The organism is Chryseobacterium sp. HNCC26DJ240, from assembly GCF_057180485.1.
Window position 1 is genome coordinate 1 of the sequence record NZ_JBXUGK010000006.1, and the last position, 57,671, is coordinate 57,671.

The window sequence follows — 57,671 nt, forward strand, 5'->3', positions numbered from 1 at the left end:
GCCCGTTGCAGGAAAAATTTAAACTAAAAAGAAATATATAAAAAAGGATTTTCATTTTATAGATAACTGTTATTCCAAAATAGTGTAATAATAATCTATAGCATACAGTTCATCATCAAAATATGCATAATCAATTCGAATATAACCATCAAAAGCAGGTCTTATTCTTGGATCAAATTTGGTTAATGGTTCATCATTTTCGGTAGCATAATACCAAGTAGAAATCGTTCCGCGTGAATTGAAGAAATCTGCATTTTTTACGGTAGGTTTTAGCTTTGCAACCAATTCTTCTCTCTTCGTATTTTTATCGATGTAAAAACCATTTATTTTCACAAAGCCTTCTACTGCAGGAATCTGCATTAAGAGCGAATCTCTCTTGCTTGGAATGCTAAATGGTTTATGTTTTTTGAAAATTATTCTGTATTTTCGAACTATTTCTAAAACTTTACCATCTTTATTGAGAACAGAGATCATTTCAATTCCTTCAGGACTATTGTAAATATCCAAGTTTTCTTCATTAAGACTATAAGTTCTACCATCTTTCTTACTGATCATCAAAGAATGACCATTTTTGTCTTTACGTACTCGATCACCATACGTAAGGATTAAAGGTTTATCACTATAAATAAAATCATTCAGATCCTCTGTCTTGGGCATACCCAATATCTTGTAAACGCTTTCAACAGTATCTGATTTTAAATTTATGTTATTATAAAAAAGTTTATAACCTTGAATTTCAAAACGGTTTTTTTGTTTTTTGAATTCTTTTTCAGCATTTACCTTAACTTCTGGTTTTGAAACTGTTTTCTTATTTTTCTCTTGTCCTTGACAGGAAATAAAGAAAAAAAATATTAGTAATATTTTTAAATCTTTCATTTTTTTTATTTTAATTTTTTACCGAAAAACATCGGAATTTTAATTCTATAAACTAAGCATTTCTTGATTGTGACAAGTGTTCTTTTGCACTTTGTGCTAAGTAAGTGGTTTCTGTATCAATTTCCTGTTGCAAAACATTTCGATAGTTCGCCAGCAAATTACCGAATTTTTTATACTGTTCATCTTTGGTATCATTTAAACAATACCGATAGAGCTTGCCTGCAAAATTGCTGTCATTATTTAAAAAATCCTCTTTCGCTTTGATGACTAGCTCATTATAAGATAAAACCTGGTTTTCTAGTAAACCTACTTCTTGCTTTTCCAATTCGGTGGGATATTCTTTTTTAAGTTCTGCCAATATTTCTGAGGTTTTATTCTCTGTATTGTTTGCCCAAATATTGAAATTATATTTTTCTTCAGGTGAGAGTGAACTGAACCCATTTTTCATCAATTTATCCCTCCATTTTTTTCCCTCTTCCATCAAATCATTCAAATGCTTTCTGTAATCCTTCATCTGTTGGTCTATTTGTTCGCCAATTTTATCAACTGTTTTCTTTAACTGTCTTTTGGTCATTTGAAAATAGCGTTCTATTTCATCCAAAAAATCTGCGACGGTCTGTTGTAGTTCTTCAAATTTATTTCTAAGATCACTTATCGTTACCAGTACAGAATTGTACAATGCCTGTATATCTTTAACTTGTGTTTTTACCCAAATTCCTGTTTCTGTAGCAATGTGGAAAGCGGCATCTTTTGCGTGGCGTTCTTCAATTCTATGTGGGTTTTCCTGTATCCAATTTATAGCCACTGCATCTGCCCAATCGCAATAAGCAGGATGTTGCATATATTTTAAGGCTTCATTGTATAAATCTTGACCAGATATTTCATTCCTCTGTACTTCAATCATAGTTTTCAGATATTTCCCTACACCAATCACAGCCTGTGAAGCCAATTCTGATGCTAATGAATGTAATGGGTGTTCAAATTCATCTTTTGCCAGCTGAGAATGACTAGGATCTATCCCTAATTGCCTGCCGATTTGTAAATTTTGTTTTTGTACAATAATATTATTTACCACTTCCAGCATTTCTATTACTACCCCTTTTACCAAATTCATAATAGAAGCATACAAAGCATTTACCATACTCTCTATAAGCCACACTACAGCGGTGAGCATCCAACCGCCACCACCTTTTGCTCTTTCTATCACTCCTACCACAATTCCTCTTACTTCGATCATTTTGGTGTAACCCTCCATAATTATAGAATAATCTACACCTGTTTCTTTGTCTATTTTTTCTTTTTCTTTTTGGGTTAACATTAAATCTGTAAGCACATAAAATGCGAGCATATCTGCAAGTTTCAGCAATTTGCTGTATTTTGCATCTTCGTACATTGCAATGGTTTTCAAGTTAACTTCCGTTTGTTTAAAAAGACCTTCCGCTGCATGTATTAAAGAATGTACTGTATCTTCACCAGAAAAATAACCTGAAACTACAGGTATATTTGCAACGTACGGAACATCATCTGTATTGTTCTCTGTATTATTGTTAAATGATAATGTAGAATATTGATCTATGACTTCTACCTGTAAACCGGAATAAGAATAAACTTCCTTTTTTCTGGCTTCACTGCAATCAAGATTTAATGAATCAGCTACTTTATCTCCATTTAAGATGATTTGCTGTGTTGAATTATGAGAGGTAAGATATAATTTTTTATTTCCATTTCGGGGTTTAAAGGTAAAATAAAAGCCATCTACCCAAAACGACGGCAATAAATTTAAATCACCTTTTTTTTTCAAATCTTGGGCAAGATGTATAATATCTGAATACATATTTTGAATTAAAGGATCTTTTGTTTGAGATTGTGGTCTTGCTACTTTTTTTACACCTTTATACTTTTTGTAGTCCAACTTAAATCTTCCAAGTCCTTTGTGTTTAGACAATTCTTCTGAGCAAAAATCTACCCAGGGATGTACAGATACACCATGTTTTATTAATAAAATCTCACAAAAATTGGTATGTGCAAAATAATCTTCTAAAATATGCACCCCTGCACCGATGTCTCTAATTCCCATTCCTCGACCATGAGTATTGGTAGTACTTTTAAATTTGTTGACACCGGAGATAAACCGTTGTTTCATACATTCCGTAGCAGTGGGAAGTTTGCCTCCTTCATATTTAGGGCCAAAACCTTTCGCATTATGAATTTTCACCTCACTTTCTGTATGATGAATATGTTTATTCATGCCGATTGCTTCATCAATTCTTGGATCTTTTTGTATATCTGCAGCAATTAACTCACTTGGTGGGCAATAAAATGCTTCATTATTCAAACCATCTGTTGTTACTGCATAAATCGGATTATCTATGTGTTCCTCAGGACGATATACTCCTAATTCTGATGCATTAAAACCTTCAAAATGTTTTATAAAACTGACATAATCCAAAGATAACTGAAAGGCTTTCATACCAATGGATTCCGCTTTATCTTTTGCAAAATCAATCATATCTCTACCTGTACTCGAAACTTGATCTTTTTTTTCAAACAACTTCTTTGCTTTATCAGGCAATCCTTCTGATTGGTCTCCTCTTATCTCCGTCATAGTGTGGCTTGCAGCTAAAATTTCAATTATTTTTGTCCAAGTTGTTCGACTTGGCTTTATTGCATCTGCCCAACTATAAGAGTTTTCTTTAATATCTGGATCCAGTTTCAATAATTTTGCATCTTCGTCTTCGGGAAAATCTGTAATAGTAGGAACAATAACCTGACTCATATCACGCATATAGTTTCCTAAGTACATCCAGTTGAGCCAATATTTATCTAAATTTAATTCTGTAAACATTCTTGATTCAAAATCAAAGTGACCATAGTGCTTCATATTCATATCGCCCTTTCCTGCCACAAAAAATTCTCCGAACTCATCCTGAAAATCTTTATCAGCTCTATTAATAGTTTCGTAAAGTTCTTGTTTTATCGATTTAAGATCTATGATTAAATTTGTTTTTTTTCCATCTATTTTTGTGATAGCATAGTCTATTTCTTCATCTTCTAATTTATAATTGGTGTAATAATAAGAAAATATAGCTCCTTCATCTCTTTGGGTATCTTTCCCTGCAGTGGAAAATTTATTACGGAGAACGTCATCTAAAAAGTGACCATATTCCTCAAGTAAAGCTTTTAATAATTCTGCTCTAGCTTCCAATTTCTCGTTGTCATTACCTTCAACAGTTTTTATAACAGTATCCTCCCTGACCTCAATGCATTTTTCTTTTTTGATATATTTAGCTTTATTCCCTCCTGCTAAACCTTTACTCATGACTTTAATTGGAGGCATCAAACTATCTTTATCATCCATTAGGGCGTTATAAAGATTTTCGTAAGCAATTATGGGAATTTCACCATGAAAAAAACTGGAGATTAAAAGGTAAAAAGTACTTTTGGCAGTTTCTTTCGCAAGCAAATATACTTGCATCATCGGATAATTACTAAACAATTCTACAGATTTAGAAACTTCTTTTGGCTCTTCTTCTGAACCATTACTTCCATCTGCAGCCTCAATGGTGGCGGTAGTTTGGTTAGCAGTCAGAATACTTGCTCCTGCGGAGGTTTTTGCTCCAACAAAAGTGAGCGGTTTATTGTTGATTAAAACTCCTGGAACGAATTCTAATGGCTGATCTGTAGGAGAACCTTTGTATAATAACTGGCTTCCCTGTGTAGCTATGGGTAAGCCATTTAATGTAGCTTCATTTGAAGGAACAACAATAATATTACCTTCTGTTGTTGGATCGGTTTGTAATGCAACTATTTTTGACATGTTATGGTAATTTTAGTTTGTTTATGGAACCATTAACCTCTGTAATTCCTCCTTTAATTACTGTTTTGCTGTTTCCAGTAATTTGGGCATTATTTTTTGCATTGATAATATGATCATTGGACGTTTGTTTCATTATATTTCCTGCATTATTTTCTATATCCTCACTTGCAGTGCTCATAATATTTCCCTTTTTTGCATGAATATTAATATTACTTCCAGCTTCACATAGAATATCTGTCCCGGCTTTTATAAAAACATTTTCACCTGCGGTAAATGTGATGTTCTTCGGTGCAGTAACATTAATGCTTCCCTGTCCATCCATAAAATAAATATTACCGCTTGGGTCCTGAATGGTCACACTTCTTTCGGAATCATTCATTAAAACTTTAATCCCACTTCTTGTTTGTATGGATTTCAGATGATTCTCCACACCCCCTCCCAAACCAACTTTCCCATGAAACATCCCGCCCATTGCAAAAGGAAAATCAGGGTTATGATATTCAAAACCCACCATAACCTGGTCTCCGATTTCAGGAATAGCGATAAAACCTCTGTTTTGGGTAACAGTTCCTGTTCCGCCAGCATCTGGACTCATCACTCTGATGAAATGTGTGATATCCGGATTCATCTGCCAGTCAAACTGAACCTGTATTCTACCCTGGTTTAGAGGGTCTACATTTGAGATTACAGTTGCAATCTGAGGTTCTGCTTTCGGAATAACAAAGTCTGGTTTAGGCATAAATCCTGTTCCCTCTGCAATGGCTTCAAAGCTTCCCGTGTAGTATCCTCTTGCATCCACTTCATGATTTACTTCAGTCATCATAATTTTTGTGAAGTACGACATTTCGTTCGAATCACTTTTTCTCATCTCTATATCCGAAACACAACCAATATACAGAAAGGGAATAGTAGTGTTTCCCAAAATGGTGAAAATTTCTACAGCCTTGCTTCCTCTGGCACTTTTTTGAGAGTCTTCCAGATCAAGAAACATATTGGCATTAATGGGGCCAGGTGTTAATGACCGTGTTCTGAATATCGAATCATTCAGTTGATAAGCTTCCGAAGACAGATCACCCAAATGTCTTATCATCACATCCGAACCCAGCATTTTAGAATGATTGCTGCTGTTATAGCCAAAGTATTCCGGTTTAGTGTGAACGGCTTTCATCTGTACTTTTACATCCGTAACATTACTGCCATACACTAGTCTCACAGGAACTTCATGTTGCGGCAGCTTTCCGAAGTGTAAGATTTCACCATCATAATAAAACTGTTCTCCGTAAGCTTCGGCAATTCTTGCCAGATAATTGTAATGAGTTTCGCAGTATTGTGCGCTGTAATTGATGTAACTCCTGTTTTGAGTTTCTATTCTGAAATCAAAATCGTTAGCGTTCAACGACTCCCTGATAACACTGTCTGCAATAATAGAAGTATTGACAGGCTGGCTTCCTCCGAAGCTTTGGGTGTGAGGTGCGGCATCCATCAGAATTGTAGGACTGTGCCCTTGTAAGATCACATTTCCCAGACTCATCTTCTCCTGACTGAATGAAACTTCGGTAATCACACCTATGAAAGTTCTTTGCGGGCTTTCATCTTCCGCATCTTTATATCTGAAAGTTACTGTAATTCTCTGTCCTAAAAACTGTCGTGCCTCTTCAAGATTATGACTCTGAGGCTGATCTAAAGAATCATGAGCCAGCACCAGCTCAAACTGATGATGCTTTCTGACACTTTGCTGCAGACGAAAGTGTTTAAAATGAGCAACAGATCTTCCGTTAATGACAATGTCAAGTTTCACCACACGGTTAATACCCGAAATATGATTTTCTGAAATTTTATCAGAATTGGATTTTTTTTCAATCATGATATTTTGTGTTTTATTTAGTAAATAATATTACGGACATTTAAGGATACCACAAAAAAAATTCAATAGTTTTTGATATTTTGTAGTAGAACTACGATTTTTAGATTAAGTTTTTTTTGGATTAAATAATTTTAAAACACTGATTCTCAGTCATGATATTGATGCCTTCGAAAAAAAAAGACCGCCTCAAATAAAGCAGTCTTAATAAAAATGTAAATATAAAGAGTGTTTGGTTTACGGTGTTTTCTGATAAACTCTCACATAATCAATCTCATATTTCTGTGGAAAAATAGAATCGTCAATTCCTTCCTTTCCGCCCCAGAATCCACCAACAGCGAGGTTGAGAATGATGAAATACGGTTGATCAAACGGCCATGATTCATAAGTCTTTTCTTTATTTTCATAGGTGAAAAACTTCTGATCATCGATGTAAACATCAATTTTCTCGGGTGTCCAGTCCGTTTTGTAAATATGGAATTTTTCGCTGGCATCTTTTACAAAAAGCGTATCTGTTTTCTGAGTATTGATGATGTGATTATACTTTTTAGTATGAACCGAAGCATGAACAAATCCCTGATTAAAACCGACGTGTTCCATGATATCCAGTTCGCCGTCATCGGGCCATTCTTTCATATTTTCACTCATCATCCAGATAGCGGGCCATGTTCCGCGACCTTTCGGTAGTTTCGCACGGACTTCAACAGTTCCGTATTGAAATGAAAATTTTCCTTTCGTTAAAAGCCTTGCAGAAGTGTATTGATTCTTTTCCCAGTTTTCTTTCTTGGCTTCAATGATGAGATTTCCATTTTCAACTCTGGCATTTTCAAGACGGTTTCTGGTATAAAATTGAGCTTCATTATTTCCGTAACCATCGCCGCCCACATCATAATTCCATTTTGTGGAATCGGGTAATTCCTTGTAATTGAATTCGTCGCTCCAAATTAAATTTCTGCTTGAATCCGGTTTGTTTGAAGCACAATTTAATGATGAGAAAACTAAAGTTCCTCCGATTAGAATTGCGATTGTATTTTTAAATTTCATATTTGAATTTTGCTTTTTTTAGACGCAAAGGTTCTAATTTAATATTTCTAAATTTAGAGAGCAAAGAGTGCGACAAGTCGCTTAAGCTTGGAAATATTTGAGAATTTAAAATTAAATTATATATTAATTTTACTCCTAAATTTTTTCTCATCTGACAAATTTTCCAAAGTTTGTAATTCTGAAACCTTTAGGTTCGAAGAAGTCAAAGAATCAAAAATTAACGATTGTGTGTTTTTTTCAGAATGCAAAAATCAGCAGTCACTTTGTCATTCCGTAGGAATCTCAACATACTTAAATAAGGCGGCTTGTAGTTTAGAAGATTGACAAACAAACTTTTAGAAACTAAGTTTTTACTTATTTGGGACATTCATAAAAATTATCATCGTAGAGATTCTTTCAGAATGACAAAGATTACGCTAAGCTTTCTACCACCAAAAGCGGGTTTTATCCCGCTCTTTGTTTAAAAACTATTATTTTATTTTTCCCAATGAATCCTTTTAGTCTGAACATTCTGAGAATCTGTTCCGACCATAATATCAAATTCTCCGGCTTCCCAATCGTAATTTAATGCGTCATCATAGAACTTTAAATTTTCCGTTGTTAAAGTGAAATTGATGGTTTTAGTTTCACCTTTTTTAATGAAAACTTTCTCAAAATCTTTCAACTCTTTTATTGGTCTGACTACTTTTCCAAATAAATCTCTGATGTATAATTGCACCACTTCTTCCCCATCGTAATTTCCGGAATTGGTAACTTTTACGCTGATATTTAACGTCTGATTTCCTTTAAGATTTGTTGAACTTAAATTCATTTCAGTATATTTAAACTGAGTATAACTTAAACCAAATCCAAACGGAAATTTCGGGTCGTTATCCAAATCGATGTAGGCTGAAACATAGTTTCGGTCTGTTTTATTTTTAGCAGGTCTCCCCGTATTGTAATGGTTGTAATAAATCGGAATTTGTCCAACCGTTCTCGGGAAAGTCATCGGTAGTTTACCCGCCGGATTTATCGTTCCAAAAAGAACATCGGCAATTGAATTTCCCGCTTCCGTTCCAAGCCACCAAGTGTACATAATCGCCGGAACATTATCTGCAGCCCAGTCAAAAACCAAAGGTCTTCCAGCATTGATCATCAGAACAATCGGCTTTCCTGTTTTGGCGATTTCTTTTAATAAATCTTCCTGAACTCCCGAAAAATGAAGATTACTTCTGCTTTTCGCCTCGCCGCTCATGGCATGATCTTCGCCCAAAGTCATGATGACAACATCCGCTTTTTTCGCAGTTTCAACCGCTTCGGCAAACATCGATTTGTCATTGTCATCAACGTTGGCACCTTTTGCATAAAGCAATGTTGAGTTTTTATCCAGTTGATTTTTAATTCCGTCAAATTGGGTAACAATTCTTTGATTGTCGTCTTTAAAAGCAACCGACCAGAAACCGTGATTAGCAACTGTTTCTTTTCCGAAAGGTCCGATTAATGCAATTGTTTTTGTCGATTTTGAAAGTGGTAAAATATTGTTTTCGTTTTTCAGTAAAACAATAGATTTTGAACCAAATTCTCTCCCGAATTTTCTGTTTTCCTGATTGTTGAGCTGCTCTTTCTGTCTTTTCTCATTGCTGAATCTGTAAGGATCATCAAATAATCCCATCTCAAATTTTTTAATCAAAATTCTTCTCGCTGCATCATCAATTAATTTAGGATTAACCATTCCTTCCTGAACTAATTTAGGAAGTTCGGCCATGTAAGCACGGCTTTCCATATCCATGTCGCTTCCTGCGTTGATGGCTTTTTCGGCGGCCTCATTATTGTCTTTGGCATATCCGTGATAGACCATTTCTCCGATACTTCCCCAGTCTGAAACCACAAAACCCTTGTAATTCCATTGACCTTTTAAAACATCTCTTAAAATATATTTGTTAGCCGTTGCAGGAATTCCATTGATGTCGTTAAATGAGTTCATAAACGTTGCCACACCCGCTTCTGCAGCCGCTTTAAAAGTTGGTAAATAGGTTTCATGAAGTTGTCTCAAGCTCATATCAACGGAATTGTAATCTCTTCCTCCAACTGCTGCTCCGTACGCTGCAAAATGCTTCGCACACGCCATGATTGCATCCAAATTCCCTAAACCTTTTCCCTGAAAACCTTTGATTCTTGCCAAACCAATCTGCGTTCCCAAATACGTGTCTTCGCCTGAACCTTCCATTACTCTTCCCCACCTTGGGTCTCTCGCAATGTCGACCATCGGCGCAAACGTCCAGTGAATTCCATAAGCGGATGCTTCTGTTGCGGCAATTCTTTCAGATTTTTCAATCAGATTTAAATCCCAGCTTGCTGCCTGACCCAAATTTACAGGAAAAGTAGTTCTGTAGCCATGAATTACATCCTGACCAAACAACATTGGAATTTTCAGTCTTGATTTCAACGCCAGTTCCTGAAATTTTCTGGTTTCCTCTGCTCCCGAAACATTCAGCATTGAACCTACTTTCCCTTGTTTAATTTCGTTTAAAACATTCGCAGAATTGGAATTCTGTGGACCTGTGGCGTATTCAAAACCGCTGTACTGAACGAGCTGACCGATTTTTTCTTCCAACGTCATTTTAGACAAAAGCTCAGTGACTTTTTGATCAATTGTCTTTTGTCCAAAAGCGTTTAATCCGAATGCTGTGAAGGTTAATATGATGTAGAGCTTTTTCATTGTAATTTTATTTTGCTTTAAATTATAACGCAAAGAGCGCAAAGATTTTTTTTTAAATAATGCCGTCGATTTTTAAGTTCGCAAAACGAAGTTTCGCCGATTCAAATAAAAATTAATTTTAAAGTTAGGCAAAGGCGTTTCACTCAGCTAAGAACACAAAGTTTTAAAATTTAATAAATCACTTTTAAAATTTAGAAAATATAAGTAGCCACCGAACTTGCTGAAATATTTACCGGAGCAGTTTTACTTTTAAATTTAATATTAAAATTTTCGTCTGTTTTACTGTAATTCTGAACAATCAAAACTGTTTTTCCTTCAGGCGTTTTGAAGGCAACCGTTGATAAATTTTCTGTCTGGGTAGAAGAAATTCTCTGAGAGTTGGCAGGAACAAATTTCGATGCATGAGCGATAATATAATATCCAACGTTTCTTGTGAAATTTTCTTTATCAGAAACCGTAATTGCGCCTTTGCATTCTGTACAACCTCCTGGAGTATGAGGTTTAAAATCTGTATCGTTGGCCAAATTCCACTCTAAGGCGATTTTACTCCAGTTTCTCATTGAACCAATGACCACATTTTTTGTGTGCCAGTTCAGATCTCCATCAAATGTTCCTTTTGAACCTGTCCATTGTTCTGTGAAATAGAGATTTTTGTTCGGATGAGCGTTATAAACAGTGCTTAAAGCAGAAATATCGCCTTCATACAAATGAAAAGCCGAGCCGTCAATGTATTGATTGGCTTCAGTATCGTTTAAAATATTGATGGCATATTCAGGTTTGTTGCAGTTGTGATCGTAAACTACAATTTTGGTTTTAATTTGATTTGATTTAAAAATCGGCCCTAAACTTTGCCTGATAAAATCTCTCTGCTGATCTGAAACCATCAGCAAACTTGGATTATTTCCCGGATGCAAAGGTTCGTTTTGAGGAGTTACGGCATCGATTGTAATTTCTTCTTTAGCCATTCCCTGAATGTATTTGACAAAATACTTTGCATACGTATCATAAAATTCAGGTTTTAGACTTCCGCCGATTGATTTTCCATTATCTTTCATCCAAACCGGGGGCGACCACGGGGCAGCAATAATTTTGATTTTCGGATTGATGGCTAAAATTTCTTTTAACATCACAATTAAGTCTTTATCTCTCGCCAGACTGAATTTTGATAAAGTAGGATCTGTCTGTCCCTGAGGTAAATCATCGTAAGAAAAAACTTCACCATCCAGATCGGAAGCGCCAATGCTTAATCTTAAATAACTGATGGAAATAGAGTTCCCGTCTTTCCCGAAAAGTTCATGTAACAAAGCTTTTCTTTTTGAAGGAGAAAGTCGGTTGATCACTTCAACACTTCCGCCCGTTAATGTAAATCCGAAGCCGTCAATATATTGAAACTTTTGAGTATCATCAATTTCAATATTCTGAAAATTATTGGACGTATTTACAAAAACCATGGGTAATTGCTGCTGTAATTTTACGCTTTCATCGCCTTTTGTAAGCCAAGACTGAACCTGATTTTTCGTAGAAACTGTTGATGTGCATGAGCCTAAAGATAAAAGTACCACACCGCTGAAAAGCAGTGCAGTACTCTTTGAAAAGAAACTATATGATTTTTTCTTTAACATATTTAGTAACCGGGGTTTTGGGTTAGATTGGGATTATTATCCAGTTGCGTCTGTGGAATTGGCCACAAGAATCTGTTTTGATTTAAATTATTCACATACGGCAGAAGATTTCCTGCAGCATTTTTCTGTTGCGAAAGGATTTCAATTGCTTTTCCTGTACGTTTCAGATCAAACCAACGGTGACCTTCAAATGCAAGTTCCAGTTTTCTTTCTTTGAGAATTTTGTTAATTCCATCGTCGGTATTTGCAATAGTAACCGGTGTTAAACCTGAGTTGGCTCTTGCTCTTACCTGATTAACCAAAGTTGCAGCATCCGTGAAATTCCCCTGACGCACTAATGCTTCAGCTCTTATCAAAAGTAAATCTGCGTAACGCATCACATAGAAATTCTGATGACCTGTAGTGATTCTCATTTTATTCATAAACGGAAATGCTGAGCTTGGCCAATAGTTATCTGACCAGCCGACAGCAGTAGGAGAAACCCAAATACTTGAATTTTTTCTCACCAAATCATTTTCAGTATTGAATGTATTTACAAGATCATACGAAGGTGTATTGAATTTTTTCCAGTCTGTTCCATAGAACATCGAAGAGCCCCATGCCCAAAGGTTTCCTGCGTTTCCATTGGATTCAAAAATAGATTCTGCATTGGCTTCATGAGCTCCATCAAATAAATGGTCGTAATTTGGAAGCAAAGAATATCCTTGTCCCATTAATTGTGTTGTATAGTCTAAAACTTTTGCGTAATCCGGATTTGGTTTTGTAGCATATACTTTTGACAGCAATGCTAAAGCTAATCCTCTATTCGCTCTGTATTTATTTGAACTTGCAGGTGCACTCGCCAAAGCTCCCTCCAAATCTGAAATGATTAAATTATAAACTTCTGTAATGGGCTTTCTTGTGGGATAAACCTGCTCATAGACTTCATCAAAATTTTCATCATTCACTCCAATCACCGCTTTTGTTACCAAAGGGAAATTTCCCCAAAGCTGAACTCCGTGAAAGTTATACATCGCTCTCATAATGGCGGCCTCGGATTTCATTTCTGCTTTTCTGGAATTCGTCAATGCAGGATCTGAAATATTATCTACATAATTTAAAATTTTGTTAGCATTGTTAATAAATGTAAATAAGTAATTCCAGTCTCTGTTTACGTTTGAGTTTGTAGCAATAATTCTGTATTCATCCATCTGGAAGTTCTGTACATTATCACTTCCTGCATGAGCAATTTCGGTCTGGGCATCACCATTGAAGAAATAATCTAACTGCCAGTATTCGTTACCCAAATCAGTGTAAATAGTAGTCATTAAACTTTCAGCTTCAGCCGCAGTTGTGTAAGGGGTTTCACTAAGAGGAATAGCTCTGTCTGTTATGGGTTCTGTATCTAAATACTCACTACATGAATTAGTTCCCAATGTTAAAGTTGCACCAAGGAAAAAATAATATATTGTTTTGTTAAATTTCATAACTGTTATAAATTAAAAGTTTGCTTTAAGACCGAAAATTACTGTTCTTACCTGAGGATATGTTCCGTAGTCAACTCCAGATACGCCGTTTGTTGTATTGAAAGCGTTTACTTCAGGGTCAAAACCTGTATAATCTGTCCAGGTCAAAAGATTTTGTCCTGTAACATACAGGTTGATTTTGCTTACTCCTTTGAACGGACTCAAGAAATTATATCCTAGAGTAGCGCTTTTAATTTTAAGGAAAGACCCGTCTTCAACAAATCTGTCTGAAACATATTGTGAAGTTGGTGAATTGGCTCTCGGCGTATTGGTTATCTGTCCAGGAGTAGTCCATCTGTCTAAAACTACAGTTGATTGATTCTTAAAATCATTCATCATTTCCAAATCAAATCTTGATGCATTATAAATTTCGCCTCCGTAAGATCCGGTAACCAATACATCTAAATACCAGTTTTTAAAAGAGAAATTATTGCTAAAGCCAAAAGAAAAGTCTGGATTTGGATTTCCTATAAATGTTCTGTCGCCTGTATCAAAATATCCGTTTCCATTAGTATCTTTATAAACCAAATCACCCGTTTGAGAATCCACATGGTCAACTTGGTAACCATAAAAAGAACTTATTGGCTGACCCGGAGTAAATCTCACCAAATTAGCTCCAACAGTTTCTATATTAGCCCTATCTAAAACAGGAACCCAGTTTAGCTGTAAAACCTTATTTTTTGTAAATGAAATATTAAAATTCGTATTCCAGTTAAACTCACCTTTGAAATTTTGGGTATTCAAAGCAAATTCTAAACCTTGATTTTCCATGCTTCCAACGTTTCTATAGAAAGGTACCTGTGCAGCACCCATGGGTATTTGAATTATTAAATCATTTGTTTTTCTTTTATAAGCATCAACACTTAATTTAATTCTATTACTTAAAAATCCAAAATCAACTCCAATATTTGTGTCATTAGTGACTTCCCAACTTAAATCTCCGCTATCCCATTGTCTGGTAAATACAGATCCAGCGGGACCTAGTTCAGTAAATCTTTCTAAATTAAAATGAGAATATGGCGGTATACCAGAAACATTACCAGTTTGTCCCCATCCTCCTCGTAATTTTAGTTCTGAAATTACTCTGCTGTCAGATAAAAAATCTTCATTAGAAACAACCCAAGATGCTGAAACTCCTGGGAAGAACCCCCATTTATTACCTGGAGCCAGTGCAGAACTACCATTATATCTAAAAACACCCATCACAGTGTATTTATTATTTAAAGTATATAATGCTCTACCAAAAAACGAAAGTTCTCTAAGATGTTCTTTAACTAAACTTTCATGCTTATTTACAGCTGTATTAAAATCAAACATCATAGTTCCCTCCGGAAAGCTGTCTCCCCAATAGTTATGCCATGAATTTCTTTTTTCATGTACCTGCGTTCCTCCTAATAATGATAAATCGTGCGCTCCAGATTTTAAAGTATATGTTAAAGTATTTTCAAAATTCATGTCCTGATAGCTCGAATAATACTTTCCTCCAATACCCTTCTGCTGTCTTCCATAACTCGTCTGATAACCATCTGTAAATTGATCATTTGTACTTTCAATCAAGTCAAAAGAAACAGTCGGTTTCCAAACCAGGTTTTTAAGAATGTTTACTTCCAAACCAAGGTTACTCATGAAACGATTCGTTTGAGTTTGATTTTGTCTTGACTGATAAGCCACAGGATTTTCCCATGAAGACTGGAATGGGTTCAACGCAAACTGACCGTCTTTGTAACCATCCAGATAATTTCCATTGGTATCCGTTTCTCTTACAGCAAGCTGACTTCCATAGATTGGTAAAAATGAAGGTGTATTTAAAGCACTTAAAATAACGCCACCTCTTGATGTTCCCAAATTGTCATTGGTATTTTTAAGCGTTGTATTGATATAATTAAAATTACCCGTCAGTTTCAGCCAATTGGTAATCTTCGCATCTAAATTTACTTTCGCTGAAACCCTGTCGAATCTTGCAGGATCAATAATTCCGTCAATTCCCTGATACCCTAATGCGGTGTAAGCTCTCACTTTTTCATTTCCAAAAGAATAATTCACATTATAATTCTGGTCAAAACCGGTTCTGAAAACTTCGTCTCTCCAGTTGGTATTGATACCCGCATACCGGGGATTATTAATCGTTGTAAGGTATGAAGGATTTATTTCTCCCATCAATGCCTTATACTGATCTAAATTTAAAACATCAATATTATTCACGGTTTTAGACATTCCCCAATAAGCATTGAATGCTAATTGCGGTTTATTGGCTTTACCTCTTTTAGTTGTTACAATCACAACGCCGGAAGAACCGTTGATTCCGTAGATTGCAGCAGAAGTCGCATCTTTCAGAATCGTCATGTCGGTAATATCGTCAGGATTGATTCCGCTGATATCGAAGGTCTGAATTCCGTCAACAACATAAAGCGGATTCACACTTGACGAGATAGAATTGTTTCCTCTGATTTTCACATCAATTGCAGCACCAGGCTTTCCTGAAGACTGAATTACATTAACACCGGCCGCATTTCCCTGTAAGGCCTGCCCAACATTGTAAATCGGTCTGTCATCAAATGTTTCAGCTTTTACAGTAGAAACTGCACTGGTAAGGTTTGATTTTTTCACCGAACCATACCCAATCACCACAACTTCCTCAATCTTCTGCTCTTTCTGTACAGTATCTTTCGGTGCCGTCTGTGCATTGAAATTTGCCGTGAAATAAAGCACGGCAACAAGTCCCAAACTTCGTGATATTTTTACACTCATATTTTTATATAGTTTTTAATTCTCAAATTGAGACAATAAAAATATTATTTTTTTTGAATAGTTAACAGATTTTTCACAATTATTTTAATATTTCTTTTATTTTTGGGAACTATGAAAAGAAAAATCAATAAAATTTTCAACATTTTAATCAGAAAAGATAAGTAATTTATTCCCAAAATGACCACCAACCTCCGTAAAATAACACTTCCGCTGAAACTCACCTTCTTTATTTTCTCGATGGTACTGAACTGTATGGGAATCATAATACTAAAGCTTTCTGAAGAAAATATTTCCTATAGCAAACTGGGGCTGCTAGAGTCATTTAAAGATCTTCCGATTGCGTTCATTTCTATATTCGCCGTAGGTTTTATCAGTAAAACCGGAACAAAGATTTCTATCATTTTAGCATTATCGATTGTGGCGGTTTGCTCCTTAATTTTGCCGTTTGTACAGGTTTTCTGGTTTTACAAATTATGGTTTGCAATTATTGGTGCCTGCTTTGCCCTCGGTAAAATCTGCGTTTACAACATTATCAAAAGTAATATTTTTGACGAAAAAACCTTAGCCAAAACCATGAGCAGTGTGGAGGCATCGTTTATGATTGGTACTTTTGTGGTCAACACAGGTTTTGGCTGGTTGATTTCAAGCAAGTACAGCGAATTTTGGAAATTTGGCTTTTTCGGAATCTCTCTTGTCAGTTTTTTTACTGTTTATCTCTTTTTTAAAGAAGAAATTAATGAAACAAAAAACAAAAACGTTAAACTACTCCCCGACTTTTCAGGTTTGGGCAAACCCGCCTTTATTGCTTTTTTTGGGTTGATTTTCTTCATTTTATTTACCGAACAGAGTTTTAATTCCTGGTTGCCTGCTTTTTATAAAAATCATTTAGGGGTAAATTCTTTTTTTGCACTTCAGGCCACATCTTTTCTGGCTGTTTTCAGTTATTTGGGACGAATTGTTACAGCGCAGATTATCAGAAGGTTTGATCTGTCTAAATACTTTTACTTTTGTGTTTCCATGGTGTTGCTGATTCTATCTGTAATTATTGCCATTCAGTTTGCAAATAACGAAAAATCAGCGGTTTTAATGTACATATTTCCTGTGATTGGTTTCTTCCTGGCACCCCTTTATCCGGTAGCAAACTCCAAAATGATAGGTACAGCTGATAAAGAAAAGGTGACTGTACTTTCTTCCGTGATCGTAATTTTTTCATCGCTGGGAAGCTCTGCCAGTTCAGCTATAATCTCGAATCTGTTTCAAAACCAAATGCTGAATTACTATGCAGTCTTTATTTTTATTGCTGTAACCTTAGTTTTTATCTTCGGATTTTCATTTTTTAAATCAATTAATCAAAATTATTAGAAATAATTTTATTTTTACACCATGAAAACAGATCACAATAAAAACATTGAAACCTTAAAACAACTTATCGACAGCAAAGATTTTATCCCAAATCTCTCGGTAGACTGTACCATTTTTGGTTTTCATGATGGTATCTTGAAGGTTTTGCTTTTAAAATACCACGATCTTGATCTGTATTCTCTTCCCGGAGGTTTTGTTTTTTTGGATGAAGATCTTCGCGATGCCGCTGCAAGAGTTTTGTTGGAAAGAACCCATCTTAAAAACATTTTTCTGGAACAGTTTCACACTTTTGGAAGGATGAGCCGTACCGAAAATAATGTTCACAAAACTTTAATTCAGAATAAAGGTCTTGATGTTACCGAAAATCACTGGATTTTACAGCGATTCATCACCGTTGCTTACTGCAGTTTGATAGATTATTCTCTTGCCAACACTTTCGCCGATGCTTTTAACGAATCCTGTGCCTGGTTTGAAGTAGATAAACTTCCGCAAATGGCCTTTGACCATGACAGAATCATCAGATCCGGATTAGAATTTCTGAGAGACAATATTGATACTCAAGTTGCAGCTTCTAATTTGCTTCCTGAAAAATTTACAATGAAAGATCTGCAGAGTCTTTACGAAACAATTTTGGGAGAATCTTTCAGAAGAAACAATTTTCAGCGAAAAATTTTAAGCATGAACATGCTCGAAAGGCTTGAAAAACTGTATGACGGCTCAGCAAACAAAGCTCCATATCTCTATAAATTTATTGAAAAATACCACTCAAAATCAAAACCTTATACTTTTTTGGAGGAAGATTTTATTTAAATTTCAATCTCTTTCATCATTATGACCTATTATTTTTTTGTCGCTGTCTAAAAAATCTTATTTTTAGAAAAACAAATTTTTATGTCATATTATCCGCTTACCAGCATACCAGATTATTTTGGAGTTGATGCTTTTTTAACCGATGAACACAAGCTCATCAGACAGTCGGTACGTGATTGGGTTGAAAGTTTCGTGATGCCAAATATCGATCAGGCAGCACAAAATCACACTGATTTACCAAATCTCATGAAAGAATTGGGGAAAATTGGAGCTTTGGGACCTTATATTCCTGAAGAGTACGGTGGTTCGGGTCTTGACCAGATTTCTTATGGTTTGATTATGCTGGAACTGGAAAGAGGAGATTCTGCTGTGCGTTCTGCAGCTTCTGTTCAGAGTTCTTTGGTAATGTTTCCGATTAATGAATTCGGTTCTGAAGAACAAAAGAAAAAATATTTACCAAAATTAGCTTCAGGTGAAATGATCGGTTCTTTCGGTCTCACTGAGCCTAATCATGGTTCAGATCCAGGCTCAATGGAAACTTATTTCAAAGATATGGGTGATCATTATCTTTTGAACGGCGCCAAAATGTGGATTACCAACTCTCCACTTTGCGATATTGCTGTGATCTGGGCTAAAAATGAGGAAGGAAAAGTACAGGGACTGATCGTAGAAAGAGGAATGGAAGGCTTTACCACTCCGGAAACCCACAACAAATGGAGTTTGAGAGCTTCAAAAACCGGCGAATTGGTTTTCAATGATGTGAAAGTTCCGAAAGAAAATTTATTACCAAACGTTACAGGATTAAAAGGACCTTTATCCTGTTTAAATTCTGCACGTTACGGAATTTCATGGGGTGTAATTGGTGCGGCAATAGATTGCTACTGTACTGCTGTTCAATATTCTAAAGAAAGAAAACAGTTTGGAAAACCAATCGGATCATTCCAGTTACAACAGAAAAAATTAGCTGAGTTTTTAACGGAAATTACAAAGGCACAATTGCTTTGTCTACAGTTAGGAAATCTTAAGAATGACCATAAAGCAAGTCCGGCTCAGATTTCCATGGCAAAAAGAAATAATGTAAAAATGGCGATTGATATTGCAAGAGAATCAAGACAGATCCTTGGTGGAATGGGTATCATGGGCGAATTCCCGATGATGCGTCACGCTGCCAATCTGGAATCTGTAATCACTTACGAAGGAACACACGATGTTCATTTGCTGATTACGGGATTGGATATTACCGGCTTTAATGCATTTTAAAATATAACATCTAGGCCTTCAAGGTTTCTAAAACCTTGAAGGTTTTTATCTTCAATTAATTTCCGGCAAAAGTTTTTACATTTTCCACAAAACTTATTTCAGGATTTAAAATCTCAAGAATTAAATTCTGTATGGAAACCATTGCATTCTGCAATTCTCCCTGAGCAAATTCCAGCGCCACAACTCCTTTTTTGGCATCAGCAAAACTCCAAATTCCGGTTTGGATGGGAAGTCCCCAAAATTCGGGTAAACTTTGAACTACATATTGATAAAGACAAAGCTGCATCGCCTGTTTTCTGTCGCTGTTTTGAAAGTAATCATCCTGATTCAGCTCATCAATTTTTATCGTCAGATTTTTTGTTTTTGCTGTTTTATAATCGATGATTCTAATCGTTCCGTTCAATTGATCAATCCGGTCAATATATCCATAAAAAGCTATTTTATCTTTGGAATCTTCATCAATGTAAAAATCTACTTTTTCAAATTTTCTTTCGATATCGATAATCTTCAGTTCGTTTCCGGTTTTTATCAAGTCAAGGTCAAAATTTAAAACAGATTCAATTACTTTTTTGGCAATGGCTCTGTGAATAAAATTCATTCCTTTTTCGTAAAACTCGGGTTGGTGTTTCAGCTTTTCAATGGCTCCGTCGATATATTGATCTATTTGTTTAATTGATTTTTGTAAATCACTTTCTTTTAAAGTCTTACCTATCAACTCTTCATAAATTTCTTGAAGTGAATAATGAACTAAATTTCCGTAATTTCTTACTGAAAGTTCTTCTTCAATTTCGTCGGTTTCAGATGTATTTAAAATTTTAGAAGTGTAAAAATCAACAGGATTATAAAGATAGCTCGTTAAATGTGAAGCTGATACTCTCTCTTTCCAGCTCTGAAGTTTCTGCATTACGGCTTCAGTTTTCTGGATTTCAATCGGTTCCGTTTTTATTGGCTCGCTGGTGTTTTCTATGATCAAATGCTCGATGTTGTGACTGCTTTCCATCTCAATTTGCGTGATAAAACGGCTCTTTTCACCTGTATTCACACCCGAACTCAAAGCATTGTAAAGCAAATGCACATTCTCAGCATCCTGAATCAAGCGGTAAAAATGGTAGGCATAAATACTGTCATTTTCAAGGTAAGTATGAAGCTCAAAATGCCTTCTGATGTCAAAAGGAATGTAGGTATTCTGAGAATTTCCGAGGGGAAGTTTTCCTTCGTTTACCGATAAGAGAATGACGTTTTTAAAGTTGAGCAAACGTGTTTCCAAAAGTCCCATTACCTGAAGACCTTTCAGGGGTTCACCCTGAAAATCAATACTTTCTGTGTTGATATGCTGATTAATCAAAACCTCGAGCGTTTCCATTTTAATATCAAAGTGATACGGAAGAATCTGGTTTTTCAAAAGCCTGAAAGCATTTTCGAAATGAGAAATATTTTCGTACTGAATATCGTCTATTTCAAGCCACTTCAAACCAACACAAAAGTCTGTCAGCAAATCAAGATAAATCTGAGCCGAATCAGCTTTCAGCAAAAGTTTAAAATAAGAAAGCTCCGAAAGCAGTTCTGAGAAAAGGTTTCGCGAAATGTAAACGATGTTTCTCTCCTCTATTTTTGATTTAAAATTTGAAATAATCTTCTCGTCAGATTCCGACGCAGGAAGTTCTTCCAGAATTGGATAAATATCTCTGTAATAATACGTTGTTTTATTCTTCTCAAGCTGTTTCTGAAGATAAAAAAGTTGTTTTACAGCATTGGAAAAAGACAGGTTTTTTAACGGAAAACCCATTGTAATATTCAGATGATCCACAGCATGCATCATATCAAGGCTTGCAGGCAAAAGATTTTCATCCAAAAGCACTACTGCAGTATCAGAATAGTCGGCATCAAGGCTTTCTCTAAAAATTTCAGGTAAAATTTTAGTTTGGGTAATATTCCCCGAAACTTCATAAACCTTAATATTTTTAGGCTGGTTAAAATCATTTTCAATCCATGTAAATTCACGGCTGTCATTGAATTCTTTCCATGTTTTGTGATCTCTCAGAAATTTCCCTGCTTCCTGTCTTTCATCGTCGAAATAATATCGGTCTCCCTGAAAATAACACTGCGCTTTATCCCACTGCAAAAGGTTTCTTACCAGTTTTTCTTCTACAGGTGTAAAAGCATTGAATCCGCAGAAAACAAATTTCTTATCCGTCTCTGTGGCATATTTTTGAATTTTTTCCGTCGCTATTTCATGAATCATTCCCGAAGTTGCCCAGTTTTTTTCAAGCAACGCAGATTTCAGAGCCGGCAAATAAATATTCATGTTACGCCAGAAATTCAGGAACTTTTTACGAGGAACTTCATCCTGATCACCCAAATCCTGAGCCCATTCTTTGATGCGTTCTTCATCAAACATGTACTGCAAAACTGCGGTGTCGGAATCTGAAAATTTCAGAATGTCATCCCAGTCTTTTTGTAATGTCGGAAACCATTTCAGAAAGTCTGAAAAACTATCCTGCGGAATTAGATTGAGTTTTCTGTACACATCATACGAGAAAAGCCACAGAGATATCCCCTGAATGGGCTGTTGATCAACAATATCCACGATAAGATCTTCCACCGTAAAAAAATCCGGCAAAAAACCGGAATATTTTTTTTCTTCGAGAATCTGGCGGATGAAAACTATCGGTCTTTTCCCCGGCAGTACAATACTGAATTTTGAAAGATCGCTTTCCTGAGCCAGCAGTTCATCGATTATTTTATTAAGAAACTTCAATGTGAGCGGTATTTGTCTAGTTTTTTAAGTTCTTCAGCAACTGTTTTATTATAAAAGAGCTGTTTCTCCTCATCAATTCCATGATTACTTTCTTTGTCGTAAAGGCGCTGAAAACGCTTGTATTCTGCTAAATTAGACTTGTAAACTTCTTCAAACTTAGTTTGATAATCTTTTGAATTTTTAATTTCGTCAAATATTTTCTTCCGTAATATTCTTCCGTAAAGTTCTGCAATATCAAAATGAAGCTGTTCGTGATTTAAAGTCCATTCGCCAGTAATTCCATCCACTTTCCATGATTTTTGTACATCAAAAAAAACTAAAACTTTGATAGTTACTGGTGCTTTTGGATCTGTAGTAGTTTCGGCTTTATAGCCCATACCTACATTGGCAAATGCAACAACACTGTTGTCTTTATCATTATTATTATCGCTTTGAAAATCCTCCCACGTAAGTTTCCTCCCTTCACTCCAGTAGATTTTCTGAGCTGAAATAAAGACAAAGGAAATTAAAAGTAAAAAAGCTGAGATTCTATATTTCATCTATTGAACTACAATTGTTTTTGTTATGAACGTGTTATCACCTGTCCAAAATTTAAAATTATAAGTCCCAGCCACTTTCGGAGCAAAGTTGATCTGATTAAAGCCTTTGAAAGTTCCCGAGCCACAATTGGCATTGGTTTTAAACTTGTAAGCAGTCACATTTCTGTCGAAATCTGCGGTGTGAGCGTAGTCGTAGCCATAAAAACCTTCGCATTGTTGAGTGAATTTCTGATATGTTCTGATGCTCTGAATATCAAAAACGCTCATGGTATCGTTCACAATCGCAACACTGTCTATTTTTACTTTTTCTACAGACTGTATGGTTTCGTAATCATCATTGTTATTACAGGAAGTGAACAATAAGCCTGATAAAATGGCAACAACGCCTATGTTGAGTAAAGTTTTCATTACAATAAAATTTATTTAAATATTTTAGATTATCATCAAAAATTATTCCTTATGATATTCAAATTAAGAATTAAAATTACCTTTTGATAAATAAACTACTTTTTTAGTATCATAAAATTCTTCTTCGAAATAGTTTTTCAGATTAAAAATTTCACATTTCAATCCGGCAAGTTCTTCTGCAAGCTCTCCGCCTTTCAGATAAAGAACGCCGTTGTGTTTCTGGTTGATCTGTTCTTTTTCAAATTTTCCTTTGAGCCAACGAAGAAATTCCGGCATCTGAGTCACCGCTCTGCTGACCACAAAATGGAATTTTTCTTTCAGCTTCTCAGCCCTTCCGTGAATGGCTGTTACATTCGTTAATCCTACGCCTTCCGCCACTGCATTGACCACAGTAATCTTCTTACCAATAGAATCGATCAGCGTAAACTGAGTTTCCGGAAACAGAATTGCTAAAGGAATTCCAGGAAAACCGCCGCCGGTTCCGATATCCAAAACCTTAGTTCCTGGAGCAAATTCCATTACTTTTGCAATTCCCAGAGAGTGCAGAATGTGCTTTTCATAAAGCGATTCCATATCTTTTCGGGAGATTACGTTTATTTTTTCGTTCCATTCTCCGTACAAACCTTCGAGTTTGGCAAACTGTTCTTTCTGAACATCTGTAAGGTCAGGGAAATATTTTAATAATAACGCTGTAGACATCTTAAATAGTATATTTGAGCAAAAGTAAAGTTTTTGAAATCTTAAATCAAGTTTAAAGCTAATTAATCTCTTTCGATTCTGTTTTTAGATTTTGAAAGAATTACAGAAAGTGCAGCGTCCAAATCCTTTGTTTTTTTCACTTTTTCCATACTGATTTTGCTGGTATAGCCATCTTTCAACTGTACAGTCATATTACCTTCTTTCGAATTGATGTTCATGCTGTTGATTTCATCCGGAGTAAAACGGTAATCTGCCCAAAGCTTTCTGAATTCCTTTTCGCTGATTTCCTTGTTGGATTTAGGTAAGAAACTGTAATTATTCTTCGTTTTTTTAATTTGAATTAAATTAAACTGATGGTCATTTTCAATATCATTAATCTGAACCACAACCCCGGGCAATCCTGAAAATTTGTAAGGTCCGTCGCTTATCGGATAATCTTTACTGAACCATGCTGTCCAGCTTCTTCCTCTGTAATCTGCAGTCGCTTTCTGACAGTTAATATCTCCGATTTTTTTAAACTCATTCTGAACTTTCCAGACCGGAAATTTCTCTTCTTTGATAACCAGATTCGCTGTCTGAAATTTATCGTAGAATTGTATGCTTTTTGGAGAATAGGTTTTATGAATCGTATAGGTGAGGTTTCTGTCGAAATTTTTAAATTCCGAAAGCACTTTTGAATCTTTTGTTGCAGCATACACAGAATCTTTTTCAAATTTTGCGGCGTTGTAGAAATAAGATTCTTTTCCGTCAGTGTCAAGATTCATATAATCAGTCACCAGCGAGTCTTTTATCACAACATCGGGTCGGAATTTATACTCATAAACAAAACGGTAATTTTGCCCAAACAACGATGTTGCTATTAATAATAAGAGAAGTCTCAGCATAGTTTAAATTTTCTCAAAAATAAACAAAAAATCTCTACACAAAGTGATTTTCAGTTATCAATATCTTAGTAATTAACTTAAAAATCTAAATATTTGTGGTATTTTAATTTTTAATCATGGGGCTTTATTTCTATATTTGTTTCTAAAGACAAAAAAAATTCATGAATAAACTTTCAGACAGAGTAAACAGATTAGGATACTCTCAAACCTTCGTAATGTCGAACAAGGCCAGAGAAATGAAGGCCAGCGGAATAGATGTAATTTCTTTAACTCTAGGAGAACCGGATTTTGATGTTCCCGACAATATAAAACAGGCTGCTTTTGATGCTATCAACGAAAACTATAGCCACTACTCTCCCGTTCCGGGATTTTTAGAATTGCGTCAGGCAATTTCAGACAAATTAAAAAGAGACAACAAACTAGATTATAAACCAACACAAATCTGCGTGTCAAATGGTGCTAAACAAGCCATCATCAACGTTTTGGCAGCAATTGTAAATGATGGGGATGAAGTAATTCTTCCTACACCTTACTGGGTAAGCTACGACGAGATGGTAAAAATGATGGGCGGAAATTCTGTAATGCTTCCTACATCGTATGTTACAGACTTTAAAATCACTGCAGAACAGCTGGAAGAAGCTATTAATGATAAAACAAAAGCAGTTCTTTTCAGTTCTCCATGTAATCCTTCAGGTGGATATTATACTTACGATGAGCTAAAATCTTTGGCGAAAGTGATTGCAAAATATCCTCACGTAACGGTAATTTCAGACGAAATCTACGAATACATTAATTACGAAACTAAAACGACTTCTATCGCACAGTTTCCTGAAGTGTATGAGCAAACTGCAGTAATCAACGGAATGTCTAAAGCTTTCGCAATGACTGGTTGGAGAATCGGATATTCTGCGTGCCCGGAATGGTTGGCAAAAGCGTGCGAGAAAGTACAGGGACAAATGACCAGTGGTGCAAACACAGTTGCTCAAAGAGCTTCAATTGTGGCCTTAAAAACAGATCCTTCAGAATACAAATACATGATTGATGCTTTCGAGCAAAGAAGAAATCTGATGTTTGAACTGATGAAAGAAATCCCAGGATTTAAAGTTCTTTTACCGAAAGCTGCCTTCTATTTCTTTCCAGATATTTCTTATTATATCGGTAAAACTTTAGACGGAACCGAAATAAAAGATTCAGACGATTTTGCTATGTTTCTCTTAGAAAAAGCTCACGTAGGCTGTGTCGGCGGAGTTTCTTTCGGAAGCCCGGAATGTATCCGATTTTCTTATGCAGCCTCTGAAGAAGAATTAAGAGAGTCAATGAGAAGAATAAAAGAAGTACTCGAAAAAGCTGTTTAAAATTCAGTTATTCTATAAAATCAGATTTAGGTACAAAACTTAAATCTGATTTTTTTTGATAGACAAAAACTTTATTTAAAATCAATAATGAAATTATAATCTATTGAATCATATCAATTTCTGTTTCTAAAGGAAGAACTTCAGCTTAAAACAATTATAGATTTTATTTATTAAAATACTTTATTTCAATAGATGAAAAGCAATATATTTGCATCATTAAATTTTAATTAAAAAACGAGAAAATTATGTCTTTAGTAGGAAAAAAATTCCCGAATGTAACAATCGACGCAATGTCTGAAATGGGTGATGATTTAAGAATCAACGTATTTCAGGAAGCTGCAGAAAACCAACAGAAAGTTCTTTTATTCTGGTATCCGAAAGATTTCACTTTCGTTTGCCCGACTGAGCTTCACGCTTTTCAGGAAGCTTTACCTGAATTCGAAAAAAGAAACACTAAAGTAATTGGTGCTTCTTGTGATACAAACGAGGTTCATTTTGCCTGGTTAAATGTATCAAAAGACAACGGTGGTATCGAAGGCGTAACTTACCCGCTATTGGCTGATACTCACAGACAGCTGGCAAATCTGCTTGACATCGTAGATCAGGATCTTGATTTTGACGAAGAAGGAAATGAAGTTTTCACAGGATCAAACGTAACTTACAGAGCAACTTACCTTATCGACGAGACTGGAAAAGTTTTTCACGAAGCGGTAAACGATATGCCTTTGGGAAGAAACGTAAAAGAATTCTTAAGAATGATCGACGCTTACACTCACGTTCAGAAGCACGGTGAAGTTTGCCCTGCCAACTGGGAAGAAGGAAAAGATGCGATGAAAGCAGACAGAACTTCTACTGCAGAATATTTAGCTAAAAACTAAGATAGATCAATATAACAATGTAGCAATTTACCAGTGTAACAATTATTGGTACACTGGTAAATTTTTAGATTGCTACATTGTTTATTTTTTTCAAAAAAAATAAACTTATGTATACAGAATTAGCGGAAGATACGTTGCAAAGCATTGTAAACGATAACGAAAAAGTTGTTGTACAATACGGAGCAACATGGTGCGGAAACTGCAGAATTATGAAGCCGAAATTCAAAAAATTAGCTTCTGAGAATGATGCCATTCCTTTTTTATATGTGGATGCAGAGAAACTTCCTGAAAGCAGAAAATTAGCTAAAGTTGATAACTTGCCTACGTTCGCCATCTTCAAAAACGGTGAACTGGTCAATCAGGTTCAGTCTAACAAAGCTGAAAGTTTAATCGAATTATTCAACGAACTTTAATTACAATGAAGTTACCGATTATAAGACAGTTTTTTCAGACTCAGACTCCTGAAAATTTAGAGAAAACTTTGGAAGTTCTGGAAAGCTTTACAGAATTCAGAGGAACAAGCGAGGAAGACATGAATGTTGCCGGAGAATTGATTACCAATATCTGCGGCGCTTTGGAAGTTCACGCCAACGTACAAAACGGAATGAGCGAGAAAGATGCCCTAAACTCTTTTGCTCAAAAGGTTTTAGGATCGATTGATAAATAAATTTTAGTTTTAAAGCTAAAAAAATACTGCCCCTGAAAGATTAAACTTTCAGGGGCAGTTTAGTTATTTCAAGCTGAACTCAAACTAATCTTAGCATTGAACTTAGCTGAGTGAAACGCCTTTGCGAACGAAAAATATTTTCACAATTGTAAAAATAACCTTTGCGCTCACTGCGTTTAAAATCACACCTACTTCTTCAAACACTTCTCCAGAAACTGATCCTGTTCCCAAAGCAAATGCAAAATGTTTTCTTTCGCAACATATCCGTGCGCTTCTTTAGGTAAAAGAACCATCTTAACCGGTGCTCCAAGATTTTTCAAAGCCTGAAAATACCTTTCAGTCTGCAAAGTAAATGTTCCCGGATTGTTGTCTGCATCACCATGAATCAACAACAGCGGAGTTTTCATTTTATCGGCATTCATAAACGGAGACATTCCGTTGTAGAGTTCCGGTACGTCCCAGTAATTTCTCTGTTCGCTTTGGAAACCGAATGGCGTCAAAGTTCTGTTGTACGCGCCACTTCTGGCAATTCCGCAGGCGTAATCTTTGGAATGCGTCAGAAGATTGGCTGTCATAAACGCTCCGTAAGAATGTCCGCCCACAGCCACTTTTGTCCTGTCAATATAACCTAATTGATCCACTGCATCAATTGCCGCTTTTCCGTTGGCAACCAACTGCGTAATAAAAGTATCGTTCGGTTCTGTTTTCCCCTCCCCGATGATTGGGAATGCTGCATCATCCAAGACCGCATACCCTTTTGCCGTCCAATAAACAAACGAACCGTAATATGGGAATGTAAAGTCGTTAGGGTTTTGTGTGTTCTGCCCTGCCGTATTTTTATCTTTGTACTCTGTTGGGTAAGCCCAAATCAGCAACGGAAGCTTTTCTTTCTTTGCTTTTCTGTCGTAGTTGGCAGGTAAATAAAGGGTTCCCGTCAATGTAACGCCGTCATTTCTTTTGTACGTAATCACTTCTTTGTATACATCTTTAATGCTTTCAAAAGGATTGGCAAACTGCGTTACCGGCTCAGATTTACTGGACTTAATATTTTTCTTAAAATAATTCGGATAGGAACTAGCCGACTGCTGTATCGTTAAAACATCGCCTTTTCTAGGATCGATAATATCGATGATTTCTTCTTTGGCATTTTTCAGATTTGAGGTGTAGAGTCTTTTCTTTTTTAAAGATTTCATATCCAGCTCATCTACAAAAGGATGCTGACCGTCCTTCGTAAAGCCCGCCCCAATCAGGTAAGCCTTCTCTCCTTTCATATTCACCACGTATCTTCCAAAATCATTTTTAGTCGTGTTGAAACTTCCCGGATCACTGTAAACATCCTGATAATTCCGGTCTTCGATGACCTGAGATTTTCCGCTGTTCAGGTCGATCAGATAAGATTTTGTATTTCTGGTGTCGTACCAGCCTTCCGAAACGATGGCATAATGATCGTTTGTCCAGCTCGTGCCTTCGTAGCGCTGTTTTGTTTTAAAGAAAGACTTCGGAGTTCCGTTAAAAGGAGCATCCAACGTGAAAACTTCATCTCTGAAATCCACTGTTTTAGACTGATCGCCACCATCCAAAGCTTCGGCATACACCAATGTTGCAGGCATATCGCTTCTCCAGCTCATGTCTCTTTTTCCCATTCTTACAGAGGAGAAACCTTTAGGCATAATTTCATTCAGAGGTATCTCATTCACCACTTTTACTACATTTCCACTCGCATCGTAGACAGTTGAAGTCATCGGAAAACGGTTCAAAGGAACGATGTAGGAATAAGGTCTTTTTATTGTCGTTGCCATCAGATATTTTCCGTCCGGAGAATAAGATAAATTGGCATACAAATCTTTTTCTTTAAATTTTTTCTGATTTCCATTGAGGTCAGTATGGTATAATTCAGAGCTCATCAGGTTGTCAAAATTCTTTTCATCCTGAGGATTTTTAAGCAAATCCTGGTACGTTCTGTTCTGCGAAACCTTTCCATCGGCAGTAGAAACAATCGGGCCTGTCGGTAAATCTTTTGAAGCATCAATCAGTTTAGGACGGTTGGCCGGAAGTACTTTTAAAAGGAAACTCTGAGAATCCTTCATCCACGAGTAAGCCGAACCATAATTGGCATTCAGATTATCCTGACTGATTTTCTTTGCTGTAGCAGTTTCCAGATCAATCACCCAAAGTTCAACTCCTTTATCGGTGGTATTGGTAAAAGCCATTTTCTTTTCATCGGGCGAGAAACTTGTATTCGTAATCTTCGGATTTTGAGGCAAGCCTTTTACCTGAACTTCCGTTTTATCATTCATCTTCCGTACTTTCAGATTGTTGATGTACGTGACTGAACTTGAAATATTGGTTACCGGATTAATTCTCAAACCGCCCAGTTTCATTTCCTGCTGATTGAGATCATCAAGGGTTTTATACGTTGGTCTGTACACAAAAACAACCCAGTCTTTCTTTGAATTGGTTAGAACGCTAGGTGGTCTGTCATAATCTGCCAGCTGCAAAATCTCCGCAGAAGGCTTCTGATAGCCGATGTTTTCCTGCGCTTCATAAAAATTCAGAAAAGCCAGCAAACAGATGGTTAATTTAATCTTCATAATCTAATTGATTTTTGACGAAATTAATGAAAAATAGTTTTTGTCGGAGGAATAATTTTGAGATGAATTAGAGTTTTTGAAAAGGATATTTCTTCGGCTTTCGTTTGGGGTTTGTTCGGGTGTTGTTCGGGAAATGTACCTGTTTTCCGAAGCAAACCCGAAGAGTTGTGGAAGGATTGTGGGAGAAAGTGGCGAAAAGCGATTTTTTTAGAAAGCAAATATTTACCGAAAATGCAATAAAATATCTTTTAGTATCTGATAAAATACTTGTAAAATTTCAGTCGAAATACTGAATACTTTGAGGTTTTTTGTATTTATTTTTGAAATTAAGGATAACCGTAATTATTATGCATCCACACACTATATCTTTGCAAAAAAACAAAATATCCTAGCATGCAAATTAAATTACAGTTTCTTACATTTTTTCTGTTTTCTATAATCTTAAGTGCTCAAACGCTTCATAAATATGGCGGGTCAGATCAAGATGAGTATTTAGGATGTTTAAATTGTGATTCGTACGATAAAAATTCTATTTGGAATAGTTACGGAACTTATGGTAACTCATATAATACAAAATCTATTTGGAATTCTTATGGAACTTACGGAAACGAATACAGTTCATACTCTCCATGGAATAATTATGCCTCAAATCCTCCTGTTGTAGTAGATAAAAATGGGAACTTTTATGGCTATCTTACAGTAAATTCGTATAAGAGCCAGAGAGCTAATTCAAGCTTAACATCATTACTTTACGAATATCATGAGCTTATTAAGAAAGATGTGAGTGGGTGGTACAATAAAATTTCTAAATAACTGGTTATATCATGAAAAAAATTCTAATTCCATGTTTTATCATTTTGAGCATTTACGGAAATGCACAAAATAGAACTGCTACAGCCGTTGGAGCTGCTGCAACGGCAACGGCGATAACTTTTTTGGCAGCTAATGCTGTAAAAAAGGAAGTTGCAAAAGAAATTTCGCAGTTCCGGTCTAAAGAATATATTATTAACAATATTATTGGCAATGCTGAAAATCGTGAAATTAAATTTGAGACAGAAAGTCTTGCATCAGATGACAGTGGTGGCTTGATTTCTGTGGCATTTAACTGTACTGAGGTGAATGAAAGAGGTCTTTTACTTGCTTTCTTTGGCGACAATAGAAATTCTGACGGAAATATTGGAAGTGCGTATGCTTTCCGATATCTCCCTTTAAACGAAGCACAATCCATTTTACAAAGATTAGAACAAGTCAGGGACAACAACTCTAAATACGTCTCCGAATCTTCAAATGTTAATAACGTTTATATTCAACACAAGGATATAAAATTTGTTTTATATCGCGACTCTGGAAATCAAATAAGAGTTTTTTGGAATGGATTTGAGGTAATATGGGAGCAGACAGCATTTGACAGAACAAAGAGAAGATTAAACAAATGGTTTAAATAAATATTGACCATGAAAAATATTAAAGTAGTAATAATTGCTACAACAGTTTCCACATGTTTTGCCTTATTCAGTTTTATATCGGTACCAAATAATTTCATTGAGATATATAAATCATCAGACTATGCGATTTCTTCTCGCCGTGAAAGCAGTAACTCGGCTTGGATTAAATGGGCCTATCCAACAAAAAAAGTAAAGGATAAAAAAGGTAAGTTTATTATAGTTGGTGGCAAGCAGAATCTGCAGCTGTGGGACTGTGATTGTTCATCAAAAAATTATGATATTAAAAACTGGGTAGAATATGGTAGGAATGGAAAAGTAATATCAAGTTCTCAAATTCCCATCTATAATCAACCTGTAATTCCAGAGTCAATTGGTGAACTGATTTTTGAACATATATGCGCTAATAATGACGACTACTATTATGGCAATATATTTCATAATGATTCCCTTGACAATAATATTGATTCTACAATGACATACTAAGAAATTAATAGTAAAAATAAATTTGATAAATTAATGTTAATCGAAACCTGCCCACCAGCAGGTTTTTTGCTTATCCAAAATATCCTCCCTAAATTAGCATCAAACACCACAACATGAAAAACTTTAAAACTGCCTTCTTTTTCCTGAAACTTCCGATGGCAATTTCGCTTTTGGGACACGGTTTGGTAAGAATTCCCAAGCTTGCAGAATTCAGTGATGGCATGATGAAAAGTATGGAGAAATCTGCAATTCCGGATGTGCTTATTTTGCCGTTCAGCTATGCACTGCCATTCTTGGAAGCCCTGATCGGAATCGTTTTGCTGATTGGTTTTCAGACAAAATACACGCTGTATTCGGCAATTGCACTGATGAGCATTCTTATTTTGGGAAGCAGTTCTGTTGAAAACTGGTCAGCGATTGAAGCGCAATTGCTGCATTCTTTTTACCTTTTCGGGCTGTTCTGGTTTTATACAAAGTACAGTTCTGAAAGCAAAGTTTAAATCAAAATTCAAAAAACCTTGTCAGGGTTCGAAACTTTGACAAGGTTCGCAAATAGCTATCAAAATAGGGTAATCAAATTTACTTATTCAGTTCCTCCTGAAAAGCCTCAAAATACTTCGCTAAATCAATACCATCAGCCAAACCGTGATGTGCTTCAATAGAAACAGGCATCATCTTTTTGCCATCTTTAATACTGAATTTTCCGAAAGCTATTTTGGGAATACATTCTTTAGGATTCAAATCTGTAGGATGCAGAATTGCAGAAAAAGAATGCCAAGGAATTGTTGTATGCCTGATATGATTTAAAGGCAAAACATCATTGCTGATGCCTAAACCTTGGGTATTATGTACGCTTTCAATCTGACTTTGCAGACGCTCGTTAAAAATCTTAAAATCATCAGAAAACTCAAGATAAGAAAAACCGAAAGTTCCATCGGCTCTCCCAATGGTACTGCCTACGTGTACAGTTTCGTAGAGGGCAATTTTACCGTCGACTATTCTCAACTTCAAAGCGTCGATTTTATTGATTGCAACCATAGATTTAAAAAGATAGAAAGCGAAAAAAGAATATCCGTTTTTCTTGGCATTATCATAGGCTTTTGTACAGTCAACTTCCGTGGTAAAGCCAAAATAAGGACTTTTTAATGATGAGAAAAATTCAAAATGTTCTTTTCTGTTCCAGTTTTCAAAATCTATAATCTGCATTAAATTTAATTTTCTGCAAATTTCCGAAAGATAATCTGGAATGGAAAATAATTGTCAGAACATTTTAAATTTATCTAAAAATCGTTTCTTTGCTTCATGAAAAAATCTGAAGCTACCCGTCTCAATATTCTTCAAAAAGCATTCGAACTGATCTATGTAAAAGGGTATCAGACGACGAGTATTGACGAAATTATAGCAACCACTCAAGTGACAAAAGGTGCTTTCTATTATCATTTTAAAACTAAAGATGACATGGGTTTGGCGATTCTGAACGAGTTGATGATTCCGAACTTCAAAAATAATTTTATCAAACCTTTTGAAAATGATGGAAATCCGCTGGATACGATTTACAGTTTACTGCATTATTTACTGATGGAAAGTGAAGATTTAAAGGTGGAATACGGTTGTCCGGCCTCCAATTTCACTCAGGAAATGGCTCCGTGGAATGTTGAATTTACAAAAGCATTGAATACACTTTCTTTAGATTGGGAGAAAACAATGATTGATGCGATTGAAAAAGCAAAAGAAAACGGAATTATCAAAACTGATGTTCCTGCTAAGGAAGTTGCTGTTTTTGTGATGTCCGGTTATTGGGGCGTGAGAAATTTAGGAAAATTAGAAAATTCAAAATCGGTATATCTTATTTATTTAAAAGGACTTAAGTCTTATTTTGAAACTCTTAAATAATTTTTTAAACAAAAACATACTAATTAGTATGTTTTTTATTTACTTTTGCTTCATCAAAATAATTGATGATGTATCAAACCCTTACATTTTTGCATTCTACTTTTCGATGGTTAGTTTTACTGAGTTTACTCTACTCTATTTTCAGAGCTTACAAAGGTTATTTTCAGAATAAAGAATTTTCAAAAACAGATAATTCAGTAAGGCATTGGACGGCGACAATTGCCCACATTCAGTTGGTTTTAGGAATAACATTATATTCTCAAAGTCCGATTATAAAATACTTTTGGAAAAATTTCAACGAAGCAAAAGAATCATTTGATTTGCTATTTTTCGGATTGATTCACATTTTTCTGATGTTGTTTTCCATTATTTTAATCACAATCAGTTCTGCCATTTCCAAGAGAAAAACAACTGATAAAGAAAAGTTTAAAACAATGCTCATTTACTTTTTAATAGCGTTACTCATTATTTTCATTGCGATTCCGTGGCCATTTTCCCCATTTGCAAACAGACCTTATTTCAGATAATTATGATAAATTTATTTAAAACCAAAATCGGACGTTTGAGAATCATCGCGATTCTTGAAGGAATTTCATTATTAACTTTAATATTCATCGCCGTTCCGTTGAAATATGGATTTGATAATCCAGCTTTGGTAAAAATGATGGGACCTATTCACGGTTCATTATTTCTGTTGTTTTTGTTCAATACTTTGAGTGTCGGCGTAGAACAAAACTGGAAATTCAAAGATATAACTTGGAAAGTACTTTTAGCTTGTATTATTCCATTTGGGACATTTTACATTGACAGAAAAATCCTCAGCAAACTATGAAGAATATGTTGATTTTCTGTGGCGTAATTCTATTGATTTACATTGTTTACAGGGTTTATAAATACCAGACTTTAGATGATGGTTTAGATAAATTAATTAAAAATGGCGCCATCATTCTCGATGTGAGAACAGAAAAAGAGTTTAAAACCGGACATATTTCCGGTTCACAGAATATTTCTTTAGGCGAAATCAGAGAAAGATATAATGAACTTGACAAAAATAAAACCTATATCACAGTTTGTTCGCACGGTTTGAGAAGCGTAAAAGTCGAGCATATTTTAAAAGAAAAAGGGTTCAAAAAAGTGTATAACGGCGGAGCGTGGAGCGATTTGCAGAAAAGTATTGAGAAAAAATAATTTGGTTAGGTTTTTGAATATTCAGAAACACACTAATCATCACACTTTTGAAACTCATTACATTCACAAACAAAGGCATTTATTGTCCGCAAGGAAAATTTTACATAGACCCGTGGCGACCAGTTGATTTGGCGGTTATCACGCACGGTCACGCAGACCACGCTCGTTGGGGAATGAAAAAATACCTTTGTCATCATTTTACCAAACCAATTTTAAAGAAAAGAATTGCTGAAGATATCGAGTGTCAGACTTTGCAATATGGCGAAGTTCTCGATATCAACGGTGTGAAACTTTCGCTTCATCCGGCTGGACATATCATTGGTTCGGCTCAGATTCGGTTGGAATTTAAAGGTTATGTGAGCGTGATTTCCGGAGATTATAAAGTTCAGGATGATGGATTGAGTACGCCTTTCGAACTGGTAAAATGCAACGAATTTGTTACTGAAAGTACGTTCGGGCTTCCTATTTACAATTGGCTGGAAGTTCCGGATTTGAATAAAAGACTTCAGAATTGGGTTTTAAGAAATCAGGAAAATCAGAAAACTTCTGTTTTTATAGGTTATTCTTTGGGTAAAGCACAGCGGATAATGAAAGCTGTTGAAGGAATGGGAAAAATCCACGTCCACTACTCGATTGGAAAATTGAACAAAGCTTTTGAAGAGGTTGGAATTGTCCTTCCCGAATATGAAGTTCCCGATTTTAGAGAAAGCATCAAACACGTTGCGGGAGATATTGTTATCGTTCCGCCGGCTTTGGTGGATAGTAATGTGATTAAGAAAATTCCGGATGCGGCGACAGCGATTTGTTCTGGCTGGATGCAGGTTCGTGGTGCAAGAAGATGGCGAAGTATGGACGCTGGTTTCCCGATGAGCGACCACGCCGACTGGAAAGGTCTGCTGGAAGCTGTGAAAGCGACGGAAGCAGAAATCGTGCACGTTACACACGGTCAAACGGAAGTTTTTTCGAAATATTTAAATGAAATCGGAATTAAATCTGATGTTGTGGAAACACTTTATGGAGACGATGATGAAGAGGTAACTGAAAAAGAAACCACTGAAAATCCTGAAGTATGAAAAATTTCGCAGAACTCATCAACGCTCTCGAAAGCACCAATAAAACCAATGCCAAAATCGATGCGATTATCGATTATTTGGAACGTGCTCCTGATGATGATAAATTGTGGTTCATCGCCCTGTTTACGGGCAAAAGACCGAAACGAAATGTGAATACCAATTATATGAAAGAATGGGCGTTGGAGATTATCCAATTGCCTTTTTGGCTGTTTCAGGAGAGCTATTCTTCGGTTGGAGATTTGGGCGAAACTTTGTCATTGATTCTTCCGCCACCAACAGAAAAAATAGAGAAATCTTTGTCTGAATGGATGAATGAAATCGTCGGTTTAAAAAATAAATCTGACGCAGAAAAAAAAGAATTCGTTCTGAATTCCTGGAACGGTTTGGATTACACGGAACGATTGATTTTCAATAAATTATTGGGCGGAAGTTTCAGAATCGGAGTTTCAGATAAAACTTTAATTAATGCTTTGACAAAATTTTCCGGACAGGAAGCAAGTACGCTGATGCACAGTTTGATGGGAAAATGGCAACCTGACGAAGTTTCATTCAAGGAACTGATTTCTGCCGAAAATATCAATCCTGATAATTCAAAACCCTACCCTTTTTGTTTGTCTTATGCGCTCGAAAAAGATTTGGAGGAACTCGGAACTCCCGATGAATGGCTGATTGAATACAAATGGGACGGAATTCGTGGACAAATCATCCGAAGAAATGATGAAGTTTTCATTTGGTCTCGTGGAGAAGAATTGGTTACCGAACAGTTTCCCGAAATCAAAGAAGTTGTTCAGAATATGAAAGGAAATTTTGTGATTGATGGCGAAATTCTCGCTGTAAAAGATGATAAAGTTTTAAATTTTAATGAATTACAAAAACGTTTGAATAGAAAGACTTTAACCAAGAAAATGCTTTCTGAAATTCCGATTCAGGTTTTTGCGTATGATTTGTTGGAATTGGAAGGAACTGATTTGCGGGAAAAACCAATCTCCGCAAGACGGGCAATGTTGGAAGAATTATTATTAAATGAAAATCCCGAAAACATCAAAATTTCTCAAGCCATTGATTTTGAAAACTGGGAAGAATTAAATAAGATCAGAGAAAATTCCAGAGAAATCAACAGTGAAGGTCTGATGCTGAAGCAGAAAAATTCTCACTATCATTCCGGCAGAAAAAAAGGCGATTGGTGGAAATGGAAAATCAATCCGTTGACGATTGACGCTGTTCTGATTTACGCTCAAAAAGGAAGCGGAAGACGAAGCGCTTATTACACCGATTATACTTTTGCCGTGAAAAGTGAAGATAAATTAGTCACAATTGCAAAAGCCTATTCCGGATTGACTGATAAAGAAATAATGGAAGTCAGCAAGTTTGTGAACAAAAATGCGATAGAGAAATTTGGTCCTGTCCGAACCGTAAAACCCGAGCTTGTTTTCGAAATTGCGTTTGAAGGCATCGGATTTAGTAATCGTCACAAAAGCGGTGTTGCATTGCGTTTCCCGAGGATTTTAAGATGGCGAAAAGATAAAACCGTGGATGAGATTGATAATATTGAAGAGATTAAGAAATTGATACAATAAATTTTTTAAACGCAATGGTCGCAAGGTTTCTTTTTAAATTTTTGAAAACATTTTTTGTTCGCAAAGGCACTTCGTTCAGCAAATGACAGAAATTTTTCTTAGCTGAGTGAAACGCCTTTGCGAACGAAAAATATGCAGGAGAATATCAAAAAATCTTTGCGCTCTTTGCGTTTAAATAAAATAATTATCAGAATTTGGGCAACTACGAAAATACCAACGGCTTTAAAATCATTCAAAACTGGATGATGGAAAAATCGATTTCTCCTTTCAAATTTCAGATTGATACTTGGCAGAAATTCGGGAATGGTTACAGCGGAATGGTTGTTGCGCCGACCGGTTTTGGTAAAACTTATTCCGTTTTTTTAGCTTTGATTTCAGACTTTCTGAATCATCCCAAGAAATACAAAAGCGGACTGAAAATGATTTGGATTACACCACTTCGTTCGCTTTCCAAAGATATCGCCAAAGCAATGCAGGAAGCGATTGACGAGATTGGTCTGGATTGGGCAGTCGGTGTAAGAAATGGCGACACAGACCCGAAAGTCCGTCAGCAACAGGTCAAAAATATGCCCGAAATCCTTGTGGCAACTCCCGAAAGTTTACACTTACTTATTGGACAAAAAAATAATCAGCGTTTTTTCAAGGATTTGCAATGTATCGTTGTGGATGAATGGCACGAATTGTTGGGTTCAAAACGTGGTGTTTTGGTTGAATTGGGAATTTCTCAGCTTAGAAAATATGTTCCGAAAATGAAGATTTGGGGAATTTCTGCAACAATTGGAAATTTGGATGAAGCGATGGAGGTTTTGATTCCTTACAACATCAAAAAGACAAAAATCACAGCCAAAGAGAAAAAGAAAATCGATATCCTTTCGGTTTTTCCGGATGAAGTGGAAATTTTGCCTTGGGCAGGACATCTCGGTCATAAATTGGCAGATAAAGTTGTCCCGATTATTCTAAATTCAAAATCGACGATTGTTTTTACAAATACCAGAAGTCAGAGCGAAATGTGGTATCAACTTCTGCTTGAAGCTTATCCCGATTTTGCCGGACAAATCGCTATTCATCACAGTTCGATTGATGCGCATCTAAGAATTTGGATTGAAGAAAATCTAAGTAATGGTAAACTAAAAGCGGTTGTTTCCACGTCTTCTTTAGATTTAGGAATTGATTTTAAACCTGTTGATACTGTTATTCAAATCGGTTCTGCTAAAGGGGTTGCGAGATTTCTGCAACGAGCTGGAAGAAGTGGCCACTCCCCTTTTGAGACTTCAAAAATCTATTGCGTTCCAACCCATTCTTTAGAATTAATTGAGGTTTCAGCTCTGAAAGAAGCCGTCAAACAAAATGTGATTGAGCCTCGTGAACCACAGGTTTTATGTTTCGATGTTTTGGTTCAGTTTCTGATGACTTTGGCGATTGGCGACGGATTTTATCCCGATGAAACTTACGAAAGAATCAAACAAATTTATACGTTTCAGGAAATCAGGGATGAAGAATGGAAAGCCATCATCGATTTTCTAACGATTGGCGGAAGTGCGCTGAAAAACTACGAAGAATACCACAAAGTCGTCGTAATGGAAGACGGTTTGCACAAAGTGACTTCCAGAAGAATTGCGATGCTTCATCGGATGAATATGGGCGCGATTGTGAGCGATGCGATGCTAAAAGTGAAATTTATTTCCGGCGGATATATCGGAATGGTTGAGGAATATTTTATTTCGAAATTAAAGAAAGAGGAAAAATTCATCTTGGCAGGCCGTGTTTTGGAAGTCGCAATGGTAAAAGATATGACTGTCTATGTGCGATTGTCAAAGGGAAAAGCTTTAGCACCAAGTTATTTAGGTGGAAGATTGCCGTTGAGTTCAAATCTCGGACATTTTCTCAGAGAAAAACTTTCCGGAGCATTAAATCCAAAAGCATCCGAAAAAGAACTGAAGTTCCTTCATCCGCTTTTGATGAATCAGGAAGAACGTTCTCATATTCCAAAAGAAGACGAATTTTTGGTTGAATTAATTAAAAATCGAGAAGGTTATCATCTGTTTATGTATCCTTTTGAAGGTCGATTGGTTCACGAAGTAATGGCTGCGCTGATTGCTTACCGAATCTCCAAACTCTCTCCTATTTCTTTCTCAATGGCAATGAATGATTATGGTTTTGAGTTGTTCAGCGATAAAGAAATCCCGCTGAATGAAGATAATTTAGAGAAAATTCTGACAAGAGAAAATCTAATGACTGATGTGATTTCCAGTATTAATGCTGCGGAAATGGCTCGAAGAAAATTCAGAGATATTGCTGTGATTTCAGGAATGGTGGTTCAAAATTTTCCTGGACAACAACGTTCTAATAAATCGCTTCAAAGTTCGGCAGGTTTAATTTTCAAAGTTTTGGAAGATTATGACCCTAATCATTTTTTGGTGAGACAGGCTTATACGGAAGTTTTTAATATGCAATTACAGGAACAAAGATTAGTGGAATCTTTTAAACGGATTGAAAAATCGAAAATTATCCTGAAGTTTGCGAATGCTTTTACACCGTTGAGCTTCCCGATAAAAGTGGATAGTTTGAGACAGACTTTGACGAGTGAGAATCTGGATGCAAGAATTCAGAAATTGATTCAACAGGCTAAAAAAATCAAGTAGAGTGTTTTTTACAACATTTTTCAATTATTTTCACACAATTTAACATTATCATGTTTTATATTTCACAAATTCCTGTTTTTTATATATTTTTACTCTTTTAAATCTAAATTAAGTTTTTGTGAATTTTTTCAAAGCCATTAAAATCTCTTTTTTTACAGGCTGCGTTTTGCTTGTCAGCACTCCATCTTATGCACAGAAAACCCTTTCTGCCAATGAACTCGACCGCAAAATGAAAGAAAATTCTGAGCTTTACCAAAACAATATCGATCAGGCATTCCAACAGCTTCCTGAGCTTCTGAAACTTTCACGAAAACTAAAAAATCAGACGGCTGAGATGAAAATTATCGACAGGAAATGTCGTTATTTTTACAGCAAAAATCTTACAGACAGTCTTATCGTACAAGCCGAAAATCTGAAAAAGATTTCATCAAACTATCATGATTATTATTTTGAAGCGATGGCTAATGTTTATCTTGCAGAGACCTATTCTATCAATAATCTTCCCGATCGTGCCATTGAGAATTTGAATGATGCTTACGAGCTTTTAGAAAAGGCAAACCAAAAAAGTGAGAAGGTTTTCTTTGCAAAAGCTAATGTTTTAAGCAGTTTTGCCAATATTTATTTGGATAAAAAACAGCCGAAAGAAGCCGCAAAAAAAATCAAACAAGTCATCAGGAACGGTTATCAAATTGAAGATATTGAAAAAAGGAATGCTTTTCAGTATCTTAATTATTCTAATATTGCCAATATTTATCTTCAGATAGATATAGATTCAGCTAAGATATTTGCAGAAAAATCTCTTGCAATTCAGCCAAAAGACCGTCAGGATGATAGAAATTTAATGGCTAATTTTACGGTTTTAGGCAACTATTATGAAAAAAAAGAAGATTTTATAACCGCCATCAGATATTTTCATCAGGCTTTAAAAATTAATAAAACTAATGGAACAGATCTTAATCTTAACGAAATTTATCTTCCATTAGAAAGAATTTACTCTGCAATCAACCAAAAAGACAGTGCAGAATTTTACCGAAATAAAGCAGAAGCCTACGATTTGAAAGTAATGAACAGCAAATACAATTCATTACAAAAAGTCCTTAGCAAAGAAAAAGATCAGCAAAACAGGAGTCCGCAGTATTTTCTATATATCATCTTAGGAATGGGCATTCTAAGTGCACTTGGTCTTTATTATTTTACAAAAAAAAGAAAGTCTGCAACAATAAATGAAGTTGAATTCCGTCAGGAAAGGTCCGGACCATCAACGGAAATTATTCAACAACTCATTGAACTTTTAGAGAAAAACGACCCGACATTTCTTATTAATTTTGAGTTGGCTTTTCCAGAATTCATTGCCAACCTTTCACAAAAACATCCTGAACTCCAACCTTCAGAAAGAGAATTCTGTGCGATGCTGAAACTTAAACTCAGTACCAAAGAAATCGCAAAATATACATTTATAGAAACCCGTACGGTTCAGAATAAAAAATACAGACTTCGTAAAAAATTTGAGATCCCTCAAGATGTAGACATTTACCATTACATTGATCAGATTTAATTATTGAATTAATAGTTTTAGACCAAATTATTAACAATTATTTAATTAGAAATAGATTAATTCCAACAATATCATATTCTGTCAACTTGTTCACTTTTCTTGTTTAATTTAAAATCAGAAGTGCTTTTCCCTACCACAAGTACCCTTTTAAGACATTAAAGTACATGATGAGTATCTAAATTCACAATTCTCTCACCATGAAATTCGGTTTTGTTTTTTTTCTGCTTTAGATTTGTTACTACAAAAACCAATCGAAAATTCATCATTTATTCATTTAAATATTTAGAATTATTTCGATTATTCATTTAACAATTTTAAAATTAGAAAAAGTATGACTGTGAAATCTATTTTATTAAAAAAATCAATTCTTACTGCCTCAGTTTTCCTTTTGGGAATTACAGCAAAATCCCAGGGACAGTGGGATAATGTAGGATCAAATGCCACTGTATCTGCAGCCGGTGCAAGCTGGTTAAACTTTTTAACAACGGGTTCTGGGAATTATTATTTATCTTATTACGATACTAGTGTAACCAAAGGATCTGTACAGCAGTTTGATGGTCAGTCATGGTCTTATGTAGGCGGTACACCCGGTGTAACAACTACAACAGCACTTTACGGATGTATGGCCATGGATAATGCGGGAAGCATATATTACAGTAATCAGGCTGGAGCTGCTGGGATGGAAATCAGAAAATTCAGCAATGGTGCGTGGTCTATGCTTCCAAATGCTGCAACTTCACAGATTAATTATCAGGCTTTGGCGGTTTCTTCGTCAGGTGATGTTATCGCTCATCACTCACTAAACAATGGTACCGTTAAAAGATATAAAAACGGAGCATGGGAGCAAGTGGGAAATACTGGCTTTGCAGGCGGTTCTACTTATGTAAAAATGGTGGTTGGTAGTGATGATTTTATTTACGTAGCACAAGTAGTAAGTGGTTTGAAAGTTTACAAAATAAGTGTTAATGCCAGCAGTACAGATACCTGGACTTTAGTAGGCGGAGCAAATGCAAGCACAGCTTATTCATCAGATAATTCTTTCATTGATATTGCTTTAGATAGTAACAATGTGCCATATGTTTCTTATGTTTCGGCAAGTGGTGATGGCAGAAAACTTAACGTGAAAAAGTTTGACGGTACAAATTGGGTACAGGTTGGAGCTGCAAATTTCTCAGACTCAGTAGTTAATAATACCACTATTGCCTTAGCCAGTAACGGAACAGTTTACGCAGCTGCAAGTATCTGGGACAGTTCAAATGCCAATCATGCAAAGAATCAGGTATATGCTCTAAATCCCGGTGCAACGGCCTGGAATAAAATAGGAGGAACTGTAATTTCTGATGGCGCATCTACATTTAATGAGCTCGCAGTAGATTCTAATAATAAAGTAGTGCTTGCCTATATTGATAATGGCGTGAAAGTGAAGCGTTTTGATGCCGCTCTATTATCAGTAAAAGATGTAAAAAAATTAAATATTGAGATATATCCAAATCCTGTAACCGATTATGTTTATGTAAAAGGTCAGGGTAAAATCTTATCAGCTGAAGTTTATAACACAGCAGGACAGATGATTAAGCCTAATTTCGATGCTGAGAAAGTAGATCTTTCAGGATTGAAAACCGGCTCTTATGTTCTGAAACTAAAGCTGAACGAAGGATCTGAATACACACAGAAAATTTTGAAGAAGTAAAGAAAAAATACATTCATAAATACTTAATTTTTTGATAGAATCCTGATTTTTTCAGGGTTCTATTTTTGTTTAAACTAAAAATAAAAGCAATAAATTTGCAACTTCAAAATGAAAGTTTCTACAAAAGTAATTAAGATAAAAAATCAAAGTTTTGTTCTCACCAATCAGCGTGCTCTGTTTTGGGAAGACGAAAAAGCTTTGGTACTCTCCGATCTTCACATCGGGAAAAGCGCACACTTCCGAAAAAACGGAATCGCACTTGCCAATCAGGTTTTTGAAAGCGATCTTCAGCGTTTATCTGTTTTAATTGAATATTTTCAGCCGGAAAAATTTATGGTTGTTGGCGATTTGCTTCATGCGGGAGATAATTCTGAAGTAGCAGAATTCTGTAGTTGGAAAAAGCAGTTTCCTGACCTAAAATTTCATCTGATTGAAGGAAACCATGACCGGATTTCTAAAGCTTTAGATAAAAAATTATGTCTTGATTTTAGAGGCGAAAAATATGAGTCTGAAAATTTCGTATTCATTCACGACTTTGATACAAAACAGGAAAAGTTTCAGATTTCAGGACACATTCATCCGGGATATGTCATTAATTCGCCTGTAAAAAAAATTAAACTTCCTTGTTTTATATTGACAGAAAATCAACTTTTGCTTCCGGCATTCAGCGAGTTCACAGGTCTGGACACAAAAAATCTCCCGAAAAATGGAAGATTCTATGTTTTTACGGATGCCGAAATTTATGAGATTTGATTTTTACAATTCGTCAAACCACTTGTAAATATCTACATCAGAAGCGATGTTCAGTTTTTTTCTTATTCTGTTTTTCCTGTTTTGTATAGCTTTCGGAGTTACGAAAGTATAGATAGCAATTTCTTTCGTGCTAAAATCCAGCTTCAGGTAAACACAGAAAATTAATTCAGACTTTTTCAAATCCGGATTAATCTGTTTTAGATTTTCAAAAAATGTTGGAAATATAGATCTGCAGGTATTCAGCAGTCTTGGCGAATTATTTTTTGCAAGACCTACAATTTCCTGATTATCTGTAAAAATATTTTTTTTACTTTTAGAAACATTTATATTTTTGTCGTTCATATTTTAAATTATCACCACTTATTCTGTGGTTTCAAAAACGGTTCCACAATGTAGTTACCTGTAATTTTTTATGCTTATTAAAGCTTTTCTTACAATTTTTCAAATATATTATTGTTAATCGTATAGTTTTTATGATTGAAATCACAGTAGTTTCAGCATAAACACAGTGTTTTTAAATTGAAAATCCTTTCCATGTGGTATCTGTGTGGTACTACATTCATTCACTTATGAAAAAAAAATTTTTTTTCTTTACATTTTTAAAGTTCACAGTAGACAAAACCGCATTATTAAACATGATTTCTGAAGATCTCCTACTTTCATTCGGAGCCGAATACAAGTCTTATGACAACGACGACAAAATTTTCTCGGAAAATGAAGTTGCCAATTATTTTTATCATATTACCGAAGGAAAAGTAAAACTCAACAATTATATAGAAAACGGAAAAGAATTTATTCACGGGATTGTTGCTGAAAACAGCAGTATTGGTACTTCTTATCTTTTCACAGAAAAAAAATACAGCATCAACAGCATCGCCATTAATGACGTTACCGTTTTAAGACTTCCCAAGCTATCATTTCTTGAATTGTTGAAATCAAATCAGAACATCTACCCTTTCCTGATGAGCCATTTATCAGAATATATGCATTATCAGTTTGTGATGATGCAGACTATTGCCGTACAGAGTCCAGAGAAAAAGATCAAGGCATTTCTTGATTATCTGAAAGACAATGAGCAAGACCAATCTGAATTTTCGCTTCAGATACAGCTTACAAGGCAGCAATTGGCTTCTATTACAGGTCTCAGTGTAGAAACAGTAATAAGAGCAATAAAAAATATGGAGAAAAACGGAATTTTAAAAATTCGGAACCGTAAGATTTTCTATTAATTTAATAATAGATTTTTCTTGCTTCAATTTTCAGAAAGTTCTCTTTTTCAAGTTTTTTGGCAGTACGGATTACTGTTTCCACTCTAAGGCCAATCAAATCCGCAATCTGTTGACGGGTGAGTTTTACTAAAAACGAAAATTTATCATCATCTTTATGAAAGCTTTTCAGATAATCTAAAAGTCCCAAAATTCTTTTTTCTGGAAGCGATGATGCCAAATTCTGAATCATTGCTGTTTTAAAATACAATCTCTGCGAAAGACATTTGTTGGTATCCACAGACAATTCGGGATATTCTTTAATTAACCTGAAAAAATCATCTTTTTTAAGCTTAATAATCTGGCAATCAGTTAATGTAACAGCGTTAATGTTATAATTTTTATGTAAAAACAGAAATGAATCACCAAAACTTTGATCCTTACCCAAAATATTCTGAATAAATTCGCTTCCCATTTCGTTATAATTATTCTCTTTTATGCTTCCATCAACAATCTGAAAGTAATAAGCGGGTTTTTCATCTTCTTTAAAGATAAACTCATTCTGTTTGTAAGATTTTATTTCACCGCCAAAAGACAGAAGTAGTTCTTCTTCTATTTTCATGCAGCTCAGCGTTTTAGCTACGGGAAGGTTATCAGCCATAAAGGGAATAATTATTTAACTAATTTACAAATTTTTGTATTAAACTAAAAATACAATTCTACTCTTTTTACAGAATAGAATTGTAGTTATTAAATAACGAAACAAACTTTTCATTTCGTGGAATCATTTCTCATTTTCGATGTTTTTGCAGAATCTGCAGTCATCACATTGGTCCTGAGGTATTAGATTTACAGGAGCTGTCATTGAGTCTGTAGAAATAGAATCAGACATATTTGTTGAGTTGTCGTCAGCTTTTTTTCTTTACAGCATAATGTAAACAAAACAACAGTCGCTAACAAAAATAATTTTTTTATAAAATTTTATTTAAGTGTAATTTTTGAATTCGTAGACTAAAATAAAAATAGCGCAGGCACCAAATTATGATTACAATCATAGAATACCCATATTTTTAAAATTAAATTAAACAAAGGTCCTAATTTTAATAAAAAATATATTTTTTGTGTAAATTTCAATATAATTTGTAAAATTTGGTCAGCTTTTTGAATTGCTTAGAAAATCACACACTAAAATATTAATATTATGTCTACCGAAAACCTTATGCGTGAAGACGCAATTAAGAAAATCAAAGAACTTTCTGAAGCTGCCAGAATCTGTATGTTCTGTACAGATTTGGGAAAATTGCCAAGCAATTCACGACCAATGTCTTTACAGGAAACAGATGAATCTGGAAACCTATGGTTTATCAGCAGTGATACAAGCAACAAAAATTTTGAAATTAAAGAAGACAACCGAGTTCAGCTTTATTTCATGAACAATTCAAATTCTGAATATCTTTCTGTTTATGGTGAAGCTTTCGTTTACAAAGACCAATCAACAATTGAAGAAAAATGGTCACCAATTGCCAATGCGTGGTTTGACGGAAAGGACGACCCTACCGTTTCCATCATCAGAGTGGAACCTAAAGACACGTATTACTGGGACACAAAAGCAGGAAAGCTTGTGAGTCTTCTAAGTTTTGTAGCGGCTGCAGTTAGTGGCACTAAAAGCGACAATTCTGACGGCGTAGAAGGAAAAGCAACTATTTAATGAACTCATTCACTATTTAAAACTTAAGATCATGATGTTTGAAGATGACCCAAAACCTATTGTGCAGGAAGCAACGGTTTTGAACAGTAAATCTGTAGTTTCCCAAATCATCAGCTTTGGCGCAGATAAATCTTTTATTCTGAACTCCTTACAGAGAATGAAAACAAGCACGGGATGTGAAATAAGAAAGAAATTAATCGATAATTTTATTACAGAATATCTCGCTAATTTTTCAGCCTTCGTTGAAAATCAGGGCTTTGATACCTTTTCTGAAAACTACAGAATATCACCTGTTTATGCAAAACAATCCTATGAAAAGGTTTTAAAAGAACAGGAATATCTTTCCAAAATCATGATGGGCTTAAATGGTGAATAAATACATTAAAATACAGTAAAATAAACTGCCCCAAAAAAAAATTATTTCTTTGGGGCAGTTTGTTTATTTTAAAGTGATTATTTTTTTCTAAGCCGAATTTCTACTCGCATTAATATTTCCAAACAGCGATCTCGTAACGAGCTTTTCATAAGCTTCTTTATTGCCTTCACCTTTCTGAATTTTCATTAAAGCATATTGCTGAATACTCAAAAGGGGCAACACAATCTTCTCACGAATTTTAACCGATTTTCTTGAAAGCGGATCTTCCTGCTGAAGAATTTTAAAGCCTGTCAACTCCAGCATAATATCTCTTGAAAGCTGGTATTCATCAAAAAGAACCGTCCAGAACTCACCAAATTTTGGGTTATCTTTAATATAATACGTTAATGGAAAATAAGTCTTATTCATACTCATCATCGAATTTAAAACCAAAGTTTTGAAGAAATCGGAACCAGAATACAACTGTCTGATCTCATCGAATCTACCCTCTTTTTTCAATTGATTCATCGCAAATCCAAAACCGAAGAATCCCGGTACATTCTGCTTGAGTTGAGACCATGAACCCACAAAAGGAATAGCGCGAAGATCTTCAAATTTCAGTTCATTTCCGCTTCCTCTCTTTGATGGACGACTTCCGATATTGGTTTTTCCGTAATATTGAAGTGTACTCATTTCCTGCAGATACGGCACGAACATCTGATGGGCTTTTAAATCTGAATATTTTTTAAAACTAATCTCCGAAAGTTCTGAAATTAAACTCCTTTCAGCATCCGTCAAATCTTTCTTACTGCTTTTAAAAACATCATTTTCCACTCCCGCAGTCAAAAGCTGTTCAAAATTAAACGTTGCCTGTTCTCTGTTTCCAAAAATACTGGTAATCGTCTGCCCCTGAATGGTCAATTCAATTTTATTATTGGCAATTGTTTTTCCCTGTGAAGCATAGAAATCATGGGTTTTACCACCGCCGCGCGCTGGTGGACCGCCTCTACCATCAAAAAAGACGACTTTAATTCCGTTCTGTTCTGAAATGGAAGTTAATACTTCTTTGGTTTTGTAAATTTCCCAGTTCGCCTTTAAATAACCTCCATCTTTGGTTCCATCAGAAAATCCGAGCATGATGGTTTGCTGATTTCCACGGTTTTCAACATGTTTTTTATACACAGGATGACTGTAAAGTTCATTCATCACAGATTCGGCGTTGGCAAGACCTTCCATGGTTTCAAACAAAGGAACGATATCCATTTTAATATCCTCTTCCTGATAGCCGCAAAGTTTGAAAAATGCATAAACATTCATCACATCTTTAATATCATCAGAATTGGAAATAATATAACGGTTCATCCCTCTCAATCCGTTTTGCTGCTGAATATCTGTAATCTGGCAAACAGTTTCTAAAGTATCTTTTACAATATCTTCAAAATCGTTGATGTTGATTTTTTCTGAAGTTTCAATCAACTTTGAATATTTTGTCTTAAAATCTGCTTCGTTGCTACCAAATAATTTTGTATAAACTGTATCAATTACCTGCTGATGAACTCTGCTGTCTTGTCTTACATCTAGAGTTGCGAAGTGGGTTCCGAAAATTTTCACACGGTCTTTAAATCCTAAAAGAATATCATGGAAAAGTCCGTTGTGGTGTCTCATCAGTATTTCTTCAGCTTCGTCAATTTTCTGAAGAATTTGCTCTGCATTGAGTTCATGATCTTTAAAAATAGCATCGTAAAGCATTTCACTCAGATCTCTTAAAATATCAGAAACTCCTCTGAAACTCAATCTTCTTCTAACAAATTTCAGATGATTATAATATGATTTTAAAATGGCAGAACGTAATTCTGAAGCAACTCTTTTCGTCACTTCAGCAGTCACAAACGGGTTTCCGTCACGATCACCACCTGGCCAAAATCCCAATTGGATAAGATCTTCGTGCAGCTGAAAATCTTCAGTAGAAAATGTTCTTTTTATTTTGGTGAAAAGATCTCCGACAGTTTCATAATAAACAAATCTAAGATAAGTGATGATGCTTAATGCCTCATCAATCGGTGTTGGTTTTTCTTTATTTACAAAAGGTGTTTTCCCGAGTTGTTGCAACAATATATCAATCTGAGTGATTGAATCAGAAGTGATTGCGGCCCTTAAATCATGAATTATTTTCTGAACAGAATTTGGATAAAACTGCGTTGGGTGTGCTGTAAACACCACTTTCACACTAAAATCTTCCAGCTTTTCACGTACTTTTTCCAACTCGTGATTATTGATTGCCTTTTCATATAAATGAGTTACTGTTCCATTGTCATTTTCTGCGTGTAGACTAGGGAAAGCAGCATCCTCAATGCTGTCAAACAACACGACCTGTCTTTCAATATATTGTATAATTTTAAAGAGCAACTCCAGTTTCTGGTCTTCTGTCTGAAGATCGGTATGGCTTGTAAAAAATTCTTCAACAATTACCTCGGGGGTTTTGCCTGCCTCGTAGCCGTTTTTACTTTCTTCATATAAAAAAGGAAGAAGCATCCCGATATTGGTCATTTTATCGTAAGGCAGACTCATAAAAAGTGAATTGTAAATCTGAAACTTGTTTTCAACAATCTGCCTGAATTTTTCTGTGCGCTGGTCTTGTATCATACAACAAAAGTAATAGATTTATGTTTAAAATTAATAGCTTTAAGATTTAAAAATTATTAAATTTATCTCAAATAAGATGTTTTAATTATCTAATCATTAATTTTAACATCTAACAAAGTTCCACACGCTTCATGAAAAAATCAGGTTTATTTACTCTACTTATTGCTCAGTTTTTTTTTAGTCAAAATACACAAACACAAGATTATCAAAAGATTCCAGATGTTTTTGATACCGCAGAAAATCTATATCCATTTATAAAACCATCAGAAAAATTCTCTTATTGGAAGGCATTTACAAATCATTCAGACTCTGAAAAAGCAGTTTTATATGAAAGTCAGTATCCTGAGCCTATGACTATTCTGGAACCTGCACCTGAAAAAGGATTCTTCCAGAAATGCTTGGGAGAAAACTGCTATCATTACATCATTGCCTGTAAAAATGGCAGAACACAATATTTTAAAAATGAAAAAGATTTACAAAATTTCATCGGAGAAGTGGACAACATTGGCGAAGCCGTTTTAATAGCCCGTATTTATGGTTTTTCAGTTGACATTAACAATATTGAAGGCGGTTCGTTTAAACAGGATGAACAAAATTTTTACTTAAAAACCTTTAAAGTAAAGAAATGTGCTGATGTAAGAGAATCTTTTTTGCTGACCATCAAAAGAAAAAGCGGGCAACTAAAGTTTCAAAATAAAGGAATTTACACTCCAAAAAAGACATGCGAATAAGGAGTTTGGGTGAAAAATGAAGACAAAAAGAAATTTTTGCAATTATTAAGCCAAAAATCCTGATTTTCTTTACTAATATTTCAAATTTATTTATATTTTAGCATATTCTTAAAATTGTGAAAATGAAAAAACACCTACTTTTATTTGCCTTTTCTGCATTAGCACTTAATTCTTGTAAAGATGATGACGTTTATGGCTATGAGTTGGATTTATTGAAAGGCGACTGGAAGACAGAAAAAACTGAAATCATATCTGGAGCAGACAATACTACAGTACTGTATACTGATGTACCTACCGGATGCAGTACAAAAAGTACTATTAATTTCAATACCAACAATCAAATCAGAATTCACACATATACTGGAGCAAATGTAAATACTTGCTCTGTCCTTCTTACAGAAGGTACTTTTGAGTATAATGAAGATACCAAAGAGATGGTGATGGATATCAATGGAAGCGGAAAACAGCCTTATGAGGTTGTAATCTTGAGCAGCTCTGAACTCAGACTTAAGCAAAAATCCGGAAATATCGATATGAACGGAGACATGAAAATTGATGTCACGTACATCAAATTTAAAAGATAAATTATTACTCCCGAATCTTTCGGGAGTTTTTTATTACCTTTATACTCCTAAAATTTAATTTGATGAAGAAGATTTTTTCAGTATTCTTACTGATGACGTATGTCTTGTTTTTTGCTCAGGAGGAAAAACCAATGTTCTGGGAAGACATTCAGGAGTTTAAAAAACAGGATCAGGAAAATCAACCAGCTAAGAACTCAATACTGTTAATCGGAAGTTCATCTTTCACAAAATGGACAGATGTAAATGAATATTTTCTTGGAAAAACCATCATCAACAGAGGTTTCGGGGGCTCGAGGCTGACTGATTTAAATTTTTATTCTGAAGACTTACTTTCTCCTTATCAGCCAAAACAAATTATTATTTATTGTGGCGAAAATGATTTTGCAGACAATGCAAAGCTTGAAGCTGATGTTGTTGTAGACAGGTTTAAATCTTTTTACAAAAAAATCCGTAAAAAATTTCCCAATATCGAAGTTGATTTTATTTCAATAAAATATTCTCCAAGCAGAGCGCATCTGTGGCCTCAAATGAGAGAAGCCAACAAGCAGATTGCTAAATTTATGTGGAGAGAAAAAAATGCGGAATTTATTGATATTACAAGAATTATGGCTGATACACAAGGGGCAGTTCGAAAAGAACTTTTTGTAGAAGACATGCTTCACATGACCCCTGAAGGCTACAGACTTTGGAGTATTGTAATGACACCTTATATGAAATAGAATGAAAAGACCCTCAAGAAATACGCCTATCTTTAAAAAATCTCAGGAAATTTATGAAGCTTTAAAAACTATTACTGCTTTATTTCCCGAAGACAATGATTATTTACAGGATGTAAAACATAATCTTTTGGGTGACAGCATGATTATTCAGGCAAAGATTTCCGGTGCCGAAGCTGTAAAATTGTATGACATCAAAATGGAAAATGCTGCCATCATCAGAAAAGCAGCACGAGATATTATGGTGGGCGGTAACAGTCTTGAAATGTTTGGTTTTGAAGATGCAAAATATTACAAAGTGGTACGAGAGCTGGTAGAGGAATTCAGAATTCTGTTTGCAGAATGGGTCGAAGGCTTTAATCCTAAACATTTTATAGTAGATGATTGGGGACTTTTTAATCCACCCGGAATTTCGAGAGATTATGTTCAGCGGGATGACGAGCTCAATTTTCTTTATGAAGATGATGATGAGTAATTATATGGCAAAAGATTTCAGCATTAAACTCACCAATATTTGATAAAAATTTCTTTTATTTGCAGACTTAACAAAATAGAATTATGAAAAAATTATTATTATTTGCCTTAGCTGCAGGTTTTGTTTTCAATTCATGTACTACTGATGACGATGACGATTTCAACAATACGTTTGCATTGGTTGGCGTTTGGCATCCTTCAAGAGAAATCGTGGTTTCGGGAAGTACAGGCATTACACTTTCTAATACCGATTACTCGCCTTGCTACAAAACCAGCACATTGGATTTTAAATCAAACAACACCGTAGTTTCAAATATCTTCGAAAATAATATCAGTGGAAACTGTGTAAGTACAGGTATTGAAACAGTGTCCTATTCTTATGACCATAACGCAAGTAAATTGATTATTGATGGTGAAAATATTGAAATTATAAGCCGAACTGAAAACGAACTTCAGTTTGTCAGCCATTATGATGATGAAGACGGCGACGGCATCGATGATAAAATTATCATTGTAATCAATAAATAGCAAAAAAAACACTTCCGCTAGAAGTGTTTTTTTTTGCTATTATTTCTTACGTTTCGATTTCGAAATTGCTTTTTGCTGTGCTCTGTTGGCTCCGAACTTCTTAGGCGTTTTTCTCTTTGAAGGTCCTCCCCAGTTTTCTTTTTTATTTTTGTCTTTCTTCTCATGGAAAGCTCCACCACCGTCAAAAAGTTTTGCCTGAGCAGGATTTTTCATTACGATTAAATCTTCCTCAGATCCAATTTTCTTAGGATTTATTTTTACTTCTTCAGGAAAATCGATGTACGCCAATTCTTTATCCATCAATAATTCAATATCTAAAGCCAGCTCATCTTCTTTTTTTGTAACAAAAGTGATTGCTTTTCCGTCCTTATCTGCTCTACCCGTTCTACCGATTCTGTGAATATACTGTTCCGGAACTTCAGGAGTTTCAAAATTGACAACGTGTGTAATATCTGAAATATCCAAACCTCTCGCCATGACGTCTGTAGTAATCAAACCTCTTATCTCTTCATTTTCAAAGCGTTTCATTGCTTTTAAACGGTAGTTTTGAGATTTATTTGAGTGAATCACATCAAACTGCTCTGGAAAAAGCTCGTTAATATGTGTGAAAAGTAAATCTGCGTGTTTTTTGTTATTGGCAAAAATCAACACTTTAGACATATCTTCATTGTTTTTCAACAAATGCTCTAATAAATTAATCTTGGTATGGAAGTTTTCAACTTTGTAAGCCGTCTGCTCGATTTTTTCAAGAGGAGTTCCAGATTTTGCCAGTGAAATTTCAATTGGTCCTGCAAAATATTCATCCAGCATATCATCTACAGCTTCAGTCATCGTTGCAGAGAAAAGAATATTCTGTCTTTTTTCTTTCATCATCTCAAAAATATGCGTCAGCTGTGGTCTGAAACCAAGATTCAACATTTCATCAAATTCATCAATGATTAATTTTTGGACTTCTTTTAAGGAAATGGCATTGTCAATCGATAAATCCATAATTCTTCCCGGCGTTCCCACCAAAATATCGCAACCGTCGTTGAAAAGAAGCTTTTGAGTATTGATATTTTTTCCACCGTAAATTCCAATCACTCTTGCAGTAAGATTTTCTGTCAGTTTTTCTACGATTTCTGTTACCTGAACAACCAATTCTCTTGTAGGAACCAAAACTACGATGGTAGGATTTCCTGCTTTATTATATTTCCAGGTTTTTAAAACCGGTAAAAGATAAGCTAAAGTTTTACCTGTTCCCGTTTGTGCAATTCCCATCACATCCCGTCCGGAAAGGATGGGACCGATGCTTTTTTCCTGAATTGGTGTGGGCTCAAATAAATTTAAATCTGCTAAAACATCAAGAACTTTAACCGGAAGGTCAAAATCTGCAAAAGTGAGTTTTTCCATTTTGCAAAGATAGGGATTTAAATTTTGTATTATGAAGAGGGAAGATGGATGATGGAAGCCCGAAGTTTTTGTCAAATAAATATATACAGATACTTTGCAACATTTCTATTAAATTTTAACACATTAGTCAGAAAGTTTTAGTTCACATGTTTGAAAATATTTTAGAGCACATGAGTTTGAAAATCTAAGATTTTCTTTTGCTGCTGTTAAAAAAATCCGTGTAATCTGTGTAATCTGTGCTAAAAATTACTTCCTCAAAATTCTGAGCAGTAAAACAATCACCAAAATTACAGAAAAGCAGAATCCTAAAACCGCTACCAAAGACATTTCACCTATTCTCGGTCCGGATTCTGAAACGAAAACTATCGCTGTTGCAATAATATTTGCACCCAAAATCATCGCCAAAATCAAATTAACAATACTAGATTTGATGAGCTGATTAGTCTTTTCAATATTTTTAATTTCACTTGTAACTGTAAATTTATTCTCATCCAATTTCTGCAATACAGAACGCAATTCTTTCGGGATTTCATCTACATTGTCGGTGAAATTCATCATTTTATCAATTCCCGTTTTAAAAAGATTTTCGGGGGAAAGTTTTCGGGTAAAAATCTTTTTTGAATAAGGTTTTAAACTTTTAACTACATCCAGATCCGGATTGATACTTCTGCCGACGCCTTCTATCAAACCGATTCCTTTAAATAATAGATAAAAATAATCGGGCATGTATAAACGGTTGTCTTTCAAAACGTCTTTCATTTTATTCATCACCACATTGGCATCGATGTCTTTGAGTGACGAACTGTGAACAAAATCAAGAATTTCCTGAACATCATTTTCAAATCTTCTTTCATCGGGAATGCTGTAGCTCACAGACATTTTTTTCAGATAACGAACAATTTTATGTGAATTTTTTGCAACAAAAGCAATGATGAGATTTTCTAAAACTTCCTTATCATTCGGCTGAATTTTCCCGACTGCTCCAAAATCAATGAACACTACTTTTCCGTCTTTTTTCACTAATATATTTCCTCCGTGAGGATCGGCATGGAAAAAACCATAATCTAAAATCTGAGAAACAAAAAGCCTTAGTCCAACTTCAGAAACTGTCACGGGATTGATGCCATTTTCAAGCAAAACATTTTTATCAGTAACTTTTATTCCATCAATAAATTCCATGCAGAGAACTGTATTGTTGGAAAATTCTTCATAAACTTTCGGAACATACGTTTCTTTATTGTCTTTAAAATTTCTTGCAAACTGTAGGATATTTTCTCTTTCATTAATAAGCGAAATCTCCTCCAGCAAAGATTTTTCAAACGTTGAAATCGCCTGTTTAAGATTGAGTTTTTCGCCTAAATCTGTATAAGAATAAAGGAGTTTTATAATATCTTTCAGCAGTAAAAGATCATCTTCGATGTAGGTTTGAACATCTGGTTTTTTTATTTTAAGAATTACTTTTTCTCCAGTCAAAAGTTCTGCTTCATAAACCTGAGCGATTGAGGCTGTTGCCAAAGGGAATGGATTGATAAAGGCAAAATGTTCTTCGGCAGAAATTCCGATTTCGTTTTCCAGAATTTCTTTTACGTTCATTTCCACTACTTCTACCCTGTCCTGAAGTTTCTGCAGCTCCTGAATCAATTCAGGCGGAAGCAAATCTTCCCGATTGCTGAATGTTTGTCCGAGCTTCACAAAAGTTGGTCCCAATTCCTCCAAAACAAGCCTGATTCTTTCATAAACTGTGCCTTTGGAAACCACTTCATCCGTCTGAAAATCTGTATTTTCAGGTTTTTTTCCGCCATTCATTCTTGCCAAAACATCTTTAAACCCGTACTTGCTGAGTACAGAAAACATTTTGGCAGATCTTTTTAGTTTACGTTGCTGTTTATCGAACATATTGTTTTAGAAAATATTTTTCTAAGGTATTCAAAAAATGTTCCTGATGAAAGATTATTTATAGATCATAGCTTGAATCTTTTAAATTATTAAATCACCCTAAAAACCGTCAACAATAAAACCAAGGCTTGCCATCCTAAAATCAGGTAGAAAAACAGGCGGCTTGGTTCGGAAATATCTTTCAGTTTGTCTATGATTTTTGTTTTTAAAATTTCGGTGAAACTTACATTTTCGTCTTTGAAATCAACTTCGTTAAGATCAACTTTCTTTAGTCCGAAAATAATAATCTTTTTCATCCATTTATTTTCTTTGGAATCTTTGATTTCCTGTAAAATTTTGAGCTGAAGTTTGGCTTTATCTGTTCCCTTTTGTAATAATTGTGGCTGATTGGCTTTTACTTTATTCAAAACTCTGTCGATAATCGGGAACAGCAAATCTTCACCTTTATCGGAAATCAACCGATTAATGGTGCGAGTCATCACATATTTGTTACCTAATGTAAAAAGCAGAAAAGGAGCTCCAAAAGCAGTAAGAATGGTTAAGCCAAACGAAATAGGTCTTGCCATAAACAGTACTAAAACCGCCGCCTGCCCACTGGTATGCACCGGACCCCCGCCGTTAGAAAATGTCTGTGCAATAATTAAAATAAAAGTAATGATACACAAAGCGACAATTGACAATTGCCCGAGAAGATTTATCTTTAAAAAACTTAAACTTGCCTTGCCTAAAAGCTTTGCAGAATACTTAAGATGATCAAC

General features: G+C 35.2%; 50 protein-coding genes (1 of these 50 running past the window's edge). 29 read left to right on the plus strand and 21 right to left on the minus strand.

What is annotated here, in order from left to right; genetic code table 11:
• Window positions 1–69 precede the first annotated feature (69 nt).
• The 8 genes from AC2A1G_RS12515 to AC2A1G_RS12550 all read right to left on the minus strand — a co-directional run bounded on the left by AC2A1G_RS12515 (window position 70) and on the right by AC2A1G_RS12550 (window position 16,171).
• The gene (locus tag AC2A1G_RS12515; protein ID WP_484047250.1) at window positions 70–876 is read right to left on the minus strand and encodes a hypothetical protein; all 807 of its coding nucleotides are present in this window, start codon (window positions 874–876) and stop codon (window positions 70–72) included.
• A 52-nt stretch (window positions 877–928) separates the two neighbouring features.
• Window positions 929–4,693 carry an HET-C-related protein gene (locus AC2A1G_RS12520; protein ID WP_484047251.1) on the minus strand — a complete coding sequence of 1,255 codons (3,765 nt, stop codon included), beginning with the start codon at window positions 4,691–4,693 and terminating at the stop codon, window positions 929–931.
• Between the two features lies 1 nt (window position 4,694).
• Window positions 4,695–6,557, minus strand: a complete 1,863-nt coding sequence (locus AC2A1G_RS12525) for a type VI secretion system Vgr family protein (RefSeq protein ID WP_484047252.1) — start codon at window positions 6,555–6,557, stop codon at window positions 4,695–4,697.
• 234 nt (window positions 6,558–6,791) lie between these two features.
• Window positions 6,792–7,598: a glycoside hydrolase family 16 protein gene (locus AC2A1G_RS12530; RefSeq protein WP_484047253.1), complete on the minus strand. Its 807-nt coding sequence runs from the start codon at window positions 7,596–7,598 to the stop codon at window positions 6,792–6,794.
• Between the two features lie 475 nt (window positions 7,599–8,073).
• Window positions 8,074–10,296, minus strand: a complete 2,223-nt coding sequence (locus tag AC2A1G_RS12535) for a glycoside hydrolase family 3 N-terminal domain-containing protein (RefSeq protein ID WP_484047254.1) — start codon at window positions 10,294–10,296, stop codon at window positions 8,074–8,076.
• A 191-nt stretch (window positions 10,297–10,487) separates the two neighbouring features.
• The gene (locus AC2A1G_RS12540) at window positions 10,488–11,918 is read right to left on the minus strand and encodes a glycoside hydrolase family 30 protein (protein ID WP_484047255.1); all 1,431 of its coding nucleotides are present in this window, start codon (window positions 11,916–11,918) and stop codon (window positions 10,488–10,490) included.
• A 2-nt stretch (window positions 11,919–11,920) separates the two neighbouring features.
• The gene (locus AC2A1G_RS12545; protein ID WP_484047256.1) at window positions 11,921–13,384 is read right to left on the minus strand and encodes a RagB/SusD family nutrient uptake outer membrane protein; all 1,464 of its coding nucleotides are present in this window, start codon (window positions 13,382–13,384) and stop codon (window positions 11,921–11,923) included.
• Window positions 13,385–13,396: 12 nt separating this feature from the next.
• A complete protein-coding gene (locus AC2A1G_RS12550) occupies window positions 13,397–16,171 on the minus strand; it encodes a SusC/RagA family TonB-linked outer membrane protein (protein ID WP_484047257.1) in 2,775 nt (924 codons plus the stop codon).
• Between the two features lie 177 nt (window positions 16,172–16,348).
• Here AC2A1G_RS12550 and AC2A1G_RS12555 point away from each other — a divergent pair, with 177 nt between their 5' ends.
• From AC2A1G_RS12555 to AC2A1G_RS12565, 3 genes are all read left to right on the plus strand, one after another.
• Window positions 16,349–17,533: an MFS transporter gene (locus AC2A1G_RS12555; protein ID WP_484047258.1), complete on the plus strand. Its 1,185-nt coding sequence runs from the start codon at window positions 16,349–16,351 to the stop codon at window positions 17,531–17,533.
• Between the two features lie 21 nt (window positions 17,534–17,554).
• The gene (locus tag AC2A1G_RS12560; protein WP_484047259.1) at window positions 17,555–18,343 is read left to right on the plus strand and encodes an NUDIX hydrolase; all 789 of its coding nucleotides are present in this window, start codon (window positions 17,555–17,557) and stop codon (window positions 18,341–18,343) included.
• 81 nt (window positions 18,344–18,424) lie between these two features.
• Complete coding sequence (locus AC2A1G_RS12565) at window positions 18,425–19,603, plus strand: acyl-CoA dehydrogenase family protein (protein ID WP_484047260.1); 1,179 nt, start codon at window positions 18,425–18,427, stop codon at window positions 19,601–19,603.
• Between the two features lie 55 nt (window positions 19,604–19,658).
• Here AC2A1G_RS12565 and AC2A1G_RS12570 read toward each other — a convergent pair whose 3' ends face one another.
• The 5 genes from AC2A1G_RS12570 to AC2A1G_RS12590 form a co-directional block, all read right to left on the minus strand.
• Entirely contained in the window at window positions 19,659–22,361 is a 2,703-nt protein-coding gene (locus AC2A1G_RS12570; protein ID WP_484047261.1) for a PD-(D/E)XK nuclease family protein, read from the minus strand.
• Entirely contained in the window at window positions 22,358–22,900 is a 543-nt protein-coding gene (locus AC2A1G_RS12575; RefSeq protein ID WP_484047262.1) for a DUF922 domain-containing protein, read from the minus strand. Before AC2A1G_RS12575 ends, AC2A1G_RS12570 begins: the two co-directional genes overlap by 4 nt.
• Window positions 22,901–23,308, minus strand: coding sequence for a hypothetical protein (locus tag AC2A1G_RS12580; RefSeq protein ID WP_484047263.1), 408 nt, complete (start codon window positions 23,306–23,308; stop codon window positions 22,901–22,903).
• Window positions 23,309–23,371: 63 nt separating this feature from the next.
• Window positions 23,372–24,007, minus strand: a complete 636-nt coding sequence (gene rsmG / locus AC2A1G_RS12585) for a 16S rRNA (guanine(527)-N(7))-methyltransferase RsmG (protein WP_484047264.1) — start codon at window positions 24,005–24,007, stop codon at window positions 23,372–23,374.
• 62 nt (window positions 24,008–24,069) lie between these two features.
• Window positions 24,070–24,891 (minus strand): GLPGLI family protein, encoded by an 822-nt coding sequence (locus AC2A1G_RS12590; protein WP_484047265.1) that lies wholly within the window; start codon window positions 24,889–24,891, stop codon window positions 24,070–24,072.
• Window positions 24,892–25,052: 161 nt separating this feature from the next.
• Between AC2A1G_RS12590 and AC2A1G_RS12595 the strand changes: the two genes are divergently transcribed.
• The 4 genes from AC2A1G_RS12595 to AC2A1G_RS12610 all read left to right on the plus strand — a co-directional run bounded on the left by AC2A1G_RS12595 (window position 25,053) and on the right by AC2A1G_RS12610 (window position 27,791).
• The gene (locus AC2A1G_RS12595) at window positions 25,053–26,246 is read left to right on the plus strand and encodes a pyridoxal phosphate-dependent aminotransferase (protein WP_484047266.1); all 1,194 of its coding nucleotides are present in this window, start codon (window positions 25,053–25,055) and stop codon (window positions 26,244–26,246) included.
• A 245-nt stretch (window positions 26,247–26,491) separates the two neighbouring features.
• Window positions 26,492–27,124, plus strand: a complete 633-nt coding sequence (locus tag AC2A1G_RS12600) for a peroxiredoxin (protein WP_056030238.1) — start codon at window positions 26,492–26,494, stop codon at window positions 27,122–27,124.
• Window positions 27,125–27,231: 107 nt separating this feature from the next.
• Window positions 27,232–27,537, plus strand: coding sequence for a thioredoxin family protein (locus tag AC2A1G_RS12605; protein ID WP_484047267.1), 306 nt, complete (start codon window positions 27,232–27,234; stop codon window positions 27,535–27,537).
• Between the two features lie 5 nt (window positions 27,538–27,542).
• On the plus strand, window positions 27,543–27,791 hold the full coding sequence (locus tag AC2A1G_RS12610) for a DUF6952 family protein (RefSeq protein ID WP_484047268.1): 249 nt from the start codon (window positions 27,543–27,545) through the stop codon (window positions 27,789–27,791).
• A gap of 188 nt (window positions 27,792–27,979) precedes the next feature.
• Here AC2A1G_RS12610 and AC2A1G_RS12615 read toward each other — a convergent pair whose 3' ends face one another.
• Window positions 27,980–30,382, minus strand: coding sequence for an alpha/beta hydrolase family protein (locus tag AC2A1G_RS12615; protein WP_484047269.1), 2,403 nt, complete (start codon window positions 30,380–30,382; stop codon window positions 27,980–27,982).
• 393 nt (window positions 30,383–30,775) lie between these two features.
• Between AC2A1G_RS12615 and AC2A1G_RS12620 the strand changes: the two genes are divergently transcribed.
• The 4 genes from AC2A1G_RS12620 to AC2A1G_RS12635 all read left to right on the plus strand — a co-directional run bounded on the left by AC2A1G_RS12620 (window position 30,776) and on the right by AC2A1G_RS12635 (window position 32,810).
• A complete protein-coding gene (locus AC2A1G_RS12620; RefSeq protein ID WP_484047270.1) occupies window positions 30,776–31,195 on the plus strand; it encodes a hypothetical protein in 420 nt (139 codons plus the stop codon).
• Window positions 31,196–31,206: 11 nt separating this feature from the next.
• The gene (locus AC2A1G_RS12625; RefSeq protein ID WP_484047271.1) at window positions 31,207–31,827 is read left to right on the plus strand and encodes a hypothetical protein; all 621 of its coding nucleotides are present in this window, start codon (window positions 31,207–31,209) and stop codon (window positions 31,825–31,827) included.
• 9 nt (window positions 31,828–31,836) lie between these two features.
• Window positions 31,837–32,310, plus strand: a complete 474-nt coding sequence (locus AC2A1G_RS12630; protein ID WP_484047272.1) for a hypothetical protein — start codon at window positions 31,837–31,839, stop codon at window positions 32,308–32,310.
• Between the two features lie 113 nt (window positions 32,311–32,423).
• Window positions 32,424–32,810: a MauE/DoxX family redox-associated membrane protein gene (locus AC2A1G_RS12635; protein WP_484047273.1), complete on the plus strand. Its 387-nt coding sequence runs from the start codon at window positions 32,424–32,426 to the stop codon at window positions 32,808–32,810.
• A gap of 79 nt (window positions 32,811–32,889) precedes the next feature.
• Here AC2A1G_RS12635 and AC2A1G_RS12640 read toward each other — a convergent pair whose 3' ends face one another.
• On the minus strand, window positions 32,890–33,516 hold the full coding sequence (locus AC2A1G_RS12640) for a CatA-like O-acetyltransferase (RefSeq protein WP_484047274.1): 627 nt from the start codon (window positions 33,514–33,516) through the stop codon (window positions 32,890–32,892).
• Between the two features lie 96 nt (window positions 33,517–33,612).
• On the opposite strand from AC2A1G_RS12640, the gene AC2A1G_RS12645 reads away from it, so the two are divergent.
• From AC2A1G_RS12645 to pdeM, 10 genes are all read left to right on the plus strand, one after another.
• On the plus strand, window positions 33,613–34,203 hold the full coding sequence (locus AC2A1G_RS12645) for a TetR/AcrR family transcriptional regulator (RefSeq protein WP_484047275.1): 591 nt from the start codon (window positions 33,613–33,615) through the stop codon (window positions 34,201–34,203).
• 65 nt (window positions 34,204–34,268) lie between these two features.
• The gene (locus AC2A1G_RS12650; RefSeq protein ID WP_484047276.1) at window positions 34,269–34,730 is read left to right on the plus strand and encodes a hypothetical protein; all 462 of its coding nucleotides are present in this window, start codon (window positions 34,269–34,271) and stop codon (window positions 34,728–34,730) included.
• A 2-nt stretch (window positions 34,731–34,732) separates the two neighbouring features.
• Window positions 34,733–35,035, plus strand: a complete 303-nt coding sequence (locus AC2A1G_RS12655) for a DUF3817 domain-containing protein (protein WP_484047277.1) — start codon at window positions 34,733–34,735, stop codon at window positions 35,033–35,035.
• Window positions 35,032–35,391 (plus strand): rhodanese-like domain-containing protein, encoded by a 360-nt coding sequence (locus AC2A1G_RS12660; RefSeq protein WP_484047278.1) that lies wholly within the window; start codon window positions 35,032–35,034, stop codon window positions 35,389–35,391. Before AC2A1G_RS12655 ends, AC2A1G_RS12660 begins: the two co-directional genes overlap by 4 nt.
• 47 nt (window positions 35,392–35,438) lie before the next feature.
• Window positions 35,439–36,464 carry a ligase-associated DNA damage response exonuclease gene (locus AC2A1G_RS12665; protein WP_484047279.1) on the plus strand — a complete coding sequence of 342 codons (1,026 nt, stop codon included), beginning with the start codon at window positions 35,439–35,441 and terminating at the stop codon, window positions 36,462–36,464.
• Window positions 36,461–38,041, plus strand: coding sequence for an ATP-dependent DNA ligase (locus tag AC2A1G_RS12670; RefSeq protein WP_484047280.1), 1,581 nt, complete (start codon window positions 36,461–36,463; stop codon window positions 38,039–38,041). The genes AC2A1G_RS12665 and AC2A1G_RS12670 overlap by 4 nt, the downstream gene beginning before the upstream one ends.
• A gap of 242 nt (window positions 38,042–38,283) precedes the next feature.
• A complete protein-coding gene (locus AC2A1G_RS12675; protein ID WP_484047591.1) occupies window positions 38,284–40,683 on the plus strand; it encodes a ligase-associated DNA damage response DEXH box helicase in 2,400 nt (799 codons plus the stop codon).
• Between the two features lie 118 nt (window positions 40,684–40,801).
• On the plus strand, window positions 40,802–42,238 hold the full coding sequence (locus AC2A1G_RS12680; RefSeq protein ID WP_484047281.1) for a tetratricopeptide repeat protein: 1,437 nt from the start codon (window positions 40,802–40,804) through the stop codon (window positions 42,236–42,238).
• Between the two features lie 331 nt (window positions 42,239–42,569).
• Entirely contained in the window at window positions 42,570–43,928 is a 1,359-nt protein-coding gene (locus AC2A1G_RS12685) for a T9SS type A sorting domain-containing protein (RefSeq protein WP_484047282.1), read from the plus strand.
• A gap of 108 nt (window positions 43,929–44,036) precedes the next feature.
• Window positions 44,037–44,681 carry a ligase-associated DNA damage response endonuclease PdeM gene (gene pdeM, locus AC2A1G_RS12690; RefSeq protein WP_484047283.1) on the plus strand — a complete coding sequence of 215 codons (645 nt, stop codon included), beginning with the start codon at window positions 44,037–44,039 and terminating at the stop codon, window positions 44,679–44,681.
• 3 nt (window positions 44,682–44,684) lie between these two features.
• Here pdeM and AC2A1G_RS12695 read toward each other — a convergent pair whose 3' ends face one another.
• The gene (locus AC2A1G_RS12695) at window positions 44,685–45,023 is read right to left on the minus strand and encodes a helix-turn-helix transcriptional regulator (protein ID WP_484047284.1); all 339 of its coding nucleotides are present in this window, start codon (window positions 45,021–45,023) and stop codon (window positions 44,685–44,687) included.
• 227 nt (window positions 45,024–45,250) lie between these two features.
• Here AC2A1G_RS12695 and AC2A1G_RS12700 point away from each other — a divergent pair, with 227 nt between their 5' ends.
• Window positions 45,251–45,910, plus strand: a complete 660-nt coding sequence (locus AC2A1G_RS12700) for a Crp/Fnr family transcriptional regulator (protein ID WP_484047285.1) — start codon at window positions 45,251–45,253, stop codon at window positions 45,908–45,910.
• A 1-nt stretch (window position 45,911) separates the two neighbouring features.
• Here AC2A1G_RS12700 and AC2A1G_RS12705 read toward each other — a convergent pair whose 3' ends face one another.
• Entirely contained in the window at window positions 45,912–46,547 is a 636-nt protein-coding gene (locus AC2A1G_RS12705; protein WP_484047286.1) for a Crp/Fnr family transcriptional regulator, read from the minus strand.
• A gap of 540 nt (window positions 46,548–47,087) precedes the next feature.
• Here AC2A1G_RS12705 and AC2A1G_RS12710 point away from each other — a divergent pair.
• Window positions 47,088–47,594 carry a pyridoxamine 5'-phosphate oxidase family protein gene (locus AC2A1G_RS12710; protein ID WP_484047287.1) on the plus strand — a complete coding sequence of 169 codons (507 nt, stop codon included), beginning with the start codon at window positions 47,088–47,090 and terminating at the stop codon, window positions 47,592–47,594.
• 31 nt (window positions 47,595–47,625) lie between these two features.
• Window positions 47,626–47,970, plus strand: coding sequence for a hypothetical protein (locus AC2A1G_RS12715; RefSeq protein ID WP_484047288.1), 345 nt, complete (start codon window positions 47,626–47,628; stop codon window positions 47,968–47,970).
• Window positions 47,971–48,057: 87 nt separating this feature from the next.
• Here AC2A1G_RS12715 and AC2A1G_RS12720 read toward each other — a convergent pair whose 3' ends face one another.
• Entirely contained in the window at window positions 48,058–50,592 is a 2,535-nt protein-coding gene (locus AC2A1G_RS12720) for a phosphoenolpyruvate carboxylase (RefSeq protein WP_484047289.1), read from the minus strand.
• A gap of 131 nt (window positions 50,593–50,723) precedes the next feature.
• On the opposite strand from AC2A1G_RS12720, the gene AC2A1G_RS12725 reads away from it, so the two are divergent.
• From AC2A1G_RS12725 to AC2A1G_RS12745, 5 genes are all read left to right on the plus strand, one after another.
• Complete coding sequence (locus tag AC2A1G_RS12725) at window positions 50,724–51,323, plus strand: hypothetical protein (protein ID WP_484047290.1); 600 nt, start codon at window positions 50,724–50,726, stop codon at window positions 51,321–51,323.
• A gap of 122 nt (window positions 51,324–51,445) precedes the next feature.
• Window positions 51,446–51,907: a lipocalin family protein gene (locus AC2A1G_RS12730; protein ID WP_484047291.1), complete on the plus strand. Its 462-nt coding sequence runs from the start codon at window positions 51,446–51,448 to the stop codon at window positions 51,905–51,907.
• 62 nt (window positions 51,908–51,969) lie between these two features.
• Window positions 51,970–52,626 (plus strand): GDSL-type esterase/lipase family protein, encoded by a 657-nt coding sequence (locus tag AC2A1G_RS12735; protein ID WP_484047292.1) that lies wholly within the window; start codon window positions 51,970–51,972, stop codon window positions 52,624–52,626.
• Window position 52,627: 1 nt separating this feature from the next.
• Window positions 52,628–53,098, plus strand: a complete 471-nt coding sequence (locus tag AC2A1G_RS12740) for a hypothetical protein (protein WP_484047293.1) — start codon at window positions 52,628–52,630, stop codon at window positions 53,096–53,098.
• Between the two features lie 83 nt (window positions 53,099–53,181).
• Window positions 53,182–53,625 carry a lipocalin-like domain-containing protein gene (locus AC2A1G_RS12745; protein ID WP_484047294.1) on the plus strand — a complete coding sequence of 148 codons (444 nt, stop codon included), beginning with the start codon at window positions 53,182–53,184 and terminating at the stop codon, window positions 53,623–53,625.
• A 39-nt stretch (window positions 53,626–53,664) separates the two neighbouring features.
• Here the strand turns inward: AC2A1G_RS12745 and AC2A1G_RS12750 are convergent, their stop codons facing one another.
• The 3 genes from AC2A1G_RS12750 to AC2A1G_RS12760 all read right to left on the minus strand — a co-directional run.
• The gene (locus AC2A1G_RS12750) at window positions 53,665–55,017 is read right to left on the minus strand and encodes a DEAD/DEAH box helicase (protein WP_484047295.1); all 1,353 of its coding nucleotides are present in this window, start codon (window positions 55,015–55,017) and stop codon (window positions 53,665–53,667) included.
• A gap of 246 nt (window positions 55,018–55,263) precedes the next feature.
• A complete protein-coding gene (locus AC2A1G_RS12755; RefSeq protein WP_484047296.1) occupies window positions 55,264–56,871 on the minus strand; it encodes an ABC1 kinase family protein in 1,608 nt (535 codons plus the stop codon).
• A 131-nt stretch (window positions 56,872–57,002) separates the two neighbouring features.
• Window positions 57,003–57,671: the 3' portion of a hypothetical protein gene (locus tag AC2A1G_RS12760; protein WP_484047297.1), read on the minus strand. 33 nt of this gene lie beyond the right edge of the window; only the last 669 of its 702 coding nucleotides appear in the window; the start codon falls outside the window, past its right edge; its stop codon occupies window positions 57,003–57,005.

Coding starts and splice junctions, on each gene's coding strand:
- AC2A1G_RS12515 (WP_484047250.1), bottom strand. CDS start 876: ATGAAAGATTTAAAAATATTACTAATATTTTTTTTCTTTATTTCCTGT.
- AC2A1G_RS12520 (WP_484047251.1), bottom strand. CDS start 4,693: ATGTCAAAAATAGTTGCATTACAAACCGATCCAACAACAGAAGGTAAT.
- AC2A1G_RS12525 (WP_484047252.1), bottom strand. CDS start 6,557: ATGATTGAAAAAAAATCCAATTCTGATAAAATTTCAGAAAATCATATT.
- AC2A1G_RS12530 (WP_484047253.1), bottom strand. CDS start 7,598: ATGAAATTTAAAAATACAATCGCAATTCTAATCGGAGGAACTTTAGTT.
- AC2A1G_RS12535 (WP_484047254.1), bottom strand. CDS start 10,296: ATGAAAAAGCTCTACATCATATTAACCTTCACAGCATTCGGATTAAAC.
- AC2A1G_RS12540 (WP_484047255.1), bottom strand. CDS start 11,918: ATGTTAAAGAAAAAATCATATAGTTTCTTTTCAAAGAGTACTGCACTG.
- AC2A1G_RS12545 (WP_484047256.1), bottom strand. CDS start 13,384: ATGAAATTTAACAAAACAATATATTATTTTTTCCTTGGTGCAACTTTA.
- AC2A1G_RS12550 (WP_484047257.1), bottom strand. CDS start 16,171: ATGAGTGTAAAAATATCACGAAGTTTGGGACTTGTTGCCGTGCTTTAT.
- AC2A1G_RS12555 (WP_484047258.1), top strand. CDS start 16,349: ATGACCACCAACCTCCGTAAAATAACACTTCCGCTGAAACTCACCTTC.
- AC2A1G_RS12560 (WP_484047259.1), top strand. CDS start 17,555: ATGAAAACAGATCACAATAAAAACATTGAAACCTTAAAACAACTTATC.
- AC2A1G_RS12565 (WP_484047260.1), top strand. CDS start 18,425: ATGTCATATTATCCGCTTACCAGCATACCAGATTATTTTGGAGTTGAT.
- AC2A1G_RS12575 (WP_484047262.1), bottom strand. CDS start 22,900: ATGAAATATAGAATCTCAGCTTTTTTACTTTTAATTTCCTTTGTCTTT.
- AC2A1G_RS12580 (WP_484047263.1), bottom strand. CDS start 23,308: ATGAAAACTTTACTCAACATAGGCGTTGTTGCCATTTTATCAGGCTTA.
- rsmG (WP_484047264.1), bottom strand. CDS start 24,007: ATGTCTACAGCGTTATTATTAAAATATTTCCCTGACCTTACAGATGTT.
- AC2A1G_RS12590 (WP_484047265.1), bottom strand. CDS start 24,891: ATGCTGAGACTTCTCTTATTATTAATAGCAACATCGTTGTTTGGGCAA.
- AC2A1G_RS12595 (WP_484047266.1), top strand. CDS start 25,053: ATGAATAAACTTTCAGACAGAGTAAACAGATTAGGATACTCTCAAACC.
- AC2A1G_RS12600 (WP_056030238.1), top strand. CDS start 26,492: ATGTCTTTAGTAGGAAAAAAATTCCCGAATGTAACAATCGACGCAATG.
- AC2A1G_RS12605 (WP_484047267.1), top strand. CDS start 27,232: ATGTATACAGAATTAGCGGAAGATACGTTGCAAAGCATTGTAAACGAT.
- AC2A1G_RS12610 (WP_484047268.1), top strand. CDS start 27,543: ATGAAGTTACCGATTATAAGACAGTTTTTTCAGACTCAGACTCCTGAA.
- AC2A1G_RS12615 (WP_484047269.1), bottom strand. CDS start 30,382: ATGAAGATTAAATTAACCATCTGTTTGCTGGCTTTTCTGAATTTTTAT.
- AC2A1G_RS12620 (WP_484047270.1), top strand. CDS start 30,776: ATGCAAATTAAATTACAGTTTCTTACATTTTTTCTGTTTTCTATAATC.
- AC2A1G_RS12625 (WP_484047271.1), top strand. CDS start 31,207: ATGAAAAAAATTCTAATTCCATGTTTTATCATTTTGAGCATTTACGGA.
- AC2A1G_RS12630 (WP_484047272.1), top strand. CDS start 31,837: ATGAAAAATATTAAAGTAGTAATAATTGCTACAACAGTTTCCACATGT.
- AC2A1G_RS12635 (WP_484047273.1), top strand. CDS start 32,424: ATGAAAAACTTTAAAACTGCCTTCTTTTTCCTGAAACTTCCGATGGCA.
- AC2A1G_RS12640 (WP_484047274.1), bottom strand. CDS start 33,516: ATGCAGATTATAGATTTTGAAAACTGGAACAGAAAAGAACATTTTGAA.
- AC2A1G_RS12645 (WP_484047275.1), top strand. CDS start 33,613: ATGAAAAAATCTGAAGCTACCCGTCTCAATATTCTTCAAAAAGCATTC.
- AC2A1G_RS12650 (WP_484047276.1), top strand. CDS start 34,269: ATGATGTATCAAACCCTTACATTTTTGCATTCTACTTTTCGATGGTTA.
- AC2A1G_RS12655 (WP_484047277.1), top strand. CDS start 34,733: ATGATAAATTTATTTAAAACCAAAATCGGACGTTTGAGAATCATCGCG.
- AC2A1G_RS12660 (WP_484047278.1), top strand. CDS start 35,032: ATGAAGAATATGTTGATTTTCTGTGGCGTAATTCTATTGATTTACATT.
- AC2A1G_RS12670 (WP_484047280.1), top strand. CDS start 36,461: ATGAAAAATTTCGCAGAACTCATCAACGCTCTCGAAAGCACCAATAAA.
- AC2A1G_RS12675 (WP_484047591.1), top strand. CDS start 38,284: ATGATGGAAAAATCGATTTCTCCTTTCAAATTTCAGATTGATACTTGG.
- AC2A1G_RS12685 (WP_484047282.1), top strand. CDS start 42,570: ATGACTGTGAAATCTATTTTATTAAAAAAATCAATTCTTACTGCCTCA.
- pdeM (WP_484047283.1), top strand. CDS start 44,037: ATGAAAGTTTCTACAAAAGTAATTAAGATAAAAAATCAAAGTTTTGTT.
- AC2A1G_RS12695 (WP_484047284.1), bottom strand. CDS start 45,023: ATGAACGACAAAAATATAAATGTTTCTAAAAGTAAAAAAAATATTTTT.
- AC2A1G_RS12700 (WP_484047285.1), top strand. CDS start 45,251: ATGAAAAAAAAATTTTTTTTCTTTACATTTTTAAAGTTCACAGTAGAC.
- AC2A1G_RS12705 (WP_484047286.1), bottom strand. CDS start 46,547: ATGGCTGATAACCTTCCCGTAGCTAAAACGCTGAGCTGCATGAAAATA.
- AC2A1G_RS12710 (WP_484047287.1), top strand. CDS start 47,088: ATGTCTACCGAAAACCTTATGCGTGAAGACGCAATTAAGAAAATCAAA.
- AC2A1G_RS12715 (WP_484047288.1), top strand. CDS start 47,626: ATGATGTTTGAAGATGACCCAAAACCTATTGTGCAGGAAGCAACGGTT.
- AC2A1G_RS12720 (WP_484047289.1), bottom strand. CDS start 50,592: ATGATACAAGACCAGCGCACAGAAAAATTCAGGCAGATTGTTGAAAAC.
- AC2A1G_RS12725 (WP_484047290.1), top strand. CDS start 50,724: ATGAAAAAATCAGGTTTATTTACTCTACTTATTGCTCAGTTTTTTTTT.
- AC2A1G_RS12730 (WP_484047291.1), top strand. CDS start 51,446: ATGAAAAAACACCTACTTTTATTTGCCTTTTCTGCATTAGCACTTAAT.
- AC2A1G_RS12735 (WP_484047292.1), top strand. CDS start 51,970: ATGAAGAAGATTTTTTCAGTATTCTTACTGATGACGTATGTCTTGTTT.
- AC2A1G_RS12740 (WP_484047293.1), top strand. CDS start 52,628: ATGAAAAGACCCTCAAGAAATACGCCTATCTTTAAAAAATCTCAGGAA.
- AC2A1G_RS12745 (WP_484047294.1), top strand. CDS start 53,182: ATGAAAAAATTATTATTATTTGCCTTAGCTGCAGGTTTTGTTTTCAAT.
- AC2A1G_RS12750 (WP_484047295.1), bottom strand. CDS start 55,017: ATGGAAAAACTCACTTTTGCAGATTTTGACCTTCCGGTTAAAGTTCTT.
- AC2A1G_RS12755 (WP_484047296.1), bottom strand. CDS start 56,871: ATGTTTTCTGTACTCAGCAAGTACGGGTTTAAAGATGTTTTGGCAAGA.